Source organism: Magnetospirillum fulvum MGU-K5 (genome assembly GCF_000442515.1).
In the GTDB taxonomy this organism is placed as follows: domain Bacteria; phylum Pseudomonadota; class Alphaproteobacteria; order Rhodospirillales; family Magnetospirillaceae; genus Phaeospirillum; species Phaeospirillum fulvum_B.
In genome coordinates, this window is record NZ_AQPH01000018.1 from 1 (window position 1) to 53482 (window position 53482).

Genomic DNA, 53482 nt, shown 5'->3' on the forward strand with positions numbered 1-53482 from the left:
TTTCTCTCATCAATCACAGGGGTGTTTGCGGGCTCGCCCGCAAGCGGGCCAGGGCGGCAGCCCGGTCGCGTCAGCGACACTCCCCCACTCGGCCCTACAGTTTGACGCTGTCCGCGGCCTCGCGCAGCACCAGGGCCGAACGGCGCAGTGCCGCCCGTTCCTCGTCCGAGAAGGCGGGATTGAGGGTTTCCAGAACGCCCCCGGCACCGACGATGCGCGGCAGCGAGAGGGTGACGTCGGCGATCCCTTCGATCTCGGGGGTCAGCGCCGAGACCGATAGCAGCAGGCGTTCGTCCTTGTTGATGGCGCGGATGATCCGGCTGAGACCGGCCCCGATACCGAACCAGGTCGCGCCTTTGCCGTCGATGATGCGATAGGCGGCGCGGCGGACCGATTCGTCGATGGTGGCCCGCGCCGCATCGTCGAGCGGACGGCCAAGCTGGTCCGCAACCTCGGCCACCGGGATTCCACCTGCCGTCGCCCCCGACCACCACAGCACCTCGGAATCGCCGTGTTCGCCCAGGACATAGGCATGGACCGAAGTCGGCGAAATCCCCAGATGCTCGGCCAGCAAGGCGCGGAAGCGAGCGCTGTCGAGGATCGTACCCGACCCGAACACCCGACCCGCCGGCAAGCCTGACAGACGGGCAACGATATCGGTGACGACATCGACCGGGTTCGAGGCGACCAACAGAACCGCGTCCGGGGCATTATCGAGAACGGCGGGAACGATCTGGCGGAACACGGTGGCATTGCGTTCCAGCAGATCAAGGCGGCTGTCACCCGGCCGTTGCGCCGCCCCGGCGGCCAGCACCACCACTTCCGACCCGGCCAGATCGGCATAGCCCCCGGCGCGGACCCGCGACGACCAGGCGAAGGGGGTGGCGTGCTGGATATCCTGGGCCTGGGCTTCGGCCAGTTTGGTGTTGAGATCGACCAGGACGATGTCGCTGGCGGTTCCCTGGAGGACCAGGGCATAGGCGGCGGTGCTTCCCACCGCGCCCGCTCCGACGATGCCGACTTTCATGTGCGTCGTTCTCCCATGTCAGGCTGTGGCCCGTATTGTAGGCCAACCCAGGAAGAGGGGGAAGACGATGTGGGGTCAATCCGACCAATGTCGCGATAATGACTCAATCGGTAACATACGGTCGTAATAAAACAAAAGCGAAGGAGAGAGACTCTCCTTCGCTTTGCCTGCCATGCCTTATTTAGGCGGCATTTGCACCCTAGGTATCGAGGAAGCTCCGCAGCTTGCGCGAGCGCGACGGATGCTTCAGCTTGCGCAGCGCCTTGGCTTCGATCTGACGGATACGTTCGCGGGTAACGCTGAATTGCTGCCCGACCTCTTCGAGGGTGTGATCGGTGTTCATGCCGATGCCAAAGCGCATCCGCAGCACCCGCTCTTCACGCGGCGTCAGGCTGGCCAGCACGCGGGTGGTGGTTTCGAGCAGATTGGCCTGGATCGCGGCATCGAGCGGCAGCACCGCGTTCTTGTCCTCGATGAAGTCGCCGAGGTGGGAATCCTCCTCGTCGCCGATCGGGGTTTCGAGCGAAATCGGCTCCTTGGCGATCTTCAGCACCTTGCGGACTTTTTCCAGCGGCATGCTGAGCTTTTCGGCCAGCTCTTCCGGGGTCGGCTCGCGGCCGATCTCGTGCAGCATCTGGCGCGAGGTGCGAACCAGCTTGTTGATCGTCTCGATCATGTGGACCGGGATACGGATGGTGCGGGCCTGATCGGCGATCGAGCGGGTGATCGCCTGACGAATCCACCACGTCGCATAGGTCGAGAACTTATAACCACGGCGGTATTCGAACTTATCGACCGCCTTCATCAGGCCGATATTGCCTTCCTGGATCAGATCGAGGAATTGCAGGCCACGGTTGGTGTATTTCTTCGCGATCGAGATGACGAGGCGCAAATTGGCCTCGATCATTTCCTTCTTGGCCTTGCTGGCCTCGCGCTCGCCCTTCTGCACCGTCTGGACGATGCGGCGATATTCGGTGATCGGCAGCCCGGATTCGCCCGAAATCCGCGAAATGGTGGCGCGGATATCGGCGATCTCGGTGGCGTGGCGGGCCGAGAATTCTTTCCAATGCTTGCCGCGCACCGCGACGTTCTCGACCCAATTAGGGGCCAGTTCCGAGCCGTAATAGGCGTCAAGGAAGTCGGGACGCTTGATCCGGCAGGATTCGGCCAGACGAAGCAGGCGGCCTTCCTGGGTCATCAGGCGACGGTTGATCCCGTTCAGCTGCTCGACCAGATGTTCGATCCGGGCATTGTTGAGGTGAATGCCCTGCATCAGCTTAATCAGCTCGGTCTTGAGCTTGTCGTACTTCTTTTCGATCGCAGGGGTCGCGGCCTCGCCCTTCGACAAGGCGGCCAGGCGCTGTTCCTGGACCTTTTCCATCTTCTGATGGGTGGCGGCGATCGCCTGGAAGGTCTCCAGCACCTGGGGCAGCAACTGAAGTTCCATCGCGGCCAGAGAAATCGAGTTCTCCTCGCCTTCCTCGACTTCGCCCTCGCCTTCGACCTCGGGCAGCGCGGGGTCGCGCTCTTCGCCTTCGACGGCGGGGGCGGCGGGATCGCCCGGCTCGGCCGGCTCGGCCGGACCGCGCTCCAATTCCTCTTCGGACAATTCGCCGCCGGGACCGGCGCCATAGGTGGCGTCAAGGTCGATGATGTCGCGCAGCAGCATCTTGCCCTCGACCAGGGCGTCATGCCACTCGACGACGGCGCGCAGCGTCAGCGGGCTTTCGCAGATGCCGCCGATCATCATGTCACGACCGGCTTCGATCCGCTTGGCGATGGCGATTTCGCCCTCGCGGCTCAGCAGTTCGACCGAGCCCATCTCACGCAGATACATCCGGACCGGATCATCGGTGCGGCCCAAATCTTCTTCGTCGACGTTGCCCGCGCCGGAATAGCCCTCGGTCTCGGTGGCTTCTTCCTCGCCCTCGGGCTGCGCCTCTTCGCCGTCTTCGCTTTCGACGACGTTGATGCCGAGTTCAGACAGCATCGCCATCGTGTCCTCGATCTGCTCGGACGAGACTTCCTCGGGCGGCATGGCGGCGTTCAGTTCGTCATACGTGACGTAGCCGCGCTCCTTGCCGCGCGCCACCATCTTTTTGACGGCGACCCCCAGGGTGTCGAGCAAAGGCCCATCCATCGACTCGTCCTGGTTCTCCGAGACTTCCGCCGTATTCGTCGATTTGGTCGCCATGAAAACCGTTACTCCTGAAGTCTCCGGCCCCGTCCCCCCGACGACGCCGAACCGGCCGGGGCGAGAGCCCCTGACCTTTATTTTTATTCCGTCCGGGACGGTGGGGCCTCGGTCCCCGCCGCCTCGTCGTCGCGGGCCGATGCCGAGCGTTCCTGTCGCTTGACCGCCTGGAAACGGGTCCAGGCCGCCGGCGACGCCTCTTCAGCCAGCCGCGCGTTGGCCTCGCTCACGTCTGCCTGCAAATCCTTGCGGGTGTAGCGGAGGTAGACATCGTTCCAGAGAGCCCGCGCGTCCTCGATCCTGTCGTAGCCACGGACCGAGTGCATTCGCCGTTCGCTCGCATCCAGCAAGGACTCCAGAACCGGGGATAATCCATCCGCCCGTAGATGGGCGGCAAGCTCGTCCGCGTCAAGCCCGCGCCCGGTCCCAAGGTGCTTTAGAATCCCGCGTCGAAGGTTGTCAAGCGACTCATTTGAAAACAAGCATCGTCCCAGCTCTTCATGAATCGGCTCGACCAGCCCCGGATTCGCCAGAGCAAGGGCCAGCATCACCCGTTCCTGCCGTTCGTAGGGCGGCCGCAGCCCCGAGGGCGCGCCGACTCCGACCAGCCGTCCGTCCTGACCGCGCAACCGTCCCAGCGGCGCACGCTTGCCCTTGCCGCTCCACGGCTGGGGCGCGGGACGCGGCGGGCGGAACGCCTGCCACAGCCGGTCGCGAAAGGCCCGGACGTATTGCCACCGTACCGTTTCGTCGGCAATCGACATCGCCCGCTCGATCAGAGCCTGTTCCAGCGCGGCACGACGTTCCGGGGTGTCGATGGCGCGGCCCTCGGCCTCCAGTCGCCACACCGCCTCGACCAACGGACGCGCCTGTTCCAGCACCTGGGTCATCGCCGCCGCCCCGCGACCGCGCAGCAGCGAATCCGGATCGTCACCGCTGGGCAGGATCGCGAAGCGCAGGCTGTGCCCCGGCTTCAACAGCGGAAAGGCCCGCTCCAACGCCCGGCCCATCGCCCGCTGACCGGCGCTGTCGCCGTCCAGGCACAGGGTCGGCTCGGGGGCGAGACGCCACAATTCCTCGATCTGCGCCTCGGTCACCGCCGTCCCCAGCGGCGCGACGGCATGGGTGAAGCCCGCCTGATTGAGGGCGATCACGTCCATATAGCCTTCGACCACCACCACCGCGCCCAAATCGCGGGCGGGCTGACGAGCCAGGGCCAGCCCGAACAGGACGTGTCCCTTGTGGAACACCGGAGTCTCGGGCGAGTTCAGATATTTCGGCTGACCGTCGCCCAAAGTTCGGGCACCAAAGCCGATCACCCGGCCGCGCCGGTCGGTGATCGGAAAGATCACCCGGCCACGGAAATAATCGAAGGCAGGGCCGCCGCCTTCGGGACGGCGCAGCAAACCGGCCTCGACCAACAGGCTTTCCGGCAGGCTGGCACTCATCAGCGACGAGCGCAGCGCTTCGCGCGAGTCCGGGGCCCAGCCGAGGCGGAAGCGGGCGATCGTCTCGTCGCTCAGGCCACGGGCGCGCAGATAGGCCAGTCCCTCGCGCCCGCCCGGCTTGCGCAAATTGGCCTCGAACCAGGCGCAGGCGGCTTCCAGCGCCTCGTGCAGCCCGGCGCGGCGGGTTTCGCGGGCGCGTTCCTCGGGAGTAGCGCGCGGCACCTCCAGCCCGGCTTCGGCCGCCAGCCGCTCCACCGCCTCGGTAAAGGGCAGGTTCGAGATTCGCATCTCAAAGCCGATGACGTCGCCATGCGCCCCACAGCCGAAGCAATGGTAAAAGCCCTTGTCCTCGTTGACGGTGAAGGACGGGCTTTTTTCGTTATGGAAGGGGCACAGGCCGGAATGTTCGCGGCCTTTGCGGGTCAGCTTGACCCGCCGACCGATCACCGACACCAGAGACAGGCGGGTCCGCAGCTCTTCGAGAAAAGACGGGGGAAAGGCCATCGGGCCAGGGTCCTGCTGTTACCGTCGTCGAAAAACCGAGGGAAAACGCGGCGAAATCGGACCGATCAGCCGCCCAGGGCCGACTTTACCACCACGCTGGCGCGGGAAAAATCCATCAGACCGGCATGACGCTCCTTGAGCGCAGCCATCACTCTCCCCATGTCCTTGATGCCGGTGGCACCGATATCGGCGATCACCGCCCGGATCGCCTCGGCCACTTCGTCGGCGCTCATCTGACGGGGGAGGAAGCGTTCGATGATGGCGATTTCCTCGGCTTCCCGTTCCGCCAGCTCCAACCGCCCACCTTGCTCGTAGATGGTAATGCTCTCACGCCGCTGCTTGATCATCGACTGGAGCATCTGGAGAATTTCTGTGTCGGGGATGCCGTCAGCCAACCCGTTCGGCCGCGCCGCGATGTCCCGATCCTTCAGCGCCGCCAGGATCAGCCGCACCGTCGACACCGTGCGGGCGTCCTTGCCCAGCATCGCCGTCTTTAGCGCATCACTCAACTCCTGCCGCAACATCGCATTCCCCTGTCAGACGTTCCTTCCCCCTACTTCGCGGGAAAGGAAACAAGCTAGCGCAAAACCGCCCCGAAGGAAAGCCCCGCACCCCCGGGCCAAACAGTTGAAATCTCGTGGATTTTACCCGGACACGGGAAGACTTGACTTCCCTCCTGGGCCTCTTTATAAGCCCCGCAACCACCTGCCGCCGACCGGGCGCACCCTGCCCAACCGTTCCCCGGGCATCCCGCGCGTTGCGAGATGACCCGGCGCTTGTCTGCGGCCGCGCCAGACGAAGGAACCAACATGCCGAACCTTGACGCCACCGCACTCAGCCCCACCGGCGAGGGGCCGGGTATCGACGCGACGCGCCCGCCGGGCGCCACCGGGGTTCTGGTCCTGGCCGACGGCACCGTGCTGTGGGGCAAAGGGATCGGCGCGACCGGCAGCCGGGTCGGCGAAGTGGTGTTCAACACCGCGATGACCGGCTATCAGGAAACGCTGACCGATCCGTCCTATGCCGGACAGATCATCACCTTCACCTTCCCGCATATCGGCAATGTCGGCACCAATCCCGAGGATCTGGAAACGCTGACCCCCGCCGCCCGCGGCCTGATCCTGCGCGCCGATATCACCCAGCCCGCCAACTGGCGCTCGGCCAAGCCGCTCAATGACTGGCTGATCGCCCACGGCATCAGCGGCCTGTGCGGGATCGACACCCGCGCCCTGACCCGCCGCATCCGCTCGAAGGGCGCCCCCAGCGGGGTCGTCGCCCATGCCCCCGATGGTCAGTTCGACCTGCCCGCGCTGGCCAAGATCGCCGCCGAATGGCCCGGCCTGAAGGGGATGGACCTCGCCCGCGAAGTGACCTGTGCCCAGTCGCATGTCTGGACCGAGACCGAGTGGGACCTGCGCAACGGCTATGGCGAGCAGACCGAGCCGAAATACCACGTCGTCGCCGTCGATTTCGGGGCCAAGCGCAACATCCTGCGCTGTCTCGCCGCGTCGGGCTGCAAGGTGACGGTGCTGCCCGCCGAATCCACCGCCGAGGACGTGCTGCGTCACCAGCCGGACGGGGTGTTCCTCTCCAACGGCCCAGGCGACCCCGCCGCGACCGGCCGCTATGCCGTGCCGATGATCCAGGGCGTGTTGAACGCCGGGACGCCGCTGTTCGGCATCTGCCTCGGTCACCAGATGCTGGCGCTGGCGCTGGGCGCCAAGACCTTCAAGATGGAAACCGGCCATCGCGGCGCCAACCATCCGGTTAAGGATCTCGCGACCGGCAAGGTCGAGATCACCAGCCAGAATCACGGCTTCGTCGTGGATGAGGCATCGCTGCCGGCCGGCACCTCCGTCACCCACCGCTCGCTGTTCGACGGTTCGGTCGAAGGCATCGCGGTCGAGGGCAAGCCGGTCTTCTCGGTCCAGTATCATCCCGAGGCCAGCCCCGGCCCGCAGGATGCTCATTACCTGTTCGAGCGCTTCATTGAGAAGATCGCCGCGTCGAAATAGTGTCTGTCTGAATTAAGAAAACCCGGGAACCCGCCGCCATGCCCAAACGTACAGACATCAAGTCCATTCTCATCATCGGCGCCGGTCCGATCGTCATCGGCCAGGCCTGCGAGTTCGATTATTCCGGGGTTCAGGCGTGCAAGGCGCTGAAGGAAGAGGGGTACCGGGTCATCCTGGTCAACTCCAACCCGGCGACGATCATGACCGATCCGGGGCTGGCCGACGCGACCTATGTCGAGCCGATCACCCCCGATTTCGTCACCCGCATCATCGAGAAGGAGCGTCCCGACGCCCTGCTGCCGACGATGGGCGGCCAGACCGCGCTGAACACCGCGATGAAGCTGGCCGACATGGGCGTGCTGGAGAAGTACGGCGTCGAGATGATCGCGGCCAAGCGCGACGTCATCGCCAAGGCCGAAGACCGGCTGCTGTTCCGCGACGCGATGGACAAGATCGGGCTGGATAGCCCGCGTTCGCGGCTGGTCCGCACCCTGGCCGAAGCCCGTGAGGCGATGCCGATCGTCGGGCTGCCCGCGATCATCCGCCCCAGCTTCACCCTGGCCGGAACCGGCGGCGGCATCGCCTATAACGTCGCCGAGTACGAACAGATCGTCGCGGGCGGTCTGGCCGCCAGCCCGGTGCACGAAGTTCTGGTCGAGGAATCCGTCCTCGGCTGGAAAGAGTACGAGATGGAGGTCGTCCGCGACCGCAAGGACAATTGCATCATCATCTGCTCGATTGAGAACGTCGATCCGATGGGGGTGCATACCGGCGATTCGATCACCGTCGCTCCGGCGCTGACGCTGACCGACAAAGAATATCAGATCATGCGCAACGCCTCGATCGCGGTTCTGCGCGAGATCGGGGTCGATACCGGCGGGTCGAACGTCCAGTTCGCGGTCAACCCCAAGGACGGCCGCATGACCGTCATCGAGATGAACCCGCGCGTGTCGCGCTCGTCGGCGCTGGCGTCGAAGGCAACCGGCTTCCCGATCGCCAAGGTCGCGGCGAAGCTGGCGGTCGGCTACACCCTGGACGAGCTGGCCAACGACATCACCGGGGTCACCCCGGCGTCGTTCGAGCCGACGATCGATTACGTCGTCACCAAGATTCCGCGCTTCACCTTTGAAAAGTTCCCCGGTGCCGACACCAACCTGACCACCTCGATGAAGTCGGTCGGCGAAGCGATGGCGATCGGCCGCACCTTCCAGGAAAGCCTCCAGAAGGGCTTGCGCTCGATGGAAACCGGGCTGACCGGCCTCGACGATGTCGAGATCCCCGGCTCGAACGCGGGCGACATGAAGGACGCGGTGAAGAAGGCGCTGGCCCAGCCGCGCCACGACCGCATCCTGGTGATCGCCCAGGCGTTCCGGCTTGGCCTCACCATCGACGAAGTCCATTCCGCCTGTTTCTACGACAAGTGGTTCCTGGGTCAGATCAAGGGCATCATCGATGCCGAGGAAGAGGTCCGCACCCACGGCCTGCCGATCGACGCCCCCGGCCTGCTGCGGCTGAAGAAGATGGGTTTCTCCGACCAGCGTCTGTCGCACCTGTCGGGCAAGACCCTGACCGAAACCGCCTTCCGCCGCGAAGTGTTCAACGTCAAGCCGGTCTATAAGCGGATCGACACCTGCGCCGCCGAGTTCCCCTCGTCCACCGCCTATATGTATTCCTGCTACGAAGGCGACGGCACCAACCCGGCGGAATGCGAATCCGAGCCGACCGACCGCGACAAGGTGGTGATCCTGGGCGGCGGGCCGAACCGGATCGGCCAGGGCATCGAGTTCGACTATTGCTGCGTCCATGCCGCCTATGCCCTCGAAGAGGCCGGCAAAGAGACCATCATGGTCAATTGCAACCCGGAAACGGTCTCGACCGATTACGACACCTCGGACCGGCTCTATTTCGAGCCGCTGACCGCCGAGACGGTGATCGATCTGGTCAAGGTCGAACAGCGCAACGGTCGGGTGCTGGGCTGCATCGTCCAGTTCGGCGGCCAGACCCCGCTGAAGCTGGCCCATGCGCTGGAACAGGCCGGGATTCCGATCCTGGGCACCAGCCCGGATTCGATCGATCTGGCCGAGGACCGCGAACGCTTCCAGCATCTGTTGCAGGACCTCAACCTGAAGCAGCCCGCCAACGGCACCGCCCGCTCGCTCGACGAAGCGAAGGCGATCGCCGAGCGGATCGGCTATCCGGTGGTGATCCGCCCCAGCTTCGTGCTGGGCGGCCGGGCGATGCAGATCGTCTATGACAACGAAGCGCTGGAACGCTACATGCGTGAAGCGGTGGTGGTGTCGGGCGACAATCCGGTGCTGATCGACCTGTACCTGAAGGACGCGATCGAGATCGACGTCGATGCGCTCTCGGACGGCACCCAGGTCTATGTCGCCGGGATCATGCAGCATATCGAGGAAGCGGGCATCCATTCGGGCGATTCCGCCTGCTCGCTGCCGCCCTACTCGATCGATCACGACACCATCGAGGAATTGGAGCGTCAGACCGTCGCCCTCGCCAAGGCGCTGGGCGTCGTCGGTCTGATGAACATCCAGTACGCGATCAAGGACGGGGTGGTTTACATCCTGGAAGTCAATCCGCGCGCCTCGCGCACCGTGCCCTTCGTCGCCAAGGCCACCGGCGTTCCGATCGCCAAGATCGCGGCGCGGGTGATGGCGGGTGAAACCCTGGCCTCGTTCGGCCTGACCACCCGCCCGATGATGAAGCATGTCGCGGTCAAGGAAGCGGTGTTCCCGTTCGCCCGCTTCCCCGGCGTCGACATCCTGCTTGGGCCGGAAATGAAATCGACCGGCGAAGTGATGGGGATCGATTCCGACTTCGCCCGCGCCTTTGCCAAAAGCCAGCTGGGGGCCGGGACCAATCTGCCGATCGAAGGCGGCGTGTTCCTGTCGGTCAAGGAAGGCGATAAGCCCTCGATGGTCGAGATCGCCCGCCGCCTGCTCGGCATGGGCTTTACCGTGATGGCGACCGAGGGAACGGCCCGGTACCTGCGCGAGCACGGCATCCGCAATATCGGCATCCTCAACAAGGTGCTGGAAGGGCGGCCGCATTGCGTCGATGCGATGCTGAACGGCCAGATCCATCTGGTGGTCAACACCACCGAGGGAAGTCAGGCGGTGAAGGACAGCTTCTCGATCCGTCATACCGCGCTGATGAACAACATTCCGCACTATACCACCGTGGCGGGTGCACGCGCCGCGGTCGAGGCGATCGAGGCGCTTCGGTGCGGCACACTTGATGTAGCGCCGTTGCAGTCGTATTTTGGGTCTTCGTTCTAGGGAGCGGCTAGGATGCGGCAGCCAGGGGGCACCGCCATACGGTCCCGTCTGACCGGGGTTTGTTAATGGAAAAAATCCCTATGACTCCCGCCGGGCTGGCCCAGCTGGAGGATGAATTACGGACACTCAAGACGATTGAGCGTCCGGCCGTGATTCGCGCGATCGCAGAGGCGCGCGAACATGGCGATCTGTCGGAAAACGCCGAGTATCATGCCGCGCGTGAACGCCAGAGCTTTATCGAAGGGCGCGTTGCCGAGTTGGAGGATGTCATCTCCCGCGCTCAGGTGATCGACGCCTCGACCCTGACCGGGGATCAGGTGCGCTTCGGCGCCACCGTGACCCTGGCTGACGAGGATTCGGACGACGAAGTGGCTTACACCATCGTCGGCGCCCACGAAGCTGACATCAAATCCGGCAGAATGTCGGTCCAGTCTCCGCTGGCCCGCGCTCTGATCGGCAAACATGTCGGCGATGCCGTCGAGGTCACCACCCCCGGCGGGTCGAAATCCTACGAAATCGTCGACGTCCGCTTCGGCTGACCGACGCTTTTTCCCGGTCGCTCAGGATAAAGGTTCCTCCCGGCTTGGCTGTCCGGGGTCGCGTGACCCCAGCCCAACGGGGAGGAATCTCCTGACGAACGGAGATATCCCCCGATCCCCGCTGGTCTCCGGTTCCGGTCTCGGCTAAAAAGCAGGACCATGCTACCCGCGCTGCTTCGCAAGACCCGTCCCTTGAGCGCTGATCCCGTATTGCGGCGATGGCTGGGGGCGCGTTTGTTGTGTCGTACGCCGGGAGAGCCGGCCTTTACCGCCCACCGTCCGCCGATCCTGGGCGAAGCCTGGGCCGGGTTGCCGCTGGAACGCCCGCAAACCTCATTCCCGTTGCTGTCCGCCGGATCGCCCGACCGGCCGATCGTGCTGCGCCTGCCCGGAACCGAAATCACGCTGAGCGCGGACAAGGCGACGCGGCTGTTCGAACGCCTGTTCGCCGATCCGGAAACACGGCGCGGGCTGCACCGTTTTAGCTGGGTCGAGCGGATGGAGTCCGACGACGACCCCCGCTGGGTCGGGATGATTTGGGCGGCGTGGCGCGCCCGCTTCGGCCGACCGGATACGTCGATGGCGTGGGAGGCCGACATCGCCGCCGACCGCGCCGCGACCCTGTTGACCTTTGCCCGCCGCCACGGCCTGCCCGGCCCGATCGAGACAACGCTGGCGATCCTGGCAGCCCACGCCCCGGCGATTGCGACGCGTCTCGATTATTTCGGCCCGCGCCGGACCAGTAGCCGCCTGTTCAACAACGGGCGCGGCTTGTACCGGCTGGGGCTGGAATTGGGGCTGCCTGCCGCCACCGAGGCCGGAACCCGGCTGATCCTGTCCGAAGCCGAGCGGATTTTCCGTCCCTCGGGGATGCTGGGCGAGGGCTCCACCCATCACCACCTGCTGCTGACCCGTGCCCTGGCCGATATCTGGCTGACCGCCACCGCGCACGGGCGGCCCGAGGCCGCGCCGCTGGAAGCCCGTTTGCGCGCCGCCGCCGGACAATTGACCCATCTGTATCTGCCGGGCGGGCTGCCGCTGATCGGGCAGATCGCCCCCGCAATCCCGCCCGCGCATCTGGCCTGCCTGCGCCCCGGCGGCAACCACGATTCCGGCTGGATGGCCACCTTGCCCCGGCCGGAGCGCGACCGCCTTGCCGCCCTGCTTGACGGTCTGCCGCTCGACCCCAGCCCGATCGACGACGGCTGGCTGTCAGCCCGGTTCGGGGCGTGGTCGGGGCTGTGGCATGTCGATCCCGAGGGCTGGTGCTCGCTGTCCGGCCACGGCCATCAGGATTGCGGCGGGTTCGAACTGCATCACGGTGACGAGGCGATCCTGATCGATCTCGGCAACGGTCCGCTTTCCGATCAGGATGCCGTCGCCGCCGCCCATAACGGGCTGACCGTCGATGGGGCCGACCCCTATCCCCCCAACCGCCCCTGCTATGCCCCCACGTTCCGCGACAAGATCGCCGGTCCGGCGGTGCTGGCCCATGACGAGGCGGGGGTGGCGCTGGCCCATCATGGCTTCCGCCGCCTGCGCCATGTCGGCATGGCCGAACGCCGCTGGCTGTTCGTGGGCGGCCGCGTCGAAATCCGCGACCGGATCGACGGCCGCGACCGTCACACCGTGATCCGGCGGCTCTATACCCCGTGCACGGTCGAACGGGCCGACCGGGGAGTGATCCTGATCACCGCCACCGGCCGCCGCTTCCGCGTTTCTGCGGGTGATGCGCCGCTTTTGCCCAATCCCTGCCTCCGCTGGCTGGCCCATGGCGAGTCCGCTCCCGCCACCGGAATTGTGCTGTCCCTGTTCCCCCAGTTTCCCTGGACCGGAACCCTGACCATCGAGGCGCTGTGACGATGCCTCTGGTCCCCGATTTCCGCTGGTACGAAGGAATTCGTTGATGATCTCTCAGGTGCCGTTGCTGGATCAGGGCTTGCTGACCCGCGCCCGGCGTCCCGCCTTTGGTGATGCCTCGCTGATCGCGCCGTGGCGACGGCAAGACGACGAAGCCCGTCTGCTCGACCGCTCCGCCCACGGACTGGCGGCGCTGGCGAAGGCGATTGGCGAGCGGCTGGGGCGGTCGCCCCGCGTCGCTCTGCCCGGCTGGATTTGCAGTCAGGCGTTGGAGCCGCTGCGTCACACCGGGGCCGGTCTGACCTATCTGCCGGTGTCGCCCAAGACCGGGCAGATCGATTGGGACGCCGCCGAACGATCGGGTCCGTTCGATATTCTGGTGGTGGTCCATACCTTTGGCGCGCCGGTCGATCTGGAACCGGCCCGCGCTTTGTGCGCCCGCCACGATTGCTTTTTGATCGAAGACGCCGCCCATGTCCTCGCCCCCGCATCCGGGATTGGCGAAGCGGGCGATGCGGTTCTGTTCAGCCCGCACAAGCTGTTCCCCTTGCCCGAGGGGGCGATCGTCAGCCTGTCATCCGCCGCGCGCGGCTGGGCCGCCGATTTCGACCGTGCCCTGGGCCAGCCGCCAATGGCCGAGGACGACCGCGCCTGGCTGAACCGGCGGCTGTTCCAGGATGCGGTGCCGGACTCGCTGCGCCGTTTTGTCCCGCAAAGCGGACCGTCGCGGTTCGAGGCCGATCCGCCCTTGTCCGATCCGCCCGCCCCGATCGCTCCGTCCGACATGGCCCGCCGTCTGCTCGCCGCCCTCGACATCGAGACCGAGGCGAAGCGGCGGCGCGACAATGCCGAAGCGTTGGCGAAGGTGGTCGCCCGGCTGAAGGATGTCCGGCTGCTGTTCCCCAAATCGAAGGCGGTGCCCTATCGGCTGGCGCTCAGGGCCGACAGCGCCGAGGTGGCGGCGGCCCGCTTCGCCGCCCTGCGCCAAGCCCATCTGCCGGTCGAGACCTGGCCCGATCTGCCGCCCCGCGTCGTCGCCGATCCCAACCACGCCCAAGGCGCGATCGCGCTGCGCAACACGGTCCTGCTGCTGCCAGTCCATGGCAGCCTGCCCACCGACGAGCTTGCCCGCGCCTATCGCCGGGTTCTGAAGTAGGACTCTATAAGGTCGCGCGAATCTGCTCGCGCAGATGGTCGATCGGCACCAGGGCGCCGGTATCGTCCTCGTAATGCCAAAAGGTCCAGCCGTTGCAGGCCAGGGCCTCCTGGATCTGGGCGCCGACCTTGTGGATCGACCCGCGTACCGTCCCGCTGCACACCGTGCCGTCGGCGGCAATCGTCGCGGTATGGGTGCGCCGCGCCCCGCCGAACAGGGCCTGACCGGGCTTCAACAGACCGGCCTCGATCAGCGACCCGAACGGAATGCGCGGTTCGGTGCGGCGCGACGGCGTGACCAGCAGAGCGGGATCGGGAGCGGGGCCGATCTCGGCCAGCCGGGCCCGCGCCGCCTTGATGTACTCGGGATCGCGTTCGAAACCGACATAATGCCGCCCCAGCTTCAGCGCCGCCGCCCCGGTGGTGCCGGTGCCGAAGAACGGGTCGAGCACGACATCGCCCGGCTTCGTCGTCGCCAGAATAACGCGGTAGAGCAGCGATTCCGGCTTCTGAGTCGGGTGGGTCTTGCGCCCGTCGGTCTTCAACCGCTCCGGCCCGATGCACAGCGGCAACATCCAGTCGCTGCGCATCTGGAGATCGTCGTTCAGCGCCTTCATCGTCGCGTAATTGAAGGTCGGCCGCGCATGGGCCGAGCGGGCGCACCACAACAGGGTCTCGTGGGCATTGGTGAAGCGGGTGCCCATGAAATTCGGCATCGGGTTGGTCTTGCGCCAGACGATGTCGTTCAGCAGCCAGAAGCCCTGATCCTGGAGGATCGTGCCGACGCGGTGGATGTTGTGGTACGAGCCGATCACCCACAGCGCACCATCGGGCTTTAGCACCCGCCGCGCCGCCTCAACCCAATCGCGGGTAAAGGAATCGTAGGCGGCGAAATCGGCAAAGCGATCCCAATCCTCGTCCACCCCATCGACCCGCGTGGCATTGGGACGGATCAGATCGCCGCCGAGTTGCAGATTATAGGGCGGATCGGCAAAGACCAGATCGATCGAACCGGCAGGCAACCGATTCATTCCGGCGATGCAATCGCCCTCCAGGATGGTATCGAGGGGAAGGGACATTCGTCCAATGTCGGCGAAGGCGGCGGTGCCGTCAACCCCGAGACTCGGACGGTCCAAAGGCGCGGTGAATCCCGGCGCAGGCCGACCACAGATCACAGCGGCGACGAGCGGCGCAGCGGCATCCGTCTTCGACCAGGGGAGGAACGTCGCCATCGGCCCCCCGGCACAGAGCCGTCATCATTGCCTGAACCCGCTGCGGCAAGCACTCTTTGGTTCCGCTGTGCATCGGTCGCCTCCCCTCTGCCAGATCGCCCCAAGTGTACATGCGCGCCTCGCGCGATAAAAGCGTCTCTTAATGTCACCCTGTGGCAAAGTGATCCTCACCCGGGGCTGGCCCGACCCGCCCGGCCCGGCGCATGATGGCGGCGTTGAAATGCGATGAGGACAGGGAAAGGACCGCCACCATGATCGCCCGCGCCAGTGTGACCCTGTTGGCTTCCCTGCTGCTGGCTGTCCCCGCGATGGCCCAACAGGTCCGGGTCAAGGACATCGCCAGTATCGGCGGAATGGCCGAAGCGGGCTTTTCCGGCTTTGGCATGGTGGTCGGCCTCGCCGGAACCGGGGATTCGCGTCCCGCGCCAGGGGGAGCCTTCCCGTCCGGGCGCAACACCGCGATGGTAATGGTGACGGCACGGCTGGCACCGGGACTGCGTGCCGGAAGCCGGGTCGACGTCACCGTCTCCGCCACCGGCGATGCCCGCTCTCTGGCAGGCGGCACCCTGGTTCCCACCGCGCTGGAAGGTGGCGACCGCCGCGTCTATGCCGTCGCCGAAGGCCCGGTCGCCGCCGCCGGATCGTGGGCGGGTGGAGCCAGCGCCTCGGTAACGCGGGGCAGCCCGACCACCGGCACCATTCCCGGGGGGGCGACGATCGAACGCGACCTGCCCCCGGCGCTGGGGGCCGAAGGCGAAGTCCGCTTCCTGCTGCGCCGCCCCGATTTCACCACCGCCCGCCGTCTGGCCGAGGCGATCAATAGCGCACTGGGGCGCAAACTCGCCCGCCCGCTCGACAATGCGGCGGTGGCGGTCGCGGTGCCGCCCGATTACCCCGATGGAGCGGTGGGGCTGATCGCCACCGCCGAGAATGCGGTGCTGACCCCCGACCGGGCCAGCCGGAATGTGGTGATCGACAGTCGTACCGGGGCGGTCGTCGCCGGGCTGGACATCCCGCTGGCTCCGCTGGCAATCAGCCATGGCGATCTGACCATCCGGGTACGGGAGACACCGCAAGTGTCGCAACCGGCTCCGTTCTCGTCGGGGGGAAAAACGGTGGTGGTGCCGCGCAGTTCGGTCGAGATCGACGAGGCGGACCACAGCGTGACGATCCCGCCGGGCGGTACCGTCGGCGATCTGTTGAATGCTCTGTCCAAGGCCGGGATGTCGGCGCTGGATCGGATTGCGGTGCTTCAGGCGGTGCGGGCGGCGGGTGGCTTCGATGCCGAGCTGGTCTCGCGCTGACCGCGCTAACACGCTAACGCTGCGCGTCCGGGCTATCGCCCAGACCCATTTGGAGGCAAAAGCCTCCAAACCTCCACTTTAGCTTTTTATTTCAATAAAATAATAAAAGGGAGGGCTCGGGAGGCCAAAGCCTCCCGATCAGGGGATCGGGGGCCGAAGCCCCCGAAAAACGTCGTTACCGTGCGTTTCCCTGCCCCTAGCCAAGCTTGGACGCGGATGCCAAGGACCTACTTGACCGGGGTCCAGTCAGACCAGCCGCCCCCGGCCATGGGCGAGCGGCAAAAGCCGATATCCCAGCTCTGGGTGCTGATCTTGGGATGAACGCTGTCGAAGGTGAAGGCACCGTCCTTGATCGCGGGCAGTTCTTCCGAGACGGTGATAGTGACGCGGTTATCGACGCAATCCTGCGCCTCGGTGGTTTCGTGGCGGGTGGTGCGGGCGACGACGCGATAGGTCGAATGCTTTTCCTCGGCCGACGCCTCGGACGATTTGCCGGGGCCGCTGTCTTCGAGGTTGGATACCCGGTTGCGGATCGCCTTCAGCGCCAGATCCTTGACCACGCCGCTGGTCAGCCGGTTGGCCGGGCCATTGGGGGCGGCATAGAAGGAATCGACCTGGGCAAAGGTGGTCTCGATCACCGCGACCGGCAGCTTCGCCTCGCGGGCAACGTCCGAGGCATCGGAGGCCAGCGCCGGAACGGCAAGAACGGCCAGGACCGCCGTCAGCGGCAAAATTGATCTGGAAGTGACGGGCATGATTAAAGTCCTCCTTCGGGGTCCGGACGGGACGCGACACTGTGACGAAGGAGAGGTGCGATGACAAGACCGGCGATCGTCTGGTTCCGCCGCGACCTTAGGCTGGCCGACAACCCGGCTTTAGCCGAGGCGGCGGCAAGCGGGCAGACGGTGATCCCGCTTTATATCGACGAAACCGGGCGACCGGAGTCCGAGGCCGATGGCGCGGCCACCCGCTGGTGGCTGCATCATTCGCTGGCGTCTCTTGGCCAGGGTCTCGCCCGATTGGGCGCGCCGCTCTGTCTGCGCCGGGGTGAGCCGCTGGCGGTGCTGGACGCGCTGATCGCCGAGACCGGAGCCTCGCGGGTGCTGTGGAACCGCCGCTACACCCCGCACGCAATCGCGACGGACAGCCGGATCAAGGCCGCCCTGACCGAGCGAGGGATCGAGGTTCGCTCGTTCAAGGCCGGGCTGCTGTTCGAGCCGTGGGAGATCGCCACCAAGGGCGGCACCCCGTTTCGGGTGTTCACCCCGTTCTGGCGCGCCTGCCTGGCCGCACCCCCGCCCGAGCGGCCGCTGCCGACACCCGAGATTCTGCCCCCCTGCCCCGACGCTCCGCCCGGCGAGACGCTTGAGTCCTGGGGGCTGCTGCCGACCAAGCCAGACTGGGCGCACGGGTTGGCGGCCGAGTGGCAACCGGGCGAAGCGGGGGCCGAAGCGCGGCTTGCCACCTTCCTCGACCATCGGCTGGAATCCTATGCCACCGCCCGCGACCGGCCCGGACAAGCGGGCACCTCGCGTCTGTCGCCCCATCTCGCCTGGGGCGAACTTTCGCCCCGCCGCGCCTTTCACGCCACCCGCGATGCGGTGGCCGGAGGAACCGGGCTTGACCGCTTCCTGGCCGAACTGGGCTGGCGCGAATTCTGCGCCCATCTGCTGTTCACCCAGCCCGATCTCGCCGAGCAGCCGCTCCGGGGTGAGTTCGCCGCCTTTCCCTGGCGCGACGATCCCGACGGTCTGGCGGCGTGGCAGCAGGGCCGCACCGGCTTTCCCCTGGTCGATGCCGGGCTGCGCGAATTGTGGACGACCGGATGGATGCACAACCGGGTGCGGATGGTGGTCGCCTCATTCCTGGTCAAGGATCTGCTGCTGTCGTGGCAGTTGGGCGCCCAATGGTTCCACGACACCCTGGTTGATGCCGACCCGGCCAGCAACGTCGCCAGTTGGCAATGGGTGGCCGGATGCGGGGCCGACGCCGCCCCGTTCTTCCGCATCTTCAACCCGACGCTTCAGGGCGAGAAATTCGACCCCGACGGGGCCTATGTCCGCCGCTGGTGCCCGGAACTGGCCCGGCTGCCCGATCGCTGGATTCACCAGCCCCACCGCGCCCCCGAGGCGGTGCTGCGTCAGGCCCAAATCCTCCTCGGCCGCACCTATCCCCATCCGATCGTCGATCACGATGCCGCCCGCCGCCGCGCCCTGGCGGCAATGGAGAATTGTCATGGCAGCGCGGAGGGCGACCGACGTTAGATCCTCCCGACACTATTATGGGAGAAAGCCATGTCACTCCGAACCGTTGTGATCGCCGCCCTGCTGGCCGGAGGGCTCGCGGCCTCGACCCCGGCGCGGGCCGAACCGGCGGCGGGCGCTCAATGGACCGATCCCGCCACCGGCATCACCTTCGTCTGGGTTCCGAGCGGAACGTTCGAGATGGGCTGTAGCGGAACCGGCTGCCCCGAGGCCGAGGCCCCAACCCATCCCCGCCGCGTCGGCGGGTTCTGGATGTCGCGGACCGAGATCACTCAGGGGCAATGGGGCCGCCTGATGGAGACCAACCCGTCGAAATTCCACAAGGGCGACGATTACCCGGTTGATCAGGTGACCTGGGAAGACGCCCACGCCTTGCTCGCCAAGATGAACAAGCGCGGCACCGGCACCTTCCGTCTGCCCAGCGAGGCCGAGTGGGAATATGCCTGCCGCGCCGGGAATCCGTCCGATCCCTATTGCGGTGGCTCCGCTCCCGACGCAGTGGCGTGGTTCAACGCCAATTCGAAAATGGCGACGATGCCGGTGGCGACCAAGGCGGCCAACCGCTTTGGCCTCTACGACATGAGCGGCAATCTCTACGAATGGGTCGAGGATTGCTGGCACGACAGCCATGCCGGGGCTCCCGCCGACGGCAGCGCCCGCACCGGCGGAGAATGCCTGTCGCGGGTGTTGCGCGGCGGATCGTGGGGAAATTACCCGGCCCAGGTCCGCGTCACCACCAGACGCAGCGACACTGACGTCAAATGCCCGTTTATCGGCCTGCGGCTGGTCCGCCAGCCCTGAGCGGGACGGCCAAACAAAAAAGATTTTATCGAACCGTAAAAAACAGCATTGACAGGGAGGGCGCCCTCGAATATTTCTCTGGGCCTCGGACGGCAGCGGTCGTTCGCAGGCTACCTGCCCAGGTGGCGGAATTGGTAGACGCGCTAGATTCAGGTTCTAGTGGCCGAAAGGTCGTGGAAGTTCGAGTCTTCTCCTGGGCACCATCGCCTTGGTCTTTGGATCAAGGTCGGATGGCTAAAAATGGACGCGGTGCCGCTCCTCCCTGATTTTCATAGGAGCAGCCCGTGTCCTTTTTTTATTACCGTGACGATCTTCCCGCCGATCTCGATCTCGGCCCGGTGGTCGCCATCGATACCGAGACAATGGGGCTGAATCTGCATCGCGACCGCCTGTGCGTGGTGCAATTGTCGTCCGGCGACGGCAACGCTCATATCGTCCATTTCCCCGAAGCGCGTTGGGACTCGCCCAACCTGACCCGGCTGTTCGCCGATCCCAAGGTCACCAAGCTGTTCCACTTCGCCCGCTTCGATCTGGCGATGATCCGCCGCCATTTCGGCGTGCGCTGCCAGCCGGTCTATTGCACCAAGATCGCGTCGCGGCTGACCCGCACCAACACCGACCGCCACGGCCTCAAGGATCTGTGCCGCGATCTGGTCGGAATCGAGCTGTCGAAGCAGCAGCAATGCTCGGATTGGGGCGCGGCCTCGCTGACCGAGGAACAGATCGCCTATGCCGCCTCGGACGTGCTGTATCTGCACCAGATGCGCGCCCGTCTCGACGAACTGCTGGCACGCGAGGGCCGCACCGAGCTGGCCCAGGCCTGCTTCGACTTCCTGCCCGACCGTGCCGAACTCGATCTGGCCGGCTGGCCCGAGGAAGATATCTTCGCGCACTAAACTATCCCCCTCTGCCTAAGCGTGCCCTCCGGGCACTTGGCCGCTGCCGCAATGGCCGCAATCGCATCGTGCGTCATGTTTGACGCACGATGCTCCAGCACCTGATCTCGCCGGGCGACGCGCCCAACGTGGCCGCGTCGCCGTACCCTCGGGGAATGCAGGAAACGGACCAGATTCGCGTTTTGCCTTTCCGTCCCCCGGTGGATTCGTATAGTAGGGGGCCTTGGGCCGCCCGTCCGGCGCGACCCGGCCCCTGACTATCGGACCCAGCCATGACCGCCGCCGTCGCCTCTTCCATTGCCATCGCCCGCCGCGTGCTGACCACCGAGGCCGAGGCTTTGGGCGTCCTGGCCGAAAGCCTGGGCCATCCCTTCGACGCCGCGATTGAGGCGCTGGAGCGGGCATCGGGCCGGGTAGTGGTCACCGGCATGGGCAAAAGCGGCCATGTCGCCCGCAAGATTTCGGCGACGCTGGCCTCGACCGGCTGTCCGTCCTTTTACGTCCACCCCGCCGAGGCCAGCCATGGCGATCTGGGCATGGTCACCCGCGACGATGCGGTGGTGGCGTTGTCCAATTCGGGCGAGACGCCGGAACTGGGCGACATCATCGCCTATTGCCGCCGCTTCGACATCCCGCTGATCGGGATCACCTCGGGGGGCGACAGCACCCTGGCTCTGGCCGCCACCGTGGCGCTGGTGCTGCCCAACCACCCCGAAGCCTGTCCCAACCGCCTCGCCCCCACCACCTCGACGACGATGATGCTGGCGCTGGGCGACGCGCTCGCGATCACCCTGCTTGAGCGCAAGGGCTTTACCGCCGCCGATTTCCGCCTGTTCCATCCCGGCGGGCAGTTGGGCCGCCGTCTGCTGCGGGTCTCGGACCTGATGCATGGTGGCGAGGATTTGCCGCTGGCCGCACCCGCGGCGCCGATGAGCGAAGTCCTGTTGGTGATGACGAAAAAGAGCCTGGGCTGCGCCGGCATCGTCGATCCCGACGGGCGGCTGATCGGGATCGTCACCGATGGCGATCTGCGCCGTCACATGCGGGGGGACCTGCTGTCGCTGTCCGCCGCCGAAGTGATGAGCGCCTCTCCCAAGACGGTGCCGCCGTCGCTGCTGGCCGCCGAGGCGCTGGGGATCATGAACGCCAAGGCGATCACCAGCCTGTTCGCGGTGAATGAGGCCGGGCATCCGGTCGGCGTTCTGCATGTACACGATTGTCTGCGGGCAGGTCTGGCGTGATCGATCCGGGCGAAGCCGCCCGACGGATCCGACGGCGGCTGCGGCCGCAGCGGACTGGTCCGTTTGCCCGCTACTCCCGCTTTGTCGGGATCATGAAGATCGTGTTGCCGTCGCTGACCCTGGTGCTGCTGGCGCTACTGGTGGCCTGGCCCCGGCTGACGGTCGAGGAAAGCGGTTTCCAGATCGGGTTCGCCCGGCTGCCGTCGAAGGAGGTCGAGACCCTGGCCATGCAGAACCCGCGCTATTTCGGCATCAACGAGACCAATCGCCCCTTTGCCGTCAGCGCCGATCTGGCGACCCAGGAAAACGGCCGCAGCGACATCGTTCACCTCGACAATCCCAAGGCCGACTTCACCACGTCGAGCGGGGCCAATGTCGTGATCGAGGCGGATTCCGGTCTGTATCAGAAGGCCAGCAACACCTTGCTGCTGACCGGGAACGTCAACCTCTATCACGATTCCGGGACCGAACTGCACACCAACTCGGCAACGATCGATCTGGCCCATTCGGCGGCGCACGGCTCCGAGCCGGTCACCGGCAACGGCCCGCAAGGCCGGGTCGATGCCGCCGGATTCGACATCACCAACAAGGGGCGCACCCTGACCTTCACCGGCAAAAGCACGATGTCGTTGCGGAGCGCCGGAGCCTCTGCCAGCAAGACCAGCAAAACCGGAAAGACCCAGCCCCAGGGAGCCCCGCACCGATGAGTCCCGCGCTCCGCTTCGCCCCGTTCCTGGCCGCCGCCCTGCTGACGGCCGCCGCCCCGGCCGTCGCCCAAGGCTTCGGCATGTCCCAGGGCGGGGGCGACCAGCAGCTTCAGGTCTTTGCCGATAACGGTATCGAATGGCATTCCGAAGACCTGCGCGTCATCGCCACCGGCAACGCCCGCGCCACCCGTGGGACGATGACGGTCGATGCCGACAAGCTGACCGCCTATTACCGCCAGACCAACGGCAAGGGTGACGAGATCTGGCGGCTCGACGCCGATGGGAAGGTAACGATCCGCTCGCCCACCGATACCGCCACCGGGACCAAGGCGATCTATGACCTCGACAAGGCGGTGTTCGTGCTGAAGGGCGCGCCCGCCCGGCTGGTCACCGCCACCGACCAGTTCCAGGCCACCGAAAGCCTGGAATATTGGGAAGGGCAAAAGATGGCGGTGCTGCGCGGCGATGCCGTCGCCACCCGCGACACGCGGACGCTGAAGGCCGACGTCATCACCGCCCATTTCAAGGACAAGGCCGCCGGGCCGAGCGCTCCCCGCGCCGCCTCCCCGGCCAAAAGCGGCGGAAGTTCGACGAAAAGCAGCGGCGACAGCCTGGATTTACAACGCGCCGACGCTTATGGTCATGTCCGTCTGACCACCGCGACCGAGACCGTTACCGGCGATCGCGGCGATTACGACGCCGCCACCGAGATCGCCACCGTCACCGGCGCGGTCAAGATCGTGCGCGAGGGCGGCAACCAGTTGGAAGGCGGCTGGGCCTATGTCAATCTGAAGACCGGGATCAGCAAGCTGTTCCCCGCCCCGCCGGGAGCCGGCGGCACCACCCCGCGGGTTCAGGGTGTCTTCACTCCGAAGAAGCAGGACGAACAGGGACGGTCGGGCTTTTCCGGCCGGGTTCCCTCCAACGAGGATTTTGGCGACCGCTGATGCACACCGCACCCGACACCGATCCTGAAATCGAGAGTCCGGCCTCGCCGTCGTCGGACAGTCCCACCGTTCGCCGCCAGGGACCGAGCGGTCTGGTCGCGCGCGGCATCGGCAAACGGTTCAAGCGCCGCTCGGTGCTGCGCAACGTCTCGATCAGCGTCCAGCGGGGCGAGGCGGTCGGCCTGCTCGGCCCCAACGGCGCGGGCAAGACCACCTGCTTTTACTGCATCACCGGCCTGATCGCCCCCGATGACGGCGCGATCCTGCTCGACGATCACGACATAACCGCGCTGCCGATGTACCGCCGCGCCCGCCTCGGCATCGGCTATCTGCCCCAGGAAGCGTCGATCTTTCGCGGCCTGACCGTCGAAGGCAACATCATGGCGGTGCTGGAAGTGGTCGAGGCCGACCGCGAACGGCGCCAGCACGATCTGGAAAGCCTGCTGTCGGAATTCTCGATCGCCCATCTGCGCCACGCCCAGGCGATGGCGCTGTCGGGCGGCGAGCGTCGCCGCGTCGAAATCGCCCGCGCCCTGGCCGGGCGGCCGCATTTCATCCTGCTCGACGAACCGCTGGCCGGTATCGACCCGATCGCGGTGGCCGACATCCGCGATCTGGTGTCTCATCTGAAAGACCGCGACATCGGGGTGCTGATCACCGACCACAATGTGCGCGAGACATTGGACATCATCGACCGCGCCTACATCCTGCATGACGGGACGGTGATGATGGAAGGCAACCCCGCCGAGATCGTCGCTCACGAAGGTGTGCGCCGGGTCTATCTGGGCGAGCATTTCAGCTTGTAAGAGGGACAGAGCAGATGGCACTCGGTCCCCGCCTCGATCTCCGTCAAAGCCAGTCCCTGGTGATGACGCCGCAATTGCAGCAGGCGATCAAGCTGCTGCAATTGTCCAGCCTTGAACTGACCACCTTCATCGACCAGGAGCTGGAGCGCAATCCGCTGCTGGAGCGCGAGGAGGCCGACCGCCCGATCGAGGCGGTGGCGGTGGAACCCCGCGCCGATGCCAATGACCTGCCGGTGCTGGATTCCGCCCCGCCCGAGGCCCCGATCCTCGACGGCATGACCCCCGCCGCCGCTACCGAGGGGATGGATGTCGATGTCGACAACGTCTTCAACAATGACAGCGCGGCGGATTCGGTCGGGATGGAGGGCTATGGCCAGTGGAGCGGCAGCGGCGGCCGTCCCGATTTCGACGATGACGAATCCGGGCTCGATCAGGTCTCGGCGGGCGAAATCGGCCTGCGCGACCACCTCATTGCTCAGATCAATGTCGATATCCCCCAGCCGGGCGACCGTCTGATTGCCTTACATCTGATCGAGATGCTGGACGGGGCGGGCTATCTGACCGGCGATCTCGACGAACTGGCGGCGCGGCTGGGCTGCGCCCCCGCCCGCGTCGAAGCGGTGCTGGCCCGCGTCCAGGGCTTTGACCCGGTCGGGGTGTTCGCCCGCTCCTTAAAGGAATGCCTGGCCCTGCAATTGGCCGAGCGCAACCGGCTCGACCCGGCGATGGCGGCGATGCTCGACCATCTCGACCTGCTGGCCCGGCGCGACCTGCCCGGCCTGATGAGGGTCTGCGGCGTCGATGCCGAGGATCTGGCCGAGATGATCGGCGAGATCAAGGCGCTCGACCCCAAACCGGCGCTGCGCTTCGATCATATCGTTGCGCCCCTGGTGATCCCCGACGTGCTGATGCGCCGGGCCCAGGGTGGCGGCTGGCTGGTCGAGCTGAACTCGGACACCCTGCCCCGCGTGCTGGTCAACACCCGCTATTACACCAAGATCGCCGCCGGAGCCCGCACCAAGGACGACAAGACCTATATCAGCGAGCGGTTCCAGTCGGCCAACTGGCTGGTCAAGTCGCTCCACCAGCGCGCCACCACGATCCTGAAAGTTGCAACCGAACTGGTGCGGCAGCAGGACGCCTTTTTCCGCCTGGGCGTCAGCCATCTTCGCCCGCTGGTGCTGCGCGACATCGCCACCGCGATCTCGATGCACGAAAGCACGGTCAGTCGCGTCACCTCGAACAAATATATCGCGACGCCGCGCGGCATCTACGAAATGAAGTATTTCTTCACCCAATCGATCAATTCCGCCGATGGCGGCGACGCCCATTCCGCCGAGGCGGTGCGTCATCGAATCAAGGGATTGATCGACGCCGAAGGCAAGGATGTGCTGTCGGACGAGCGAATCGTCGAGATCCTGAAAGCGGAAAGCATCGACATTGCCCGCCGAACAGTGGCAAAGTATCGGGAGGCAATGAACATTGCCTCCTCGGTCCAGCGTCGGCGCGAAAAATCGCTGGGGATGTGACCGGGTGGCAGTCCGCTTGACTCGGACGCAAGGGGGAACTATTTTCCGCCCCTCCCCAGGGAACTCGTGGGGGCGGGGCTGTGTGCTGACCGTTGGGATCGTCCCGCGTCCGGCCTATGCCTGGGGTGCCCGCTGGGATTCGAGTCCCGCTGAATAGGTGGATTCATGGAAATCACCGACCTGATCACACCGTCTGCCGTTATTTCAAACCTGCGTGCCACGTCGAAAAAACAGGCGCTTCAGGATTTGGCGCGGCGGGCGGCCGAGATCACCGGACTGCACGAACGGGCGATCTTCGACGTCCTGCTGGAACGGGAACGACTTGGCACGACCGGTGTCGGCAATGGCATTGCCATTCCGCATGGCAAATTGCCCAGTCTTGAGCGGCTTTACGGCCTGTTCGCCCGGCTGGAACGGCCGATTCAATTCGACTCGATCGACGAACAGCCGGTCGATCTGATCTTTTTGCTGTTGGCCCCGGAATCGGCGGGTGCCGATCATCTGAAGGCCCTGGCCCGCGTCTCGCGTCTGCTGCGCGATCGGGCCGTCTGCGAAAAGCTGCGCGGCACCGATAATGCCGATGCTCTTTACGCCCTGCTGACCGAATCTCCGGCGTCGCGCGCCGCCTGACCGGCGGCGATGCGATCTTCGACTGACGCAGCAACGGTTGCGACTCTTTGACCCTTTGTCGCCATCTGCTATCCTGACCTCACCTTTGTTGAGTCGGATAGCCGGTGTCGATGAAGGGAAAGAGACTGGGTCCCGGCTGTCCGGGATCAATCCAGAGCCGAGATTCGTCAAAGCAACCGCATATCCATCATGTCCCAGACGTCCACCAAGCAGGAACAGAAGCTTCTTGCCATTTCGATTGCCGTCACCGTCCTCACCGCCATTGCCGGTGTTGCCTTCGGCCTGATCATCCAATCGCGAACCGTCATGTTCGACGCGTTCTACACCCTGATCGATTCGGTAATGACGCTGGCCGCTTTGGGCGTTTCGCGCCTGATCGCGCGGGGCGACGACCGGATGTTCCAATACGGCTACTGGCACCTTGAGCCGCTGGTCGCGCTGGTCAACGGACTGGTGCTGGCGACCGCCTGCGTCTATGCCGTGCTGGAGGGGGTGAACGGGTTGCTGTCGGGCGGACGCATCGTCGATTTCGGGCCGGGGGCGGTGTTTACCGGCATCGGTGGCGCGATCTGTCTGGCGATGTCGGCCTACATCCATATCCGCTCGGCCCACATCGAGTCCGAATTGCTGCGGATTGATGCGCGGGCCTGGCTGCTGGGCGGCGTCATCAGCCTGGGCGTCTGTATCAGCTTCGTCGTCTGCAACCTGCTGGTCGAGGCGGAATACGCCTATCTCGCGCCCTATGTCGATCCGTTCATCCTGACCCTGCTGGCGGGCTGCCTGCTGCCGATCCCGCTGCAAACGGTCTGGCGGGCCATTGGCGAGATTTTGCAGGTCGCACCGGCCGAGTTGGACCGCACCGTGCGCGAGACCGCCCGAACCGTTTCAGAGCGCCATGGCTTCGCCGCGTTCGAAAGCCACGTCATGAAAGCGGGCCGGGTCAATTTCATCGAGATCGGTCTGGTCGCCCCCTCGGGCGAGATGACCCGCAGCTTTGCCGAGCTGGATGCGATCCGCCAGGAAATCGCCGACGAGTTGGGCGGGGCCGTCCCCGGTCACTGGCTGACGGTCGATTTCACCGCCGACAAGCGGTGGATCTAAACCGCGGCCGCGCCACCGCAATAGCGGGAGACTTCATCCAGAAGCTTGCGGATCGAGATCGGCTTGGTGATGACCTGATCAAACCCTTCGTCGAGGAAACCGGCGATCGAGTCCGGATCGGCAAAGGCGGTCACCGCGACCACCGGAACCGTTCGGGTACGGTCGTCGGCGCGCAATTGCTTCAGCAGATCGACCCCCGAATGCTTGGGCAATTGGATATCCATCAAAATCAGATTGGCCTTGGCCGTCGAAGCGAGATCGACCAACCCGTCTCCATCCAACGATTTGACGGTACGAAAGCCGGCGATCCCCAACGCCTGCTCCAGCAATTTCATGTTCATCGCATTATCTTCGACGATGACAATGGTCCCCGGCATGGTCATCCCCCTTCCTGCACCAGGGATAGCCGCGACCCGACCGGCCCCCGACCGCCATTGGCTCCGTAACGGGCGACGAAGGCGGTAAATTCAGCGGACGGCAACGGCCGCTCGATCAGATATCCCTGTATTTCGTTGCAGCCATGGCTGGCCAGCATCGCCGCCTGCGCCTCGGTTTCGACCCCTTCGGCGATCGTCTTCATCCCCAGTGAATGGGCCAGCGAGATGATGGCGTTGGCAATGGCACGTCCGTCTTTGTCCTGATCGAGATCGCTGACGAAGGTGCGGTCGATCTTGACGGTATTGACCGGGAAGCGCTTCAGATAGGCCAGCGACGAATAGCCGGTACCGAAATCGTCGATCGACAACGTGACGCCGAGCCGAGCCAGGGCCCGCAAAATCTTCAGCGTCGCCTCGCCGTCGGCCATCAGCATGCTTTCGGTCAATTCCAGGTCGAGTTGGGCGGAATTGACCCCGGTATCGGCAATTGCGTCGGCAACCAGATCGGCCAGATCGGCCTCGCGGAACTGGCGGCCCGAGATGTTCACCCCCATCCGCAGTCCGTGCAGACCGAGATCATCCCAATGCCGCAACTGGCGGCAGGCGCTTTGCAGCACCCAGGTTCCAATCGGGACGATCAGCCCGGTTTCCTCGGCCACCGGAATGAACTTGTCGGGGGTGATGATCCCCAGTTCGGGGTGACGCCAGCGGATCAGCGCCTCGGCACCGACCAGACGGAAATCGATCAGACGGACCTGGGGCTGGAAGAACAGCTCGAACTGATCGGCCTTCAGCGCCGCCTTCATCGAGCGTTCAAGCGTCAGCCGCTCGGTCACCTTGAACGACATCGCCGCATCGAAGAAGCCCAGCCGCGAATCTTCCAGCCGCTTGACCGAATGCAGCGCCACCTCGGCGTTACGCAGCAGGTCGAAAGCGTCCTCGCCATCGCGGGGATAGACCGAAACACCGATATCGGCCCCGATCGTCAGTTCGGTTCCCTGGATCATGTAGGGGCGGTTCAGCGCCTCGCGAATCCGCTCGACCCCGGCCGAGACCTCGCCCGCATCGCGCAATTGCGGCAGCACCACCGCGAATTCGTCTCCGGCCAACCGGGCGGCGGTGCCATCCGGCCCGGTGTTCTGAGCCAGCCGCCGCGCCGTTTCGCGCAGCACCAGATTACCGGATTCATGCCCCAGCGAATCGTTGATGGTGGTAAAGCCGTCGAGATCGACCGTCACCACCGCAACCATCCGTGAACTGTCGTGGGCGCGGGACACGGCCAGTCCCAGCCGCTCGGCCAGCCCGGTGCGGTTGGGCAGATCGGTCAGCGGGTCGTGGTTGGCCAGATAATCGACCCGCTGGGCCAGTTGCTTGTTCTCGGACAGATCGCGCAGCGTTCCGGTGAACAGCCGACGCTTTTCCACCCGCAATTCCGAGACCGACATGTGGACGGGGAACGCGGTGCCGTCCTTGCGCCGCCCCACCGCCTCGGCTCCCACCACCGCACCGAAGCTGCGCGACAGGTAATCATGGATCGCCACGGTCAGGCGGCTGGCATCCAGTTCGGGCAGCAGCAGCGAGACGTGCGAGCCGACCACTTCGGTCAGCGAATAGCCAAAAATCCGTTCGACCGACAGGTTGGCGTTGAGCAGGGTGCCTTCCTCGTCGATGGTGACGATCCCGTCCATCACCGTGTCCATGATGGCGCGGATGCGGTGTTCGCGCGCTGCCACCGCCCGCATCGCCGCCGTCACCTCGGTGGTGTCGCGGCCGACCAGCAGCACGGCGGTATGACCTTCACGCCGCAGCGGCACCGCCGACAATTCGACGTCGCGGACCCGCCCGGCAAAGGTCACCACCTTGACCGGCATCGGATGGCCTTCCTCGCACAGCACATCCAGGCCGGATTCGAACATCGCCCGGTAATCGACATGGACGAACTCGACGAAGCGCCGCCCCTCGCACGACGACGGGGCCGGAGCCCGCAACATCCCCAGCCCGGCGGCGTTGATGCGGCGGATCACCCCGTCAACGCAGACGCAAATCAGATCGGGCGACAGTTCGACCAGATCGCGGTAGGACGCCTGATCCTTCAACAGCGCGGTTTCCAGCATCGAAACGTCGGTGATGCGGTCGATCAGCTTGAGAATCTGGGTGCCGGAGCGATAGATCGTCTCGGCATAATCGCGATAGCCGGGCTGGTCGAGCGGCCCCAGCATCTCGGTCGAGATCATTTCGGCAAAGCCGATGACGTCGTTCAGCGGCGTGCGGATATCGCGGCTCATCCGGCCCATGAACTCGGTCTTGGCCCGGTTGGCGACGTCGGCTTCGTCCTTGGCCTCGGCCAGCTTGGCGGCGGCGGCGCGCTCGGCGGTGCTGTCGTGGGAGAACAGGGCGCAGCGGTGCTGGCCCGGCACCTCGCCCGCGACGGCGCGCAGGCGGTTGGCGAACCAGTGCAGGCCGTCGGTATCCTCGAACTCGACCGTCTCGCCGCTGTTCAGCGCCTCGGCCAGATAGGCGCGGCGGTGAGCGACCAGACTGTCCGGCAGCAGGTCGAACAGCGACACCCCGATCAACTGCTCGAGCGGACGGCCAAGATAGCCTTCGGCCACCGCGTTCAGGGTCAGAATCCGCCCCTCGCTGTCGAGCAGCATCGCGACATCATGGCTGGCATCAAGCAGGGCCTGCGAGGTGCGATGCGAAGCCTCCAGCGCGCTTTGCGATTGCTGGCGTTCGATCGCATGGCGGATCACCCGGGGCAGCATCGTCAGACCGGCATCGGATTTGACGATGTAATCCTGCGCCCCGGCGCGGATCGCTTCCTGGGCGACCCGCTCGTCATCCAGCCCGGTCAGCACCACAAGCGCCTTGCTCGGCGCCTGGGTCCGCAACGCCAGGACGGATTCGATTCCCTGGGCGTCGGGCAGGCCAAGATCGGACAACAGACAATCAAAGCGGTCGAACGGTGCCAGGGTCAGCGCCTCGGCCAGGCAGGAACAAGAGCTGACCGACCAGTCCGGCATCGCATCGGCCAAAGCGATTTCTATCAACCGCCGGTCGCCGGGGTTATCTTCGATGATCAGTAATTGAGTCGAATCGTCACCTTGGCTCATGGTTTTGAAACGATGCCGGATTCGGCCGGTCTTGTAAACGTCCGGCATATGCGCAGTGTCAGAGCAGCAAACCGACCACGGCCCCCGTGATACAACTTGCAAGTGTACCCGACACGATCGACTGAGTGCCCAACCCGACGATTTCGGCGCGCCGCGACGGGGCCATCACCGTCAATCCGGCGATCAGAATGCCGAGCGATCCCAGATTGGCAAAGCCGCACAGGCCATAGGTCATAATCAGCCGCGAGCGGTCCGACAGCGCCCCTTCGGGCAGGTGGGCCAGTTGGAGATAGGCCAGCAATTCGTTCAGTACCGTCTTGGTCCCCATCAGGCTTCCGGCGGTGACCATCTCGGACGAGGGAATCCCCATCATCCACGCCACCGGGGCCATCACCCAGCCCAGCACCCGTTGCAGCGACAGCGGCTCACCCCACACCAGCGGCAAATGAGCCAGAACCCCGTTGGCGAGACTGACCAGAGCGACCAGAACCACCAGCATCGAGCAGATGCCAACCAGCAGCCGCACACCGTCCAGGGTGCCTTGCACCACCGCATCCATCGCCCCACCGCCGGGATGGGCGTCGGTCAGGCTGGCGGCGCCGGTGCGGGACTCGTCGGGGATCATGATCTTGCCGACCATGATCGCGGCGGGGACCGAAATCAGCGAGGCGGTCAGCAGATGGCCAATTGGATCGGGGATCACCCCTTTCAGAAAGGTCGCGTACAGCACCATCACCGTCCCGGCGATCGTCGACATTCCGGTCGTCATCACCAGGAACAGCTCGCCCCGCGACAATGAAGCGATATAGGGGCGGATCAGCAGCGGCGCTTCGATCATCCCAAGGAAGGCCGTGGCCGAGGCCGAAACCCCGACCGCGCCGCCGACCCCAAGCGCGCGTTCCAGCAGCCGCGAGATCGACCGCACCACCAGCGGCAAAATCCGCCAGTGATAGAGCAGCGCCGACAACGCGCTGATCACCAGCACCATCGGCAGGGCCTGGAACGCCAGCACGAACCCGGCGCTGGGATCGGTGATGCTCCACGGCGCCGGACCACCGCCGACATAGCCAAACACAAAGGCGGTCCCGGCCAGCGTCGCCGCTTGCAGCGCATCGACCGCTTCGTTCAGTGCCAGGAACAGGCTTTTCACCGCCGGAACCTTCAGCAACAGCAGGGCCAGACCGATCTGGACGGCAAGCCCGACCGCGATCAGACGCAGCGGAATCTGCCTGCGCTTTTCCGACAAAAGAATGGCAATAATGATCAGCCCGGCAAGGCCCGCGAGGCTTTGCAGCATAAAGAGTTCCCCCACTTTAACGTCAGATACGCGGGCCCGGCCCCCGTCGGAAATCCCCGCTTATTTCAGGCGTTCGAGTTGCTTCTCGACCTCGACCCGGTCGGACGATCCGGCCGGAAGCAAGGTGACGAGATGCGACAACATCGACTTCGCCTGTTCGGAATGCCCGGCGGCCAGTTCGGCCTGGGCAACGAAATAAAGGGCATCGGGCTGATCGGGTTCGTGCGCCAGCACCTGACGCAGCAGATCGACCGCCTCGGGCACCGGGCCTTGCCCTTCCTCGATCAGAATCGCGGCCAGTTCGATCCGCGGCTCGACCGCCTCTGGCAACAGCGGAATCGCCTTGCGATAAGAGTCCTTGGCCGCCTCGGTGCGGCCGATCGCCCGCTGCGACCGGGCCAGCATCGCCCAATTCTTGCCGTCGGACGGATTGGCCTTCAGCTTTTCCTCCAGCCGCGCCACCGTCGTTTCGATCATCGCAACCTGGCTGCGGATTTCGGCAATCTCGGCGGCGCGCTCGGCATAAGGCTGATCGGGCAGGTTGGGCGAGCCCATCAGGGCATACAGCCCAAAGGACAACAGCGGCAGACCCAGCGCGATCAGCCAGGACGGCCAGCCGCCGCTCCGCTCGGCCCCGGCGGCAATCGCGGCGGCACCGCTCTCGCTCGAGGTCAGCATCCGCCGCTTGATCTCGGTGCGGGCGGCCTCGGCCTGATCGGGCGACAGCAACCCACGCTCGATATCGCGGCTGATCTCGTCGAGTTGATCGCGATAGACCGCCATGTCGTAGGCCGCGCGCGACGAGGCAGCGGCGGCGGGACGCAGCAATGGCAGCAGCAGCCCCAGCATCGCCAGCGCGGTCAGTCCACCGAACAGGACCCAGATCATTGGCCGGTCTCCTTCAATAGCCGGTCAAGACGGCGCTGTTCCTCAGGGCTGAGCGGCACTTCGACCGCGGGCGTAACTGTGGTGCGACGGCGACGGCGATAGAACAGCGCCACCGTCGCCGCCGCGCCCAGCAACAAAACCGGCGGCCCCAGCCACAACGCCAGGGTCGAGGATTTGAACGGCGGCTTCAACAGGACGTAATCGCCATAGCGCTCGACCAGAAAGCGGCGAACATCGTTATCGCTGTCGCCCAGGTCGATTCGCTCGCGGACGATCAGGCGCAGATCGCGGGCCAGATCGGCGTCGGAATCGTCAATCGACTGGTTCTGGCAGACCATGCAGCGCAATTCGCGGCCCAATTCGCGGGCGCGGGCTTCCTTGGCCGGGTCCTTCAGCATTTCGTCGGGATTGACCGCCCAGGCGGGACTCGCCATGCCAAGACCGAGCAGCAGGGCGCACAGGGCAAGGTGCCTCATTTTTCCAACTCCCGGATGATCGGCAGCAAGGTCTTGCGCCAGTTTTCGGGGGTGATCGGGCCGACATGCTTATAACGGATGATGCCGTTGCGATCGACGATGAAGCTTTCCGGCGCGCCGGTGACGCCGAAATCGACGGCGGTGCGGCCGGGGGCGGGATCGCTCCCAACCCGCTGATAGGGATCGCCGTGCTTCTTCAGCCACGCCGCTCCCTGCTCGGGATCGTCACGCCAGTCGATGCCGTGGATCGGCACGTCGCTCTGCTGCTTCAACGCCATCAGGGTCGGGTGCTCCTGAACGCAGGCAATGCACCACGAGCCATAGATATTGACCACCGAGACCCGGCCTTTGAGGTCGGCGGTCGAGAGCCCGGTGTCGGCCCCGCGACCGGGCAGCGGAGCCAGCGCCATTTCGGGCACCGGGCGGTCGATCAGAACCGAGGGGATCTGGCGCGGGTCCATCGTCAGTCCCTTGAGGAACAGAGCGGTGAGGCCGACGAAGATCAGAACCGGCAGCAGATAGAGAACACGGCGCATCGGCAGCCCCCTTTGGTTACGCGGCGATCGAGCGGCTGGCGCGGGCCGGAGCCCCGATCCGGTGACGCCGGTCGGCCAGACTGATCAGACCGCCCAGCATCAGCAGCAGACCACCGGCCCACAGCCAGGGAATGCAGGGATTGAAGTAGAGCCGGGTGACATAGCCGGTCTCGGCTCCCTCCTTGCCGTCGGGGTCGCCGATCACGACGTACAGATCGCCGGTGATGCCCGAGCGGATCGCCGCCGTGGTGATCGGACGAGGCGGATTGCGATAGGCCCGCTTCTCCGGATGCATCTGGTCGATCACCGTGCCGTTCCGCGCGATCTCGAAGGTGGCGCGGCGGGCGATGTAATTGGGTCCGGGCACCGGCTCGACCCCTTTCAGGGTGACCTGATATCCGGCGATCGTGATCGTCTCGCCGATCTTCTGGGTCTGGACCTTTTCGGTGGTCCAGGCCGACGAGGCGGTCAGGCCGACAATGAACACCGCCAGCCCGAAATGGGCGACCATCATCCCCCAGGTCGAGCGCGGCAGGGCAAAGGCGCGGAACGGCGCCTGGACCGGGGCCTGGAACAGACGGATGCGATCGGCCAGATCGGCCAGCGTGCCCAGACCCAGCCAGGCGGCCAGACCCAGACCGGCGGCGCTCCACCACGGACCGGCGGCCCCGCCCTGAAGCTGCCACGTCGCCGCCGCGACCAGCACCGAAATCACCGCGACGATCTTCAGCCGCCCCAGCACGCCGGGCAGATCGCCGCGCTTCCACGACATCATCGGGGCGAGCGCCATCACCAGCACCATCGGCACCATCAGCGGCAGGAACACCGAATTGAAGAAGGGCGGGCCGACCGAAACCTTGCCGAGGTCAAAAGCATCGGCGATCAGCGGATAAAGGGTGCCCAGCAGCACCGTCGCCGCCCCGGTCGACATCAGCACGTTATTGAACAGCAGCGATCCCTCGCGCGAGATCGGCGAGAACAGTCCGCCCAGCTTCATCGAGGGAGCCCGGGCGGCATAGAGAGCCAGCGAGCCGCCGACCGCGATCACCAGCAGCAACAGGATGAACACGCCGCGCGCCGGATCGGTGGCGAAGGCATGAACCGAGGTCAGAACGCCCGAGCGGACCAGGAAGGTCCCCAGCAGCGAGAAGCCAAAGGTGATGATCGCCAGCAGGATCGTCCAGCTTTTCAGCGCGTCGCGCTTTTCGACGACAATCGCCGAATGCAGCAAGGCGGTTCCGGCCAGCCACGGCATGAACGAGGCGTTTTCAACCGGGTCCCAATACCACCAGCCGCCCCAGCCCAGCGTGTAATAGGCCCACCACGACCCCAGCACGATCCCACCGGTCAGCAGCACCCAGGCGGCCAGCGTCCACGGCCGCACCCAGCGCGCCCAGGCGGCATCGACCCGTCCTTCGAGCAAGGCGGCGATGGCAAACGAGAAGGCCATCGAGAAGCCGACATAGCCGAGATAGAGCATCGGCGGATGGAGGGCGAGACCGGGGTCCTGCAACATCGGATTGAGGCCGTTGCCGTCGAACGGCGGCGGATCGACCCGCTGGAACGGATTTGAGGTCAGCAGCAGGAACAGCAGAAAGCCGATCGAAATCATCGCCTGAACCGCCAGCGCGCGGGCCTTCAGCCCCGGCGGCAGATTCCGGCCGAACAGGGTGACCGCCAGCCCGAACAGGGCCAGGATCGTCACCCACAGCAGCAGCGAGCCTTCGTGATTGCCCCACACGCCGGCGATTTTATACAGCAGCGGCTTTTCGGTGTGGCTGTTGCTGGCGACGTTCATCAGCGAAAAGTCGCTGGTGATATAGCCATGGGTCAGCGCCGCAAAGGCGATGGCGATGAACAGGAATTGCAGGACGGTGGCCGGTCCGGCCACGGCCATCCAGGCCATCTTGCCGCGCCGGGCACCAGCCAGCGGCACCGATGCCTGGATGATGGCGACGGCCAGGGCCAGCACCAGGGCGAAATGGCCGGTTTCGGCGATCATCGGGCGTTAGTCCTTTCGTCGGAAACGTCGCATCGGAAGCAGGAGGTTCAGACCCCGCCGCTCACTTCGCCTGGGGGTCTTCCTTCCACTGCCCGGACTTTTTCAGGGCATCGGCGACGTCTTTCGGCATGTATTTCTCGTCGTGCTTGGCGAGAACCTCGGCGGCCAGGAACGTGCCATCGCCGCCCATCTTGCCTTCGACCACCACGCCCTGGCCCTCGCGGAACAGGTCGGGCAGAATCCCGGCATAGGTCACCGGAAGGGTGTGGACGAGATCGGTGACGACGAAGGTTACGCTTTTGCCGTCGCGAATGACGCTGTGATCCTGGACCAGTCCGCCGATTCGCATCCGCCGCCCCTCGGGCTGCGGCTTCGAGACCAGATCGCTCGGCGTATAGAAATAGACCAGCGAATCCGAAATCGCGGTCAGAACCAGGGTGGCGGCAGCGCCCAGCGCCAGCAGGCCAAGCAGAACGAAATAGAGGCGGCGCTGCTTGCGGGTCATGGCCCGGCTCCCGCCGCACCGCCGCGACGGTCACGCCGCGGCCCCTGAAGCTGTTCCAGTTCGGCTTCGCGGCGGCGCACCTGCCGCAACGAGATCACCAGAACGGCGGTCAACACCACCACCGAAAGACCGTAGGCGGGCCAGACATAACCGGCATAGCCACCCATGGCGAAGAGGGCGTGCAGGGACTCCATGTGTCGGTCACTCCCCTCGGGATGAAGCGTGAACCTGAGCAAGGCGCAGGACGCGGATTTTCTGGGCGGCGATTTCGGCGCGACCGCGCAACAGCAGAACGGTGACCCAATACGCCTTGAAGCCAAAGGCCATCAGCAGCAGCGGCAACAACATGCTGGGATCGATCGCCGGACCGCCCATCTTCACCACGCTGGCGGGCTGGTGCAGGGTGTTCCACCAATCGACCGAAAATTTGATGACGGGAATGTTGACCGCGCCGACCAGGGCCAGGATCGCCCCGGCCTTCGAGCCGCGCTCGGGATCGTCGAAGGCGTCGATCAGCGCCATATAGCCGAGATAGAGGAACAGCAGGATCAACATGCTGGTCAGCCGGGCGTCCCACACCCACCACGTCCCCCACATCGGCTTGCCCCACAGCGAGCCGGTGACGAGACAGAGCAGGGTGAAGGCGGCCCCGACCGGAGCGGTCGCGCGGGCCAGCAGATCGGCCAGCGGATGTTTCCAGATCAGCGCCATCGCGCTGAACACCGCCATCGCGACATAACAGACCATGCCCATCCAGGCCGACGGCACATGGACGTACATGATCCTCATGCTGTCGCCTTGCTGATAATCGGCGGGCGAACCGACCAGGGCGAACCACAGGCCGGAACCGAGGAGCAGAACGGCGAGTCCCGACGAATACGGCAGGATCGCCTTGGCCAGACGCAGGAAGCGGGCGGGATTGGCGTAGCGGTGCATGGGCCTACTTCTAACGAGGTTTGCCCGCCATTTCCAGAGGAGACGGAGGCCAAGGGCCAAAGGGCATGACGCCCGCGCCCAATCGCCCAGACTCATTACGGCCGGATCGTGCTTTTCCGTTCTTTCCAGCCGTCGCTTCATGCTATTGGGATAAGACGAAAAGGCAAACTGCTCCCGGTTTTCCCTGGAGAGTGACATGGTCGGCGACGGATCGAGTCTGGACCAAGCCCTGCGTTCGTGCGAGAGCGAACTTCTCCACCTGTCCGGGCAGATTCAGCCCCATGGCTTTTTGCTGGCGGTTCGCGACAGCGACGAGATCGTCACCCATGTCAGCCGCAACACCGCCTCTGTTCTGGGCGAGCCGCCCGAAGCATTCCTGGGCCGCCCCGTCCCCACCACCCTGCTGTGGCAATCACTGGCCGATCTGCGCGCCGCCGCAACCGAAGCCCTGAGCGGCCTGCCCGCCTTGTTCCCCAATGTCACCTCGATCGGCGGCAAACCGTGGGATTTGGCGGTCTCACGCACGGCCGAGGGATGTTTGCTTGAATTCGAGCCGGGCGGCCCGGCCCCTCCCAGCGTCACCCCCTGGATGAACGAAAGCCTGCGGCTGCTGCGCGTCCCCTCCGGTCCCGGCCAGCCCGACGCCAATTTCCGTCGCCTTGCCGAGATCGTCAGCCACCTGACCGGCTTTGGCCGGGTGCTGGTCTATCGCTTCGATGACGATTGGAGCGGCGAGGTGGTGGCCGAGGTGCTGGCCCTGCCGCTCGACAGCTATCTCGGGCTGCGCTTTCCCTCTGGCGACATTCCGGCCAATGCCCGCGCCCTGTATAGCCGCACTCGCCAGCGCTTCATCTTCGATGCCGAAGCCGCTCCCGTCGATGTGATCGGCCTTGAGGCCAACCAGACGCCACTCGATCAGGGGCCGGGAACGCTGCGCAGCGTCTCGCCGCTCCATCTCCAATATCTGCACAACATGAAGGTGCGGTCGTCCTTTTCCGCCTCGGTGATCGTCAAGGGCAAATTGTGGGGGATGGTCGCCTGCCACCATCCCGCGTTGCTGCCGCTGCCCTTGCCGGTGCGCGATCAGGTGGCGCGGGTGGTGCGTGATTTCGCCGTCGGCTACCTTGCCTTTGTCGCGGGCGAGCATCTGCGCTTCGTCGACGGCATCGACCGCGCCATCGTCGCATTGCTCGGCCCGCTTGGGCCGACGGCACAGGAAAGCGTGATCGACCGGCTGCATAATCGTGCCCCCGATTTCCTGCGGCTGGTCGGCGCGGATTCGGCGGCGGTGATGCTGGGCGACCGGGTCGAATTGATCGGCGACGGCCCCACCGCCGCCGAAGCGATCGAAATCGACCGCTGGTTTGTTGCGACCAACCCGCGCGGCTTTGTCTCGACCGCCTGCCTGTCGTCGTTGTTCCCGGCGGCCAGCGAGATGCAGGATTGCGCCAGCGGCTTGATCGGCCTGCGCGTCCCCCCCGGCAAGGCCAGGGATTCGATCTGCGCGTGTTGTGGTTCCGCCGCGAATTGCCCCGTCAAGTCCGCTGGGCCGGGAACCCGGTCAAGACCGCACCCTACAACGGGGCCGGGCCGCTGACGCCGCGCCATTCGTTCGACGTCTGGACCGAATTGGCCCATGGCCGCTCCAAGCCCTGGACCCTGGCCGATCTGCTAGCGGCGAAGACCTTCCGCGCCACCGTGTTCGGCCAGAAGAGCCTGCGCTGGGTGTAGCCTGCTGACCAGCTAGGGGTTTTTTCTCGGGAAGACGGGTTTCTCCAACCAGCGGTCCGGCGTATGATGCGCCTCGGTATCTCCGTCATGGACCCTAATTCTGATGATATTCGCCCCGGCATCCTCTGCGGCAGCTCCTTTGGCGTGCGCGCGGACAGCCCCCCGGCTCGGGATCGTCCTGGCGGTTTTCCTGTGCCTGTCGACGATGGGTTGCGTCGAAACCTTTCCCCGCGCCGAGTCCGACGACACCGGGCTGGAGGTCGTCTTCGACACCACCCGCGTCTCTGACTTCATCCGCCAGACCGAAGAAGGGCACAACGTCTCGCAATTCTCGTTGGGCTGGTTCATCGACACCCTGTTGATCGACATCGCCTCACGCGACGAGGACCTGTTCCGTCATTTCCATCGCGACGGATTGATGATGTCGAGCTACCTGCAAACGACGTTTCAAAACCATCCCGATCAGGAAATCGCCACCCTTGACCGGATGGCCGAGGACGGGAACCAGACGTTGCGGCTGGTGGCACGGCACGCCCTGGGCGCGCTGACCCACATCCCCAACAGCCGCGATCCCCAGGAGGTGCAGGCGGAGGAACGCCGCCTGCTGCTGGCCGAACTGATCGCCCTGCGCGAGATGCAGGAGCAAGCCCAGGACGAGTTCTCCTCGCGCTGACGGATACGTTCCGCCGACCGGAAAGGGACTCTTCCGCAGTGAAGCGGATCACTCCGATCGACGATCAGCCTTAAAATTCATCATTTCTTTTGGCAATATGATGGAAATTACTTTTTCACCATCTTTTTCGTGATCCAACATTGCCCCATCCAATATTGAAATATATATCGACATATCATGATTTGACAGCCTCGGCATTGCATCATGACAGATGATGACTTTTCTTTCCCTTATCCAACTCAGATCGCGCAGACATTCATCCAAGGCATCCCAATTGAACCCAAAATAACCGGGAAACCACAATCCATAATACATGCACTGAAAGAGGTCTGATTTATCCAAAACTTCAGGCCTCATCCGAAACAAAAAACAGTCATGAACCGCACCGGGTTCTTCAAATATAAATCTGTTCATTCCAGATTAACTCCAAGAATGATCTGAGAGCCTCGATCAATCTGATTACAGATGTTACCCACCGGAAGCCGGAACGAGGCGAGGCAGCCGGTCCTGCACCTCGCCCACGCGGTCGAAGCGGTAAAGCCCTGCCGCCCCCTCCCAACCTTGCATCCGGCGCAGGGCAAAAGCCAGCTCAAGCGGCTCGGCCGAGCCGGTGAGCCGGATCGCCTCGGCCAATAGGCGCAGCGCGTCATAGCCCTGGGCGGCCGCTTCGTCGGGGTCTGTGCCGAAGCGGGCGCGGAACCGCGCGACAAAGTCGCAATTGGCCGCAAACGGCGCGGTCGCATCGTAGAATTGAGGAACAATCACCCGCTCCAACGCCGACCCGGCCAGCGTGGTCAGACGGTTCGACGGCGCAGCCGCGACCAGGATCGGTACACTCACCCCCGCCTGCTCGGCCCGGCGCAGGAAGTCGGCGATGTCGGACGTCGGCCCGGCGATCACGATCAGGTCGGCCTCGATCGTGCGCAACCGCTCGGCCGGAACGCGGAAATCGGCCCGTCCGCTCAGATAGGGCCATTGCCAGACCGCCCGCCCTCCCTGGCCGCTCTGGCCGCTCTGGGCGATCAGAAACGCGGCGACGAGCTCTTTGCCCGGACCGTCCTCATCCCACAGCAGCGCGAGGCGGAGCGGTGCCTCTCCCCGCGATGCGGCCACGGCAAGGCCACGGGCGAACGCCGTCTGTGACGGCGCGGTCCGGATCGCATAGCCTCCCTCTCCCGCCACCGGATCGGGATTGCCCGGCCAGACGAACAGATGCAGCAGGCGGCTTCGGGCCAGGATCGGCGCGGCACGACGGGCCAGCCGGATGTCGTCATAACCGATCACGGCCGACATCGTCGGCGTGTCGGCGAAATCAAGGGCGATCCGCCGCGCCTCTGCCCAGGTGCCGGAATCGTCGCGCAGATCAAGACGGATCGGCCGCCCGCCCGCCAGACCGCCCTGATTGATCTCGTCCTGAGCCAGCCGCAACCCGTCTTCCATCCCGTCGCGGCGCCGCGCGAACGGCCAACTGACCCCGACCAGCACTTCCTCCGGCGGATCGGCAAGCGTTGCGGCACGGCGCTCACCCATCTCCTCCAGCGAACGCCATTGCGGCGCCAGACTGACGATCGCCGCCAGGATCAGCCCAGCCAGCGCCACCCAGCGGAGCCGATCGGCCATCGCCTCAATCCTTGCCCAGGATGATCGGCAACCCGCTATTGCCCGCCCCGATCACGATGGTCTTGCTGTTGGGCGACTTCGCCAGTTCCTGGGTTGCCCGGATGCCGTACCAATGCAGCAGCGAGGGATCGAGACTCTGACCCAGCGTGGTGTTGAAGACTTTCAGGCCATTCGACTCGATCCGCAGCCGCTCGGCCTCCTTCTGGGCGATCGACAGGCGATAGACATATTCGCCCTCGACCTGCTGATAGGTCATCTTGCTCTCGATCGCCTCGGCGATCCGGGGCGGCAGGCTGATGCTTTCGATCGGGACGTCATCCAGGGCGATGAAGCGGGCTTCCAGTCGCTGGCGCGATTGTTCGCTGACCCGTTCCTGGATCGCCCGCTGCGAGGTGTAGATTTCCTCGGGCTTGAACTGGCCGAATACAGTACGGACCACCGAGCGGATTTCCGGCCGCACCACGACGTTGACGTAATCCGGCCCGATCCGTTGATGCAGCAGCGGCAGTGTATCGGCGGACAGGAAATAACGAACCGAATACTGGACCCGGACAGTCAGCCCATCGATGGTCAGCGTGTCGATCGTGTCTTCGAACTGCTGCTTGCGGGCGTTGTAGATGTACATCCGGTTCACCGGCAGGATCATGTGCAATCCCTCGCGGTACACCGTGTCGATGACGGTCCCGGCTCCCAGCCGTCGCCACAGCACCCCCAATTCGCCGGGGCGGATGGTGATGACGATCAGATCGAACATCGCGACGAACAGAAAGCCCGCCAGAAACAGCGTCAGCACCAGATAAGGCGCGTTGTCGCGCACCGCCCGGTCGGCGACGAGGATACGGCGAGCGGCCCAGCGCAGCAGGCGCCTCATCGCGGCGCCTCCATCCCGCGGATTTCATTGGGGACGTAGTCGCGCAGTGTGCCGTAATCCATCCGCAGGACGCGGTCGGCGACGTGGAAGTAACGGTCGTCATGGGACACCACCACCACCGTCTTACCCGATGCCTTCAGGTCGGGCAGCAGGGTCTCGTAGAAATAGTGGCGGAAGTGGGGGTCCTGATCGGCCGCGACCTCGTCAAAGATATAGACCTCCTTGTCCTCCAGATACGACACCACCAGGGCCAGCCGTTTGCGTTGCCCGGTCGACAGGTGGGTGTTGGTGAAGCGGCCGTCGGCGAACGCCGTTTTGTGCGAAATCTCCATCAGCCGCAGCATCGCATTGACCCGCTCGGGCGCGATTTCGTGCAGCCCGTGCAGCTTGTCGAACAGGTGGAAGTCGGAAAAAATCGCCGAAAACAGGCCGCGATAGGATTGGATATTGGCCGGGCCGATCTCTTGCCCATCGACCCGGATCGCGCCCACCGTCGGCGGGTACAAGGCGGTGAACAGCTTCAAGAAGGTGGTCTTGCCGCTGCCATTGCCGCCGACCAGGAACAGAATCTCGCCGTGGCGGACCTCGCCATTGATCGGGCCGACGGTGAAGGTCCCTTTCCCATCCGGATCGACATAGGTGAAGCCGACCCCATCCAGCCGGATCGTCGTAAACGGAGCCAGCGCAACCGGCGGAGCGGACGGCGTCTCGTTCGATTTCGCCAACGTCGCGTCGAGTGTCGCCTCCAGCCGCTGGAGGTTCTCCACCGTCACATTCACCTGCGACAGCATCGGCACCATCATCACGACGTTCCCAAGCGGCCCGAAAAAAAACAGAACCGCCGAAACGATCTTGGTGACCGAACTGCCGAACGATTCCGACAGGATCGGCACGACAAAGACGATCACCCCCAACAGCAGAACGAAAAACATCTCGACGAAGACGTAATTGTCCGAGAACAGCAGCATCACATCGGTGCGAACGTCGCGGACGCGCCGGGCGTTCTCGCTGAAATCCTCGAACACATCGTCGCTTTTGCGGGTATTGAGGCGGATTTCCTTAAACCCCTTCAACAGCCCGTTCAGCGTGGTAAACAGCTCGTCTTCCTGACGCGAGGCGCTTTCCAGCCCGGCCTCATAGCCCTTGCGATCCTTCAGATAGATGCTGGCCCCCCCGGCGATCAGGGCCAGGCACAGCAAAACCGCCACCGGCGACACGGTGGCGATATAGATCATCGTGAACAAGATCATCACCGCCGATTGCGCGGCGGCAAATAATGGCCGCGCCGCCTGGGCAATCGCGGCGGTGTCGCGGCTGATCCGGGCGTGAATGTCGGCCTCGCCGATCCGTTCCAGCGCCAGCAGATCGCAACGGCGGATCTTGTCGGCCAAGCGGATTCGCACGCTGCAAATCGCGGATTCGGCGATCCGGGTCGAGGCGTACAGAACATAGCGGAGCGAATAGACGAACAGGCCGAGCGAAAGGCCGAACCACACGAAATATTGCCAGGGCGGGCCGCCCCGAGACAGCGCCTCGACCCCCGCATTGATCACCGCGAGGTTAAGCGCGTTGGCAATGCCCGAGGTCGCGGTCAGCACGATCAACCGCTTGTTAAGGGCGTGGGTCTCCCCCTGCAAGAACGCAAAGATGCCGCCGCTCATCGCCCGCTCTCCCGCCGCCCGACACATCCCTAGGATGCGCCTCATTGGCGTCAAGAGTTATGATAGCGAAAGCAAACAATATGACAACCTTTGAGGTTTGTATCCGCGCTAGACACCCAAAGGGTGTAGAACGATGCCATGGCGGTGACGGCTCGCCGATTTATCGATAAAGTATCGTCAGGTCCTCGCCCGTGCCGGACGCGAGCCTTCTTGTCAGGAGCTGCCGCCATGTCGGAAAAAGTCAGCGAATCCAACGCCCCGTCAGACGTCGCGGACGAGGCCGAAAGCGACCTTGCCGCCCGCAACCAGCGCGTCGAAAAACTGGTCCGCAATCACATCCTCGCCTCGCTTGGCGTCGGTCTGGTGCCGATTCCCATCGCCGATATCGTCGGGATTCTCGCGATCAATCTCGACCTGATCAAATCGCTGTCGAAGGAATATGACGTTCCGTTCGAACAGGATCGCGGCAAGGCGATCCTGACCTCGCTGTTGGGCGGATTGTTTCCCGTCGCGGTCGGGGGCACGGTGATCAGCCTGCTGAAATTCATCCCCATCGTCGGCCAGACTACCGGCGCGGTGGCGCTGCCGGTGCTGGCTGGGGCGGCGACCTATGCCGTCGGCAAGGTGTTCGTCCGCCATTACGAGGCGGGGGGAAGCATCTTCGATCTCGATACGGCGAAGGTGAAGGACTACTTCTCCAAGCAGTTCGGCATCGGCAAGAAGGTTGCCGCCGACCTGAAGAACAGCGACTCCTCGGCCGCCGCCTGATCCCGGCCCACGCCGGTCCCGCGCGCGGGTCGCGTCGCGGGACCGGCGGTACGGGCGCGGCGGTCGGCGGCGTCGCCCCTAATAGCCCCGGTAGTAATAGTAACGGGGCGGCGGAGGCGGGGGCGCGTAGTAAACCTGCGGAGGCGGCGCGTAATAGACCGGCGGAGGCGCATAGACGACTTGCGGCGGCGGCGCGTAATAGACCGGCGGGGGCGCATAGACGACGGGCGGCGGCGGGGCGTAATAGGTCTGCTCCGACGGGCCCGACATAATCGCCGCCGTGGTGCCGACAGCGGCGGCTCCCAACAGCAAGCCCAGGGCAAGATCGCGGCCATGTCTGTCGCCAGCCACGGCCGACTCAATCGGCGTTGCCACCGTCATCGCGGCGGCAAGGGCGCAAACGATAAACTTCACCTTCATGACCGGCCTTCCCAGTGCGAGAGGCAATTTCTGCCCTAAGCGGAGGAGTATAGACCTCAGTCGTTACCAATTCCGCTGCTTTATAGGAAGCGCCGCAAAAGCGGAAAAATTAAGGCGGTTTATCCGGAAGAGAACTTTGGCTGCGGCCTAGAGACATCTCCGCATCGCGCACCGTTGCGCCAGGGGCAGCCCGGCCTGTCCTTCGGATTGCAAAACCGCCGTTAGCCGGGGACCGAGGTCTTGATCTTCCAGCGTGACGAAGCCAAGCTTTTGATAATAGGGCTCATTCCATCGCACGTCCCGGAATGTCGTCAGGGTCAGCGCCGTGATCCCACGATCCGTCGCACTGTGCCGCGCCGCGTTGATCAAGGCCCGCCCGATGCCCTGGCCCTGCTGGTCGTGGTGGACCGCCATTTGCCAGATGTGCAGGGCGTCGGCGATCACTTCTCCGTTCAGAAACCCGGCCAGTCCAAAGCCTGATACCTCGGCGACAAGGGCAAGCCCATCCGCGATCAGGGCGCGATGCTGCGCCTCGGATTGCACCGTATCGTCGGCAATCCACTCCAGCCCCGGCCAGTGCCGGAATATCGCGCCGGAACTGCGCTCAATCTCCGGCAGAAAAGGGGCATCCCCGTCTGTTGCAGGTCTGATGGTGAACATCGGCCCACTTTAATCGAACGCAAGCGCGGTTGGCAGCCCCCACGCGGCCACACCCAGGACAAACGCACACAACAACAGGCCAGCACAGCTGGCATGCGTTAGAAAGACTGATGATTTTCGGGAAGAAAAGCGCCTGGCGTCCCCAAGGGGATTCGAACCCCTGTTACCGCCGTGAAAGGGCGGTGTCCTAGGCCTCTAGACGATGGGGACGGCTCGAGGCGAGGGCGACTGAATACCCGCGCTGAAAAATTAAATCAAGCGCATTGATGCATCTTTTTTAAAAAATCGTCATCGACGCCGCGCGGGGCGAGGTGGTGGCGGGCGCGCATCTCGGATACAAAGACCTCCATGTCTCTCCTGCGCTCCGTCGCCACGGTTGGTGGCCTGACCCTGCTGTCCCGCATCACCGGCCTGATGCGCGAGATGATGATCGCCCATTTCCTGGGAGCGGGGGCCGTCGCCGACGCCTTTTTCGTCGCCTTCCGCTTTCCCAACCTGTTCCGCTCGTTGTTCGCCGAGGGAGCCTTCAACGCCGCCTTCGTCCCGCTGTTCGCGAGCAAGCTGTCGGCCGAGGGTCGGACCGAAGCCCGGCTGTTCGCCGAACGCGCCTTTGCCGTGCTGGCACTGGCGCTGACCCTGTTCGTCATCGTGATGGAACTGGCGATGCCGTGGGCGATGCGCGGGCTGGCCCCCGGCTTCGACGCCACCCCGGACAAGATGGAGATGGCGGTCGCCTTCTCGCGGATCTGCTTCCCCTATCTGCTGTTCATCTCGCTGGTGTCGCTCCAGGCTGGCGTTCTGAACGCGCTCGGCCGCTTTGCCGCCGCCGCCGGAACCCCGGTGCTGCTTAATCTGACCTCGATGGCCGGGCTGTGGGCGCTGGTGCCTTATACCCCCACCGCCGGACATGCGATGGCCTGGGGCACCTTTGCCGCCGGAATCGTCCAGTTCCTCTGGCTGGTGGTCAGCCTGCGCCGCGCCGGAATGATGCTGCGCCCGGCCCTGCCCCGCCTGACCCCCGAAGTCCGGCTGTTGTTCCGCCGCATCGTGCCGGGGGCGGTGGGCGCTGGGGTCTATCAGATCAATCTGGTCATCAACACGATGATCGCCTCGACCGTCGCCGACGGCGCGGTCAGCTATCTCAATTACGCCGACCGGATCAACCAATTGCCGCTAGGCGTGGTCGGGATCGCGATCGGCACCGCGTTGCTGCCGTTACTGTCGCGGCAATTGCGCGATGGCGAGATGGCGCAGGCCCAGGACAGCCAGAACCGGGCGATGGAACTGGGCCTGCTGCTGACCCTGCCCGCCGCCGCCGCGTTCATGGTGATCGCTCAGCCGGTGGTCCAGGTTTTGTTCGAGCGCGGCAGTTTCGGCCCGACCGAGACCGCCGCCACCGCCGCCGCCCTGGTTGCCTTTGCCCTGGGGCTGCCCGCCTATGTGCTGGTCAAGGTGCTGGCGCCGGGCTTCTTCGCCCGCGAGGATACCGCCACCCCGGTCAAGATCGCCGGTCTGTGCATGGCGCTGAACGTCGCGCTCAACCTGTCCCTGGTCGGCGCGCTGGCCCATGTCGGGATGGCGCTGGCCACCGCGCTGGCCGCCTGGGCCAATGTCGCCCTGCTGGCCTGGGTGCTGTGGCGGCGGGGCTTCCTGGTCCTCGACGCCCGGTTAAAGCGCCGCGCGCCGCGCATTCTCGCCGCCGTGCTGGTGATGGCGGCGGTGTTGTGGGGAGCGCGGATCGTCCTGGCTCCACTGGCGGCAGAGGGTGCCCTGGCGGCGCTGGGAGCACTGACGGCGACGATCGCGGCAGGCGGATTGGCCTATGCCGTTGCGGTCCTGCTGTTCGGTGGAGCGAATCGGGCCGATATCAAGGGGATGATGAGGCGGCAGCGTTCTTGACGCCGTGACGCGGCAGGGTATAGGTGAAACCCTCGTTATCCTACCCGGAGTGACAGGGGCCATGCAGCGCATTTTTTCCGGCGTTCAGCCGACCGGAAACCTTCATCTCGGCAATTATCTGGGCGCGATCCGCAACTGGGTCCACCTTCAGCATGATTACGAATGTATCTTCTGCATGGTCGACATGCATGCGATCACCCTGTGGCAGGACCCCAAGGACCTGCTGCACAACACCCGCGAAGTCGCGGCGGGGATGATCGCCGCCGGGATCGACGCCGAAAAGCAGATTCTGTTCAACCAGTCGATGGTCCCCGCCCACGCTCAGCTGGCCTGGGTGTTCAACTGTGTCGCCCGGATCGGCTGGCTGAACCGGATGACCCAGTTCAAGGACAAGGCGGGGAAGCACAAGGAAAACGCCTCGGTCGGGCTTTACGCCTATCCCAACCTGATGAGCGCCGACATCCTGATCTACAAGGCGACCCACGTTCCGGTCGGCGAAGATCAGAAGCAGCACCTCGAACTGGCCCGCGACACCGCGCAGAAGTTCAACAGTGATTACGGCGTCGATTTCTTCCCCCTGCCCGAACCGCTGATTTTCGGCGCGGCACGGCGGGTGATGAGCTTCCGCGACGGCACCAAGAAGATGTCGAAATCGGACGAGTCCGATTACTCGCGCATCAACATGACCGACGATGCCGACACCATCGCCCTGAAAATCCGCAAGGCCAAGACCGATCCGCTGCCGCTGCCCGAGACGATCGAGGGATTGACCGAGCGGCCCGAGGCCGACAATCTGGTCGGTATCTTCGCTGCCCTGTCCGATCTGGAGAAGGCCGCCGTGCTGGAGCGTTTCGCGGGCAAGCCGTTCTCGGAATTCAAGCAGGATCTAACCGATCTCGCCGTTTCGGTGCTGGGTCCGATCAATGCCGAAATGAAGCGGCTGATGGCCGACCCCTCGCATATCGACGCGGTGCTGCACCGGGGCGCCGAGCGCGCCAACGCCATCGCCGAGCCGATCCTGAAGGACGTCTATGACATCGTAGGATTCCTGCGCCCGTGACTGTTCCGGCCACCGTTTCCGCCCTGTTCGTAACCCTGGGTCGCCGCGCCGCCGTGCTCGGCGCCCAGGTGCGCGCCATCCCGCGGCGGCGGTGGCCGTTGATCGGGGTTGGGGCCTTGCTCCTGACCCTGGTTGTGATCTTCCCGGTGACGATGCTGTTCATCAGCCGGGTTGACGACAATCTTGACTTTACCCCGCCGCATTCCAGCCTGGGCCAGCCCCACGCGCTGGAGGTGACGGCGGCACTGATTACCCGCGAGCTTGAGGTCAACAAGTGGCGGGCCAACGATCCGTTCTTCATTCCTGGTGGCTGGCTGCGGGCGATGCCCGCCTTCCAGATCGGGATGGTCACCGCGCTGGCTCACATCACCGGGGCGATGGCGGCGGAAAACGGCGCGGGATGGGGCCCGAACGGCTGCGAGGTCAACCTGGAACACGCCGCCGGGCTGTTGAAATATCCCGGCACGGTGTGGAAGTTCGACACCCGCAAATCGTGGATGCCGACCGCCTCGGCGGAAAAGCAGTACCGCAATGCCCAGCGGGGCATCGACGCCTACAACGCCAAGGTCGCATCCGGCATCGCGACCTATAACCGCAGCCCCGAGGCCCTGGCCCTGGTGGTCGCGGCATTGATCGGCGATCTGGACGACACCACCGCCGCCATTAACTCCCACATGGAAAAAGACCTGTCGGTAATCCTCGATTTCTCGATCACCAAGGTGTTTTACCGCAACAAGGGACGGCTTTACGCCAACGCGGTGGTGATGCGCGACATCGGCCGCGATTTCGAAGCCGTACTGGCGCAAAGCAACCTGACCGAGAATTGGGTCAAGATGGTCGAGTATCTCGCCATCGCCGCCCGGTCCAAGCCTGCGGTGGTGTGGGGAGCGCGGCCGGAATCCGGGTTCTTGCCGAACCACCTGATCGCCCAGGGCTATCCGACGCTTCAGGCCCGCCAGCTCGCGACGGGTATTCTGGCGACGCTGAACAGCCGCGAACCGCAGCAACACCCATAAAGCTTATCCCCAGACAGCTCACCGTGCCTGACGCGGGCATCGACGGAGAGGGCGCGGATGCAGATCTACCTTCCCATCGCCGAGATGTCGGTCAACGTCTTCGTCATTCTGGCGGTCGGCGGCGGGATCGGTTTTCTGTCCGGCCTGTTCGGTGCCGGAGGCGGCTTTCTGCTGACCCCGCTGCTGATCTTTCTGGGCGTCCCCCCCGCTGTTGCCGTCGGCACCGGCACCAATCAGATTGTCGCCTCCTCGGTCTCGGGGGCGCTGGCGCAATGGCGGCGCGGCAATGTCGATCTGCGGATGGGGCTGATCCTGATCCTGGGCGGCCTGGTCGGGTCGGGATTGGGGGTGATGCTGTTCCACTGGCTGCGCCGCCTCGGTCACATTGATCTGGTGATCTCGGGCAGCTATGTCGTGCTGCTGGGCGGCATCGGCGGCCTGATGGTGACGGAAAGCGTCCGCGCCCTGCTGCGCCGCCGCGCTGGAGGCGGAGCCGAGCCGATGGCCCGGCGTCATGCCCGGGGCTGGATCGACCGGCTGCCGTTAAAGGTCCGCTTTCGCCGCTCGCAGCTTTATATCAGCGCCTTGTTGCCCGCTTTGGTCGGAATCGCGGTCGGCATGATCTCGGCGATCATGGGAGTCGGCGGCGGCTTCGTGCTGGTCCCGGCGATGATTTATCTGCTGGGGATGCCGACGGCGGTGGTGATGGGAACCTCGCTGTTCCAGATCGTGTTCGTCACCGCCAACGCCACCTTTCTTCACGCCACCATCAACCACACCGTCGATGTGGTGCTGGCGCTGGTGCTGGTGCTGGGCGGCGCAATCGGGGCTCAGTTCGGAGTCCGGGTCGGTGCCCGCCTGAAGGGCGAGCATCTGCGCGCGCTGCTGGGCCTGCTGGTGCTGGCGGTCGCGGTCAAGCTGCTGGTCGATCTGTTGCTGCCGCCCGCCGAGCCGTTCTCGCTGGCGGCAGCGGTCGGAGCCATCCGATGAGACGCCCCCGCCTCCGAATCGCGGTTGGCGTGCTACTGGCCGGATTGGCGTTCGCCGCCCCGTCGCGGGCGGCCGAGGAACCGCTGGCGGTCGATCTGTCGCGCCATCTGGTCGAGATCACCACCGGCTTTTCCGGAACCGACCTGTTGCTGTTCGGCGCGGCCGAGCCGGGACGCGGCGGCGAGCCCGCCGATGTGGTGGTGGTGGTCAGCGGCCCCGAAGACAGCACCACGATCCGACGCAAGGATTCGGTCGCCGGACTGTGGATCAATACCGGCTCGGCCCGGATCAAGGGAGCTCCCGCGTTCTACCGCGTCGCCTCGACCCGCCCGCTGGAACAGGTGGCCCCGCCTGCCTTGCTGCAAAAGCTGGGGATCGGACTGGAGCGGCAAAAATTCGACATCCGGGTCGAGGATGACGGAGCCAATTCCACCGCCTATCGCGCCGCGCTGATGCGGTTGATGCAGGCGCGCGGCCAATATGGCGACCGGATCGCCACCGTCACCCGTCCGGGTCGACGGCTGTTCCGCACCGAGATCCATGTCCCCGCCACCGTGCCGGTGGGGATTTACAAGGTCGAAATCCATCTGATCGCGCAGGGACGGCTGATCGGTAGCCAGGAAACGCCGCTGGCGGTTGACCGGGTCGGGCTGGGGGCCGCGATTCACGATTTCGCCTATCGCCAGGCTGGACTGTACGGTCTGGCTTCGGTGGTGCTGGCCGCCTGTGCCGGGTGGCTGGCCGCCTGGATGTTCCGCAAAGGATAAATCTTCGAGGGGGAGATCGAATGTCGAATTGCCGTGTCTTCCTGGTCGTCGTCGACGATACGCCGGAACAGGTCGCCGCCCTGCGCTATGCCAGCCGCCGCGCCCGCTCGACCGGCGGACGGGTGGCGCTGCTGCGGGTGATCGAACCGGCTGAGTTCCAGCAATTCGCCGCGATCGGCGCTCTGATGCGCGACGAAGCCCGCGCCGGGGCGGAAACGCTGCTGACCCGGTTGGCCGCCGAGATCGAAGCGCTGTCAGGCGATATTCCCGCCTTGTATGTCCGCGAGGGCACCCCCCGCGACGAAGTGATCCGCCTGATCGCCGACGAACCGTCAATTTCGCAATTGGTATTGGCGGCCGATCCCGGCCCGGGCGGTCCGGGACCGCTGGTCACCGCTCTGACCGGACGCTATGTCGGACGGTTGCGGGTGCCGGTCACCATCGTCCCCGGCAGCCTGACCGATCCGCAGATCGACCAGATCACTTAGAAACGATAGCCCATGCCCGCGCCGAACATCACGCCGGGATAGGCCCCGGTTTCGCCGCCGGTCGGACTGTAAGCCTCGGCAACGCCACCCAAACTGAGGGCCGAGGTGACCTGATGACGCAGGCTGATGCTGAGGTTGAGGTCCGATGCCCGCGACCCGGTCGGGTTCAGCGCGGTCAGCCCCAGCGACTGGGCCGGATTGGGACTGAACCCACCCGACAATTGATTACGCCAACGCGCCCCCAGGCTGATCGCCGCCGTAGCGTCGGACCCGATCAATCCCCCGCGATAAGCGGCGGAAATATCGGCGGCGGCCTGCGCACCGTCGCTGCGCAACGAGGAGGACAGGCTGGCCTCGCTCCCCAGGCTATAGGCGACATAGCCGCCGACCGCCAACGATCCCCGCCCGCCGGAGAAGGGCAACGCCCCGGCTGACCGCGACGGCTCGGCAACGACACCGATCGAATAGCCGCCGGAACTGTACACGGAAAGACGGGATTCGCCCAGATTGGCGCGGAAGGGTTCTGCGCTGAGGGTCGAGGGAGCACCACCTGGAACGAGACGATTGCCGGTCTCCAGCGCAACGGCGGACGACGCCGTCGCGAGAAACGCCAAAACCAGAAGAGACCGAACGGGAAACATGACACGCCACACTAAACAGACTGGACATTATCGTAGCGCATCGGGCCGATTTTGTGAAGGTGGGCACGCGGTCAGACCCGGTATGCATTCCATACGACAGACGGTTTCAACGCCCGTTTCGGCAAGGGGTTGAAAGACAGCGCACCCCTCCCAACCTGCTATTCTTTAGTGTTTGCTATGCGTCGCTTTGTGACGATTCCGCGACACGCGGAGGCTTGACCCTCCTTTGCCGCGCCGCTATCGTTCCTGCAAATGCGTCTGCGATTCATTATCGTAGACTTGTACAGAAGGATGGTAACGACATGGTGGCGATTGCCTCCGCCCTTCCCGGACGATTGAGAGTGCGCGACCGGGCATGGCGTTTACCGGCCCACAACGAGGCGGTTCGCGCCGAACTCGCCGGATGGAGCGGGATCGGCTCGGCCGAGGGCAACCCGCGCGGCGGCAGCATCCTGTTGCGCTACGACCCGGCCCAAGTGCCCCCGTCCGAAATCGAAGCCCGGATCGCCGAGCGCTTCGCCATCCCGGCCCAGGCGGCACCGCGTCCGCTCGTCACCCGCCCCGCTTGGTCAAGTGACGAGTTCCTCGATT

At 65.0% G+C, this 53482-nt stretch carries 50 protein-coding genes, 2 tRNA genes and 1 pseudogene; 28 read left to right on the forward strand and 25 right to left on the reverse strand.

Annotation, left to right across the window (positions count from 1 at the left end):
- Positions 1-94 precede the first annotated feature (94 nt).
- The 4 genes from K678_RS06580 to K678_RS06595 form a co-directional block, all read right to left on the reverse strand.
- Entirely contained in the window at positions 95-1027 is a 933-nt protein-coding gene (locus K678_RS06580; protein ID WP_021131679.1) for an L-lactate dehydrogenase, read from the reverse strand.
- A 199-nt stretch (positions 1028-1226) separates the two neighbouring features.
- A complete protein-coding gene (rpoD, locus tag K678_RS06585; RefSeq protein ID WP_021131680.1) occupies positions 1227-3221 on the reverse strand; it encodes an RNA polymerase sigma factor RpoD in 1995 nt (664 codons plus the stop codon).
- Positions 3222-3304: 83 nt separating this feature from the next.
- Positions 3305-5173 (reverse strand): DNA primase, encoded by a 1869-nt coding sequence (gene dnaG / locus K678_RS06590; RefSeq protein ID WP_021131681.1) that lies wholly within the window; start codon positions 5171-5173, stop codon positions 3305-3307.
- A 65-nt stretch (positions 5174-5238) separates the two neighbouring features.
- The gene (locus K678_RS06595; protein WP_021131682.1) at positions 5239-5697 is read right to left on the reverse strand and encodes a GatB/YqeY domain-containing protein; all 459 of its coding nucleotides are present in this window, start codon (positions 5695-5697) and stop codon (positions 5239-5241) included.
- A gap of 285 nt (positions 5698-5982) precedes the next feature.
- Between K678_RS06595 and carA the strand changes: the two genes are divergently transcribed.
- From carA to K678_RS06625, 5 genes are all read left to right on the forward strand, one after another.
- Positions 5983-7188 carry a glutamine-hydrolyzing carbamoyl-phosphate synthase small subunit gene (carA, locus tag K678_RS06600; protein ID WP_021131683.1) on the forward strand — a complete coding sequence of 402 codons (1206 nt, stop codon included), beginning with the start codon at positions 5983-5985 and terminating at the stop codon, positions 7186-7188.
- 38 nt (positions 7189-7226) lie between these two features.
- Positions 7227-10484, forward strand: a complete 3258-nt coding sequence (gene carB / locus K678_RS06605; RefSeq protein ID WP_021131684.1) for a carbamoyl-phosphate synthase large subunit — start codon at positions 7227-7229, stop codon at positions 10482-10484.
- A 65-nt stretch (positions 10485-10549) separates the two neighbouring features.
- Positions 10550-11023: a transcription elongation factor GreA gene (greA, locus tag K678_RS06610; RefSeq protein WP_021131685.1), complete on the forward strand. Its 474-nt coding sequence runs from the start codon at positions 10550-10552 to the stop codon at positions 11021-11023.
- A gap of 159 nt (positions 11024-11182) precedes the next feature.
- Positions 11183-12883 carry a heparinase II/III domain-containing protein gene (locus tag K678_RS17630; protein ID WP_021131686.1) on the forward strand — a complete coding sequence of 567 codons (1701 nt, stop codon included), beginning with the start codon at positions 11183-11185 and terminating at the stop codon, positions 12881-12883.
- Between the two features lie 46 nt (positions 12884-12929).
- A complete protein-coding gene (locus K678_RS06625) occupies positions 12930-14039 on the forward strand; it encodes a DegT/DnrJ/EryC1/StrS family aminotransferase (protein WP_021131687.1) in 1110 nt (369 codons plus the stop codon).
- Between the two features lie 4 nt (positions 14040-14043).
- Here K678_RS06625 and K678_RS06630 read toward each other — a convergent pair whose 3' ends face one another.
- Both K678_RS06630 and K678_RS18560 read right to left on the reverse strand, forming a co-directional pair.
- Positions 14044-15117 (reverse strand): site-specific DNA-methyltransferase, encoded by a 1074-nt coding sequence (locus K678_RS06630; RefSeq protein WP_021131688.1) that lies wholly within the window; start codon positions 15115-15117, stop codon positions 14044-14046.
- Positions 15118-15148: 31 nt separating this feature from the next.
- Positions 15149-15343, reverse strand: coding sequence for a hypothetical protein (locus tag K678_RS18560; protein ID WP_155804482.1), 195 nt, complete (start codon positions 15341-15343; stop codon positions 15149-15151).
- Positions 15344-15521: 178 nt separating this feature from the next.
- On the opposite strand from K678_RS18560, the gene K678_RS06635 reads away from it, so the two are divergent.
- On the forward strand, positions 15522-16574 hold the full coding sequence (locus tag K678_RS06635) for a flagellar basal body P-ring protein FlgI (protein WP_021131689.1): 1053 nt from the start codon (positions 15522-15524) through the stop codon (positions 16572-16574).
- Positions 16575-16801: 227 nt separating this feature from the next.
- Here K678_RS06635 and K678_RS06640 read toward each other — a convergent pair whose 3' ends face one another.
- Positions 16802-17329 carry a hypothetical protein gene (locus tag K678_RS06640; RefSeq protein WP_021131690.1) on the reverse strand — a complete coding sequence of 176 codons (528 nt, stop codon included), beginning with the start codon at positions 17327-17329 and terminating at the stop codon, positions 16802-16804.
- Positions 17330-17389: 60 nt separating this feature from the next.
- On the opposite strand from K678_RS06640, the gene K678_RS06645 reads away from it, so the two are divergent.
- The 11 genes from K678_RS06645 (at position 17390) to K678_RS06695 (ending at position 27496) form a co-directional block, all read left to right on the forward strand.
- Complete coding sequence (locus K678_RS06645; RefSeq protein ID WP_021131691.1) at positions 17390-18838, forward strand: cryptochrome/photolyase family protein; 1449 nt, start codon at positions 17390-17392, stop codon at positions 18836-18838.
- 30 nt (positions 18839-18868) lie between these two features.
- Positions 18869-19639: a formylglycine-generating enzyme family protein gene (locus K678_RS06650; protein ID WP_021131692.1), complete on the forward strand. Its 771-nt coding sequence runs from the start codon at positions 18869-18871 to the stop codon at positions 19637-19639.
- A gap of 116 nt (positions 19640-19755) precedes the next feature.
- A tRNA-Leu gene (locus tag K678_RS06655) sits at positions 19756-19842 on the forward strand.
- Between the two features lie 81 nt (positions 19843-19923).
- Complete coding sequence (locus K678_RS06660) at positions 19924-20535, forward strand: ribonuclease D (RefSeq protein WP_021131693.1); 612 nt, start codon at positions 19924-19926, stop codon at positions 20533-20535.
- A 272-nt stretch (positions 20536-20807) separates the two neighbouring features.
- Positions 20808-21776 carry a KpsF/GutQ family sugar-phosphate isomerase gene (locus K678_RS06665; protein WP_021131694.1) on the forward strand — a complete coding sequence of 323 codons (969 nt, stop codon included), beginning with the start codon at positions 20808-20810 and terminating at the stop codon, positions 21774-21776.
- Positions 21773-22483 carry an LPS export ABC transporter periplasmic protein LptC gene (gene lptC, locus K678_RS06670; protein WP_021131695.1) on the forward strand — a complete coding sequence of 237 codons (711 nt, stop codon included), beginning with the start codon at positions 21773-21775 and terminating at the stop codon, positions 22481-22483. The genes K678_RS06665 and lptC overlap by 4 nt, the downstream gene beginning before the upstream one ends.
- Entirely contained in the window at positions 22480-23430 is a 951-nt protein-coding gene (locus tag K678_RS06675) for an LptA/OstA family protein (protein WP_021131696.1), read from the forward strand. The genes lptC and K678_RS06675 overlap by 4 nt, the downstream gene beginning before the upstream one ends.
- Positions 23430-24236, forward strand: coding sequence for an LPS export ABC transporter ATP-binding protein (gene lptB, locus K678_RS06680; protein WP_021131697.1), 807 nt, complete (start codon positions 23430-23432; stop codon positions 24234-24236). The genes K678_RS06675 and lptB overlap by 1 nt, the downstream gene beginning before the upstream one ends.
- A 14-nt stretch (positions 24237-24250) precedes the next feature.
- The gene (rpoN, locus tag K678_RS06685) at positions 24251-25765 is read left to right on the forward strand and encodes an RNA polymerase factor sigma-54 (protein ID WP_021131698.1); all 1515 of its coding nucleotides are present in this window, start codon (positions 24251-24253) and stop codon (positions 25763-25765) included.
- A gap of 165 nt (positions 25766-25930) precedes the next feature.
- Positions 25931-26395 (forward strand): PTS IIA-like nitrogen regulatory protein PtsN, encoded by a 465-nt coding sequence (ptsN, locus tag K678_RS06690; RefSeq protein WP_021131699.1) that lies wholly within the window; start codon positions 25931-25933, stop codon positions 26393-26395.
- Between the two features lie 189 nt (positions 26396-26584).
- Positions 26585-27496, forward strand: coding sequence for a cation diffusion facilitator family transporter (locus tag K678_RS06695; RefSeq protein WP_021131700.1), 912 nt, complete (start codon positions 26585-26587; stop codon positions 27494-27496).
- Here the strand turns inward: K678_RS06695 and K678_RS06700 are convergent.
- The 10 genes from K678_RS06700 to K678_RS06745 form a co-directional block, all read right to left on the reverse strand.
- The gene (locus K678_RS06700; protein WP_021131701.1) at positions 27493-27879 is read right to left on the reverse strand and encodes a response regulator; all 387 of its coding nucleotides are present in this window, start codon (positions 27877-27879) and stop codon (positions 27493-27495) included. The genes K678_RS06695 and K678_RS06700 overlap by 4 nt on opposite strands.
- Entirely contained in the window at positions 27876-30986 is a 3111-nt protein-coding gene (locus K678_RS06705; RefSeq protein ID WP_039852295.1) for an EAL domain-containing protein, read from the reverse strand. The genes K678_RS06700 and K678_RS06705 overlap by 4 nt, the downstream gene beginning before the upstream one ends.
- Positions 30987-31044: 58 nt before the next feature.
- Positions 31045-32283 (reverse strand): NupC/NupG family nucleoside CNT transporter, encoded by a 1239-nt coding sequence (locus tag K678_RS06710; protein WP_021131703.1) that lies wholly within the window; start codon positions 32281-32283, stop codon positions 31045-31047.
- Positions 32284-32343: 60 nt separating this feature from the next.
- Complete coding sequence (ccmI, locus tag K678_RS06715; RefSeq protein ID WP_021131704.1) at positions 32344-33171, reverse strand: c-type cytochrome biogenesis protein CcmI; 828 nt, start codon at positions 33169-33171, stop codon at positions 32344-32346.
- Positions 33168-33647 carry a cytochrome c-type biogenesis protein gene (locus K678_RS06720; protein ID WP_021131705.1) on the reverse strand — a complete coding sequence of 160 codons (480 nt, stop codon included), beginning with the start codon at positions 33645-33647 and terminating at the stop codon, positions 33168-33170. The genes ccmI and K678_RS06720 overlap by 4 nt, the downstream gene beginning before the upstream one ends.
- Positions 33644-34183: a DsbE family thiol:disulfide interchange protein gene (locus K678_RS06725; protein ID WP_021131706.1), complete on the reverse strand. Its 540-nt coding sequence runs from the start codon at positions 34181-34183 to the stop codon at positions 33644-33646. Before K678_RS06725 ends, K678_RS06720 begins: the two co-directional genes overlap by 4 nt.
- A gap of 16 nt (positions 34184-34199) precedes the next feature.
- The gene (locus K678_RS06730) at positions 34200-36185 is read right to left on the reverse strand and encodes a heme lyase CcmF/NrfE family subunit (RefSeq protein ID WP_021131707.1); all 1986 of its coding nucleotides are present in this window, start codon (positions 36183-36185) and stop codon (positions 34200-34202) included.
- 61 nt (positions 36186-36246) lie between these two features.
- Positions 36247-36690, reverse strand: a complete 444-nt coding sequence (ccmE, locus tag K678_RS06735) for a cytochrome c maturation protein CcmE (protein WP_021131708.1) — start codon at positions 36688-36690, stop codon at positions 36247-36249.
- Positions 36687-36884 (reverse strand): heme exporter protein CcmD, encoded by a 198-nt coding sequence (ccmD, locus tag K678_RS06740; protein ID WP_021131709.1) that lies wholly within the window; start codon positions 36882-36884, stop codon positions 36687-36689. The genes ccmE and ccmD overlap by 4 nt, the downstream gene beginning before the upstream one ends.
- Positions 36885-36891: 7 nt before the next feature.
- Positions 36892-37626 (reverse strand): heme ABC transporter permease, encoded by a 735-nt coding sequence (locus K678_RS06745; RefSeq protein WP_021131710.1) that lies wholly within the window; start codon positions 37624-37626, stop codon positions 36892-36894.
- A gap of 196 nt (positions 37627-37822) precedes the next feature.
- Here K678_RS06745 and K678_RS06750 point away from each other — a divergent pair, with 196 nt between their 5' ends.
- The 3 genes from K678_RS06750 to K678_RS06760 all read left to right on the forward strand — a co-directional run bounded on the left by K678_RS06750 (position 37823) and on the right by K678_RS06760 (position 40030).
- Positions 37823-39223 (forward strand): GAF domain-containing protein, encoded by a 1401-nt coding sequence (locus tag K678_RS06750; protein ID WP_021131711.1) that lies wholly within the window; start codon positions 37823-37825, stop codon positions 39221-39223.
- Complete coding sequence (locus tag K678_RS19725; protein ID WP_021131712.1) at positions 39154-39357, forward strand: GAF domain-containing protein; 204 nt, start codon at positions 39154-39156, stop codon at positions 39355-39357. The genes K678_RS06750 and K678_RS19725 overlap by 70 nt, the downstream gene beginning before the upstream one ends.
- Before the next feature lie 205 nt (positions 39358-39562).
- The gene (locus K678_RS06760; RefSeq protein WP_155804485.1) at positions 39563-40030 is read left to right on the forward strand and encodes a hypothetical protein; all 468 of its coding nucleotides are present in this window, start codon (positions 39563-39565) and stop codon (positions 40028-40030) included.
- Positions 40031-40078: 48 nt separating this feature from the next.
- Here the strand turns inward: K678_RS06760 and K678_RS18145 are convergent, their stop codons facing one another.
- Genes K678_RS18145 through K678_RS06775 form a run of 4 tightly spaced genes read right to left on the reverse strand, consistent with a single transcriptional unit; the run spans position 40079 to position 44182 of the window.
- Positions 40079-40444 (reverse strand): barstar family protein, encoded by a 366-nt coding sequence (locus K678_RS18145; RefSeq protein ID WP_021131714.1) that lies wholly within the window; start codon positions 40442-40444, stop codon positions 40079-40081.
- A 54-nt stretch (positions 40445-40498) separates the two neighbouring features.
- Positions 40499-41650, reverse strand: a complete 1152-nt coding sequence (locus tag K678_RS06765) for an ABC transporter substrate-binding protein (protein WP_021131715.1) — start codon at positions 41648-41650, stop codon at positions 40499-40501.
- A gap of 4 nt (positions 41651-41654) precedes the next feature.
- Positions 41655-42521 carry a prohibitin family protein gene (locus tag K678_RS06770; protein ID WP_021131716.1) on the reverse strand — a complete coding sequence of 289 codons (867 nt, stop codon included), beginning with the start codon at positions 42519-42521 and terminating at the stop codon, positions 41655-41657.
- Positions 42518-44182, reverse strand: coding sequence for a cyclic peptide export ABC transporter (locus tag K678_RS06775; RefSeq protein WP_021131717.1), 1665 nt, complete (start codon positions 44180-44182; stop codon positions 42518-42520). Before K678_RS06775 ends, K678_RS06770 begins: the two co-directional genes overlap by 4 nt.
- A 228-nt stretch (positions 44183-44410) precedes the next feature.
- On the opposite strand from K678_RS06775, the gene K678_RS06780 reads away from it, so the two are divergent.
- A complete protein-coding gene (locus tag K678_RS06780; protein WP_021131718.1) occupies positions 44411-44950 on the forward strand; it encodes a YcjF family protein in 540 nt (179 codons plus the stop codon).
- A 78-nt stretch (positions 44951-45028) separates the two neighbouring features.
- Here the strand turns inward: K678_RS06780 and K678_RS06785 are convergent, their stop codons facing one another.
- The 3 genes from K678_RS06785 to K678_RS06795 form a co-directional block, all read right to left on the reverse strand.
- Positions 45029-45370, reverse strand: a complete 342-nt coding sequence (locus K678_RS06785) for a hypothetical protein (RefSeq protein ID WP_021131719.1) — start codon at positions 45368-45370, stop codon at positions 45029-45031.
- 147 nt (positions 45371-45517) lie between these two features.
- Entirely contained in the window at positions 45518-46030 is a 513-nt protein-coding gene (locus K678_RS06790) for a GNAT family N-acetyltransferase (RefSeq protein ID WP_021131720.1), read from the reverse strand.
- 134 nt (positions 46031-46164) lie between these two features.
- A tRNA-Glu gene (locus tag K678_RS06795) sits at positions 46165-46240 on the reverse strand.
- A gap of 138 nt (positions 46241-46378) precedes the next feature.
- On the opposite strand from K678_RS06795, the gene murJ reads away from it, so the two are divergent.
- From murJ to K678_RS06825, 6 genes are all read left to right on the forward strand, one after another.
- Positions 46379-47929, forward strand: a complete 1551-nt coding sequence (gene murJ, locus K678_RS06800; RefSeq protein WP_021131721.1) for a murein biosynthesis integral membrane protein MurJ — start codon at positions 46379-46381, stop codon at positions 47927-47929.
- A gap of 61 nt (positions 47930-47990) precedes the next feature.
- Positions 47991-48989, forward strand: coding sequence for a tryptophan--tRNA ligase (trpS, locus tag K678_RS06805; protein ID WP_021131722.1), 999 nt, complete (start codon positions 47991-47993; stop codon positions 48987-48989).
- Positions 48986-50005: a hypothetical protein gene (locus K678_RS06810; RefSeq protein WP_021131723.1), complete on the forward strand. Its 1020-nt coding sequence runs from the start codon at positions 48986-48988 to the stop codon at positions 50003-50005. Before trpS ends, K678_RS06810 begins: the two co-directional genes overlap by 4 nt.
- A 57-nt stretch (positions 50006-50062) precedes the next feature.
- The gene (locus tag K678_RS06815) at positions 50063-50995 is read left to right on the forward strand and encodes a sulfite exporter TauE/SafE family protein (protein ID WP_021131724.1); all 933 of its coding nucleotides are present in this window, start codon (positions 50063-50065) and stop codon (positions 50993-50995) included.
- Positions 50992-51762, forward strand: a complete 771-nt coding sequence (locus tag K678_RS06820) for a TIGR02186 family protein (protein ID WP_021131725.1) — start codon at positions 50992-50994, stop codon at positions 51760-51762. Before K678_RS06815 ends, K678_RS06820 begins: the two co-directional genes overlap by 4 nt.
- Positions 51763-51782: 20 nt before the next feature.
- Positions 51783-52250 carry a universal stress protein gene (locus tag K678_RS06825; RefSeq protein ID WP_021131726.1) on the forward strand — a complete coding sequence of 156 codons (468 nt, stop codon included), beginning with the start codon at positions 51783-51785 and terminating at the stop codon, positions 52248-52250.
- Here K678_RS06825 and K678_RS06830 read toward each other — a convergent pair.
- Positions 52247-52891 carry a hypothetical protein gene (locus K678_RS06830; RefSeq protein ID WP_021131727.1) on the reverse strand — a complete coding sequence of 215 codons (645 nt, stop codon included), beginning with the start codon at positions 52889-52891 and terminating at the stop codon, positions 52247-52249. The genes K678_RS06825 and K678_RS06830 overlap by 4 nt on opposite strands.
- A 302-nt stretch (positions 52892-53193) precedes the next feature.
- Here K678_RS06830 and K678_RS06835 point away from each other — a divergent pair.
- Positions 53194-53482, forward strand: a pseudogene (locus K678_RS06835) (hypothetical protein); the annotation flags it as partial.

Coding starts and splice junctions, on each gene's coding strand:
- K678_RS06580 (WP_021131679.1), bottom strand. CDS start 1,027: ATGAAAGTCGGCATCGTCGGAGCGGGCGCGGTGGGAAGCACCGCCGCC.
- rpoD (WP_021131680.1), bottom strand. CDS start 3,221: ATGGCGACCAAATCGACGAATACGGCGGAAGTCTCGGAGAACCAGGAC.
- dnaG (WP_021131681.1), bottom strand. CDS start 5,173: ATGGCCTTTCCCCCGTCTTTTCTCGAAGAGCTGCGGACCCGCCTGTCT.
- K678_RS06595 (WP_021131682.1), bottom strand. CDS start 5,697: ATGTTGCGGCAGGAGTTGAGTGATGCGCTAAAGACGGCGATGCTGGGC.
- carA (WP_021131683.1), top strand. CDS start 5,983: ATGCCGAACCTTGACGCCACCGCACTCAGCCCCACCGGCGAGGGGCCG.
- carB (WP_021131684.1), top strand. CDS start 7,227: ATGCCCAAACGTACAGACATCAAGTCCATTCTCATCATCGGCGCCGGT.
- greA (WP_021131685.1), top strand. CDS start 10,550: ATGGAAAAAATCCCTATGACTCCCGCCGGGCTGGCCCAGCTGGAGGAT.
- K678_RS17630 (WP_021131686.1), top strand. CDS start 11,183: ATGCTACCCGCGCTGCTTCGCAAGACCCGTCCCTTGAGCGCTGATCCC.
- K678_RS06625 (WP_021131687.1), top strand. CDS start 12,930: ATGATCTCTCAGGTGCCGTTGCTGGATCAGGGCTTGCTGACCCGCGCC.
- K678_RS06630 (WP_021131688.1), bottom strand. CDS start 15,117: ATGTCCCTTCCCCTCGATACCATCCTGGAGGGCGATTGCATCGCCGGA.
- K678_RS18560 (WP_155804482.1), bottom strand. CDS start 15,343: ATGCACAGCGGAACCAAAGAGTGCTTGCCGCAGCGGGTTCAGGCAATG.
- K678_RS06635 (WP_021131689.1), top strand. CDS start 15,522: ATGATCGCCCGCGCCAGTGTGACCCTGTTGGCTTCCCTGCTGCTGGCT.
- K678_RS06640 (WP_021131690.1), bottom strand. CDS start 17,329: ATGCCCGTCACTTCCAGATCAATTTTGCCGCTGACGGCGGTCCTGGCC.
- K678_RS06645 (WP_021131691.1), top strand. CDS start 17,390: ATGACAAGACCGGCGATCGTCTGGTTCCGCCGCGACCTTAGGCTGGCC.
- K678_RS06650 (WP_021131692.1), top strand. CDS start 18,869: ATGTCACTCCGAACCGTTGTGATCGCCGCCCTGCTGGCCGGAGGGCTC.
- K678_RS06665 (WP_021131694.1), top strand. CDS start 20,808: ATGACCGCCGCCGTCGCCTCTTCCATTGCCATCGCCCGCCGCGTGCTG.
- K678_RS06675 (WP_021131696.1), top strand. CDS start 22,480: ATGAGTCCCGCGCTCCGCTTCGCCCCGTTCCTGGCCGCCGCCCTGCTG.
- lptB (WP_021131697.1), top strand. CDS start 23,430: ATGCACACCGCACCCGACACCGATCCTGAAATCGAGAGTCCGGCCTCG.
- rpoN (WP_021131698.1), top strand. CDS start 24,251: ATGGCACTCGGTCCCCGCCTCGATCTCCGTCAAAGCCAGTCCCTGGTG.
- ptsN (WP_021131699.1), top strand. CDS start 25,931: ATGGAAATCACCGACCTGATCACACCGTCTGCCGTTATTTCAAACCTG.
- K678_RS06695 (WP_021131700.1), top strand. CDS start 26,585: ATGTCCCAGACGTCCACCAAGCAGGAACAGAAGCTTCTTGCCATTTCG.
- K678_RS06700 (WP_021131701.1), bottom strand. CDS start 27,879: ATGACCATGCCGGGGACCATTGTCATCGTCGAAGATAATGCGATGAAC.
- K678_RS06705 (WP_039852295.1), bottom strand. CDS start 30,986: ATGAGCCAAGGTGACGATTCGACTCAATTACTGATCATCGAAGATAAC.
- K678_RS06710 (WP_021131703.1), bottom strand. CDS start 32,283: ATGCTGCAAAGCCTCGCGGGCCTTGCCGGGCTGATCATTATTGCCATT.
- ccmI (WP_021131704.1), bottom strand. CDS start 33,171: ATGATCTGGGTCCTGTTCGGTGGACTGACCGCGCTGGCGATGCTGGGG.
- K678_RS06720 (WP_021131705.1), bottom strand. CDS start 33,647: ATGAGGCACCTTGCCCTGTGCGCCCTGCTGCTCGGTCTTGGCATGGCG.
- K678_RS06725 (WP_021131706.1), bottom strand. CDS start 34,183: ATGCGCCGTGTTCTCTATCTGCTGCCGGTTCTGATCTTCGTCGGCCTC.
- K678_RS06730 (WP_021131707.1), bottom strand. CDS start 36,185: ATGATCGCCGAAACCGGCCATTTCGCCCTGGTGCTGGCCCTGGCCGTC.
- ccmE (WP_021131708.1), bottom strand. CDS start 36,690: ATGACCCGCAAGCAGCGCCGCCTCTATTTCGTTCTGCTTGGCCTGCTG.
- ccmD (WP_021131709.1), bottom strand. CDS start 36,884: ATGGAGTCCCTGCACGCCCTCTTCGCCATGGGTGGCTATGCCGGTTAT.
- K678_RS06745 (WP_021131710.1), bottom strand. CDS start 37,626: ATGCACCGCTACGCCAATCCCGCCCGCTTCCTGCGTCTGGCCAAGGCG.
- K678_RS06750 (WP_021131711.1), top strand. CDS start 37,823: ATGGTCGGCGACGGATCGAGTCTGGACCAAGCCCTGCGTTCGTGCGAG.
- K678_RS06760 (WP_155804485.1), top strand. CDS start 39,563: ATGGGTTGCGTCGAAACCTTTCCCCGCGCCGAGTCCGACGACACCGGG.
- K678_RS18145 (WP_021131714.1), bottom strand. CDS start 40,444: ATGAACAGATTTATATTTGAAGAACCCGGTGCGGTTCATGACTGTTTT.
- K678_RS06765 (WP_021131715.1), bottom strand. CDS start 41,650: ATGGCCGATCGGCTCCGCTGGGTGGCGCTGGCTGGGCTGATCCTGGCG.
- K678_RS06770 (WP_021131716.1), bottom strand. CDS start 42,521: ATGAGGCGCCTGCTGCGCTGGGCCGCTCGCCGTATCCTCGTCGCCGAC.
- K678_RS06775 (WP_021131717.1), bottom strand. CDS start 44,182: ATGAGCGGCGGCATCTTTGCGTTCTTGCAGGGGGAGACCCACGCCCTT.
- K678_RS06780 (WP_021131718.1), top strand. CDS start 44,411: ATGTCGGAAAAAGTCAGCGAATCCAACGCCCCGTCAGACGTCGCGGAC.
- K678_RS06785 (WP_021131719.1), bottom strand. CDS start 45,370: ATGAAGGTGAAGTTTATCGTTTGCGCCCTTGCCGCCGCGATGACGGTG.
- K678_RS06790 (WP_021131720.1), bottom strand. CDS start 46,030: ATGTTCACCATCAGACCTGCAACAGACGGGGATGCCCCTTTTCTGCCG.
- murJ (WP_021131721.1), top strand. CDS start 46,379: ATGTCTCTCCTGCGCTCCGTCGCCACGGTTGGTGGCCTGACCCTGCTG.
- trpS (WP_021131722.1), top strand. CDS start 47,991: ATGCAGCGCATTTTTTCCGGCGTTCAGCCGACCGGAAACCTTCATCTC.
- K678_RS06815 (WP_021131724.1), top strand. CDS start 50,063: ATGCAGATCTACCTTCCCATCGCCGAGATGTCGGTCAACGTCTTCGTC.
- K678_RS06820 (WP_021131725.1), top strand. CDS start 50,992: ATGAGACGCCCCCGCCTCCGAATCGCGGTTGGCGTGCTACTGGCCGGA.
- K678_RS06825 (WP_021131726.1), top strand. CDS start 51,783: ATGTCGAATTGCCGTGTCTTCCTGGTCGTCGTCGACGATACGCCGGAA.
- K678_RS06830 (WP_021131727.1), bottom strand. CDS start 52,891: ATGTTTCCCGTTCGGTCTCTTCTGGTTTTGGCGTTTCTCGCGACGGCG.